This window comes from Trebonia kvetii (assembly GCF_007827045.1).
Taxonomy (GTDB): domain Bacteria; phylum Actinomycetota; class Actinomycetes; order Streptosporangiales; family Streptosporangiaceae; genus Trebonia; species Trebonia kvetii.
This window is the reverse complement of the sequence record NZ_RPFW01000013.1, coordinates 1-57,671: the sequence shown is the minus strand read 5'-3', so window position 1 is coordinate 57,671 and position 57,671 is coordinate 1. Positions and strand designations below refer to the sequence as shown.

Genomic DNA, 57,671 nt, shown 5'->3' with positions numbered 1-57,671 from the left:
GGTGTAGTACGACGCGGGCGCTTCCTGCCACTCCCCCGTCTCGCGGTTCAGTCGCCGCGGGGTGGAGCCCACCCTGATCTCGGTGACGGGGATCGCCTCGGCCGTCCTCTGGAAGAGCCTCGGTTCCTGCGTCAGGTAGCCCCGCAGCGTGATCTGGTTGTCCTGGCTCATTGCGGCCAGCCCCTTCCTCTTGCGTTCAGTCGCTCTCTCGCGCGCCCGGCGGCCCCTGCCCGCCGGGCGCACTTCCACGTTGCCTGGCGGGTGCGGCGCGGCGCCCCGGGTATCCACCGGCTGTGGATATCGCGCCCGATTTGTCCACCGGCTGTGGACAACGGTTTGCGATCTCGCTGTTCAGGCGGCACAATGCCCTCTTGCCCAGACCGCCGCGCCTGGGGGAAACCGCTGGTGCACCGGCGTTACGCCGTGTTAGGGTCCGCCTTCGTGCGCCGCGTCTCCGTGGTCGGAAACTCCGGTTCCGGCAAGTCCACCCTGGCCAGGAGGCTGGCCGCCACCCTCGGCGTGCCGTATCTCGAATTGGACAGCGTGTTCCACCAGCCGGGCTGGGAACCGCTGCCGTCCGATGAGTTCAAGCGGGTCGTCGCGGCACGGGCGGACGAGGACGGCTGGGTCATCGACGGCAACTACGGCGCCGTGCGGCCGGTCGTCTGGGCCCGCGCGGACACCGTCGTCTGGCTCGACCTGCCAAGGCGCACCATCATGCGGCAGGTCACCTGGCGGACTGTGCGCCGGGCGCTGACGCGGGAGGAGCTGTGGAACGGCAATCGCGAGCCGGTGGCCAACTTCTTCCGCTGGGACCCGGAGGAGTCGGTCATCTCCTGGGCGTGGCACAAGCACGGTGAGTATCGCGACCGGTACGCCGCGGCCGCCAAGGACCCGGCCAACGCGCACCTGGCCTTCATCCGGCTCCGCAGCCGTCGGGACATCGACCGCTTCCTCGCCGACCCGCTCCGCCTGGCGGCTGACCCACGTGGCTAACCGGATGGTTGTGGCTACGAGCCGCCACGCACTACCCTCCCGGCCGGGCCGCCGGACAAGCGGGGAACCAGAGCGGAAACGCCGCCGTCCAATCAGCATGACATGGTTTCCGCGTCCCCCGGCCCGGCACGACCGCACTCACGCGAGACGGCACGCCCGCGTGCTTGCCCTGACCACCATGCTGACGCTGGCGGGCGCGGGCTGCGCCGCGGTGCACGCCGCCGGCCCGACGAAGGTGGCGGCGGCCCATGTCACGGCTCCCGGGTCGTCCCGCCCGGCCACCACGGACCTGTCGCCCAAGCAGCGCGCCGAGGCGGACGCCGCCGGCATACTAGCCGCCTTCGCGGTACCCCCGGGTGCCGCGCGGCTGACGCAAGCCCCGTCAGCAGGCGGCGGCGCCCTGAAGAAGCCACCGCAGGCCCCAGGCGACTCCGACCTGATCGACAAGGCAGCGTGGTATCGGGCACCAGGCACGCCGCAGGCGGTGCTCGCCTGGGAGTCGCACCATGCACCCAAGTCCTTCGCGCGGACGGGCAGCGGCTCCGGGTCTGCCGCCGGGGGCGTGAGCTTCCGCTTCGACATGTACGCGCTGCCCGCGATCACCCGCCTGCTCGACTCCCGCGGCATGCTCGTCGAGGTGATCCCGGCAGGCGCGAACACGACAGACGTCCGGGTGGACGCGCAGGTGACCTGGGTACCGGCGCGGGCCGCCGCCTCCATGATCTCGTCCGGCGACGTGCACGCGGCCACGCTCACCCTGGCTCCTCTGGCTAACGGGCACAGCAAGCCGCCCAAATCGGTGAGCGTCACGGCCAAGGCCAAGGTCGCCGCGCTGGTAAAACTCGTCAACACCATGCAGTCCGCCTCGCCCGCCATCTACGCGGGCTGCCAGCCAAACGGCTACGGCGCGCTCACCTTGACCTTCGCCGCCCAGCCTGGCGCGCACGCGCTCGCTGCCGCCGCCATCTCGCTGGACGCCTGCGAGTACACAACCCTGACCATCGGCGGTCACCACTACAATCTCGGCGGTCCCGGCCCCGACTATGGCCACGGGGTGGCCGTCAAGGCGACGCGTGCCGCCGGCCTGACCTGGAAGATCCCGGGCTACTGACCAGGCCCAACCGCGTGGGGCTAGGCGGCGACCAGCTCCGCGGGCTCGGCGATGACGTCGACCAGGGCGCCGTTGCGCATCACGGTGATCGGCAGCGGGTGACCGATCGCCTCTTCGAACATGAGGCGCTGCAGGTCCTGCGCGGTCGCCACCTCATGCCCGCCGGCGGTGAGCAGCAGGTCGCCGGTGCGCAGGCCCGCCCGGTCGGCCGGGCCGCCGGACACCACCGACGCGACCCGCAGGCCGGTCGAGCGGCCGCCGAGCTTCGGCCGCCACACCGGCGCCACCGGGGCGGGCACCACGACCACGCCCAGGTAGGCACGCCGCACCCGACCGTCGCGCATCAGCGCTGAGACGATCCGCCGGGTCGTGGCGTTCACCGGGACGGCGAGTCCCAGTCCGGCCCCGGCCACCGCCGTGTTGATGCCGACCACCCGGGCGCGCGCGTCGGCCAGCGCGCCGCCGGAGTTGCCGGGGTTGAGTGCCGCGTCCGTCTGGATGACATCCTCGATCAGGCCGTGATCGCCGACAGGCAGCGACCTGCCGAGGGCGCTCACCACGCCCGCGGTGACCGACCCGGCCAGCCCGAGCGGGTTGCCGACCGCGACCACAAGCTGCCCCACCCGCAGCTCGTCCGCCTCGCCGAGCTCGGCGGGCTCGGGCGCCGGCCCCGTCGCCCGCAGCACCGCGAGATCGGACAGCGGATCGGCCCCCACCACCTGGAACGAGGTCGTCGTGCCGTCGGAGAACGCGGCCGTCCCGCCGCTCGCCCGCCCCACCACATGCGCGTTCGTCAGCAGGAACCCGTCCGCCGTGAACACCACGCCAGACCCGAGACTCTCCCCGGACCCGCGCCCGCCAGGCCCGCGCCCGGCACCCCCAGAGTAAGGCACGCGCAGGCTAGCGACCTTGGAGGTAAGCCGCTCCGCCACGGTAACTACGACGCGCGAGTACGCGTCAAGCGGTTCATCTACAGCCATACTTTGATTACATCATTACAAAGCAACAACGCCAACTTCCGTTGTTGCGCTGTGAGCTGAGGACCGGGGGACGGTGGGGTTCTGGCGAACCTGCGCCTCCGCGCCACCACGGATGACGGCAGGGTCATAGGCGGCGAAGGAGTCGTTGCGCGGCCGCCAGGCAGCTCGCGAGGCTAAAGATCACGACGACGCTAGGGGATAGCGGACCCGCGTCCCGCCGTTAGGCGGATACACCCAACTGCCCGCCGGTCTATCCGGGCGGGGCCATAGTGACGCGGCACAGACAGCCGCGAATGTCGGACCCCGCTATTAGGCTCCCCGCCGTGCGAGAACTCATTGACGCCCTGGTCCGGTCCGCCGAACGAGAGGGCATGGAACTCTACGGAGTGCACATCTACCGCCGCGGTGCCGAGCCGGTCGAACGCAGGCTCCGCTCGGACGACCGAGTCGACGTGCGGTCGGTCTCGAAGACCTTTACGTCCGTAGCGCTTGGCATCGCCGAAGCCGAAGGCCGCCTCGCCCTGGACGACCCCGCCCTCAAGTACTACCCCGAGCTAGCCGGCTCTGCCGCGCCCCGCCTGGACCAGGTCACGCTCCGGCACTTGCTCATGATGACGTCCGGCAGCCCGTACTTCTGGTCCGCCTACGACCCCGTCGTAGTCCCGGACCTAGCCGCTGACTTCTTCGCGACCCCGCTCGCGCACGAGCCCGGCACGTATTTCAGGTACACCGGCATCGGCCCGTACGTAGCGGCCCGCGCCCTGCGCGCCGCGACCGGCGCCAACGTCCGCGACTACCTGCTGCCCCGCCTCTTCACCCCGCTGGCCATCCACAACCCCCAGTGGCACACCTGCCCCCTCGGCCACCCGGTAGCGGAGAGCGCCCTCTACCTGAGGACGTCCGAACTGGCCCGCTTCGGCCGCCTCCTGCTCGACGAGGGCCGCCACGAAGGCCGCCAGCTGGTCCCCGCCGAATACTGCGCACGAATCGCGACAGAGACCGTCCCGACCGTGCAGGACCCAACAGACGAAGGCTTCCGCCTCTCGGACAGTTACGGCCTCGGCGTCTGGTGCACCCCCGGGGAAACAACGTACAAAATGGCAGGCCTCTACGGCCAGCTCTGCATAATCTCCCCGGATAAGGAAGCGGTGGTAACCGTAACCGCCCACGTGGAAGGGGGCGGCTCCCAGCGAACCTCTATAACAGCCCTAATAGACGAAGAGATCGTAGCCCGCCTATAAAGGCAAGCGTTCCTCGGATGAAAAGAATGGCGGCTCGCAGCCCATGGAGCGGCAGGACCCCGGAGTGTTCCGTGCCTGACCGGGTTTGAGGCTGTTGTGACTGGCGGGCCTGGAGTGACGAACGAGCACGGCGCTGGGAGATCATGGAGTTCTCTAAGCTCATGATCATGGGAGTGCCGTGCTCGTCGGTCCATCTTTGCAGTTCCAGTCCTCTGTCCTGCTCGCGGCATGTCTGGGCGGTGGGAACCCCCTGGTGGCGACCGATCCGTCTGGTGATCCGGGTTGCTGGCGCGGCTGGGATCGGTGCCCGATCCGCGTGGCCGGCAGGGGACGGCGCTACGGGCTGGCCACGCTGCTGGCCCTCGGGGTGTGCGCGATGAGCGCGGCGGGCCACGACTCGGTCGTCGCGATCGCGCAGTGGGGCCGCTCGGCCGGCGGCCAGGTCCTGGCCCGTCTCGGGCGCGGATCTGGTACAGGAGCTGCGGCAGACGGTAAAGGGCGGCGGCGGTGTCGGCGTCGCCGTACGGGCCGTGTACCAGGGTGGCTAGCTGGGCGGTGAGCTGACCAGGGGTGAATGCGGTCTCGGGCTCGGCGGCGTCAGGCATGGCTGGTTCCCCTACCCTTCCCTTCCCCGGTGCGGCTCCGGAGTGTCACGCTGGGAAACGGCCGGGCCCCGCCGGGCGGTTCGCCATGCAAGGAAGGCGTTAGCGGGCCGTAAGGTCCGTCCCCAGACGGATTGGCTCCGTCTGGGGACGATCCGCGTGTCAGACGTCGTAGGTGGCTTCGATCGTGAGACGGCGCATGGGGGTATGGCGTGTCCCCCTAGAGCCGGCCTTCCGGTACATTCTTGGCGGCACCGCCACCGCGAAGTGGCGACAAACGCCATGGGATGTGAGGACAGAGACACCCCCTCGTGTTTGGTGTGCGGGAACGTTGTCAGCGCTGCACCGAGGGCGTTTGATGAGGGAACCATGCGGCCCGTCGCCCATCTGGCAAACCTCGACCTGAACCTGCTCGTGGCACTGCGCGAGCTGGTCAGGGAGCGCAGCGTGACCAGGGCCGCGCAGCGGCTCGGGGTGACGCAGCCGGCGGCGAGCGCGTCGCTGTCCCGATTGCGGCGGCACTTCGGCGACGAACTGCTTGTCCGCGAGCACGGCGAGTACGTGCTCACCCCCCTCGGGGAGCAGCTCGCGGAGCAGGTCGAGGCGGTGTGCGTGGCCGCCGAGCGGCTGTTCGCGGCGTCGTCGCAGTTCGACCCGGCGACCTCGGACCGCGAGTTCACCCTTGTCATGGCGGACTACACGATCATGGTGATGGGCGAGGTGCTGTCGCACGCGGTGCAGCGCGCCGCGCCGCGCGCCCGGCTGCACATCAGGCTGGTGCGCGAGTCACTCGCGGCCGAGTACTCCGACGGCATCAGGTTCGTGGACGGCATGGTCGCGCCGCCGTCCAACGGATTCGCGCTGCCCGACACGCGATCGGCCGAGCTGTTCCGCGACCGCTGGGTGTGCGTGCTCGACGGCGACAACCCCGTGCTCGACGGCGGCAGCGCGCTGCGCGTGCGGGACCTCGCCGGGCTGCCGTGGGTGGCGCCCTACTACCGGGCGGGCGAACGCGGGGTCGCGTCGGTGCCGGTGATGCGCCAGCTCGCCCTGCTCGACCTGCAGCCGAGGATCGCAGTGCGGGTGGAGAGCTACCTCGCGGTGCCGTACTTCGTCACCGGCACGGACCGGGTCGCGCTGATGCAGGAGCGGCTCGCGACCAGGCTCGCGGCCACCTCCAACCTGCGGGTGCTCGAGTGCCCAGGCGAGGCGGAACCGATCGTCGAGGCACTGTGGTGGCATCGGCAATTCGAGGACGACCCGGCCCACGCATGGCTGCGGCGGCTCATCGTGGAGACCTCACGGCGGCTCTGAGCTGCGATTTCACGCGTATAAATCGTGTTTATTCGCAATAGCCAAATCATTTCTTTGTTAGTGGCGCTAATGCGGATCTAACGTCCGAGGCATGCCGCATGAACTTACCGAACTTCGGCTGGACGCGGTGACGCGGCCCGCCACCTGGCCCGTGCACGAGATCACCGCGGACGTCTGCGTCGTCGGCGCGGGGATCGCCGGGTCGTCCGCAGCGATCGAGTCGGCGCGCCTTGGCCGTTCCGTCGTGCTCGTGGACTCGCTGCCGCTGATCGGCGGCCAGATGGTCCATTCGCTGATCGGGCTGTTCGCCGGGATCTTCGGTAACGCTCCGCGGTACCCACAGCTGACCCACGGGATATTCGACGACATCTTCGCCGCGCTCGAGCCCGCGGGTGACCTGTACTTCTCCCGCGGCCACACCACGACCGTGTTCTACAACGAGGTCGCGCTCGGCCGCTGGCTGGAACGGACCGTGCGCGACCTCGGCATCCAGGTGATCACCGGCGCGGTGCTCGGCGACGTGGACCTGCGCGACGGGTTCGTCTCCTCGGTTGAGCTCGCGACCAGGTACGGGGACGTGCGGGTGCGGGCGGCCGGCTACGTCGACGCGTCCGGCGACGCCGCGCTGACCTACCGGGCCGGCCTGCCGTGCTGGGAGCCGTCCCGGCCGATCTACGGCAGCCAGCAGGTGATCGTGGAGAACCTCAACGAGGCGCACAAGCCGGACAACGGCGAGATCGACGCGGTGTTCGCCGCCCGCGGCGAGGAGTTCGGGCTGCTGCGGCGGGGCGGTCTCGCGTTCTTCTTCCCAGGGCGAGGCACCGCGGTGCTGAACGTCACGCACATCGACGCGCCGCTCGACCCGGCCGGCGCCTCGCGCGCCATGTTTCAGGGGCGCGACCAAGCGGACGGCGCGCTCGCCCTGCTCAAGGCCGAGTTCCCCAAGGCGTTCGGCGAGGCACGGGTGCGGGCCTACGGGTTCCCCGGGCGGCGGCAGACGCGGTGGATCCGCGGCGCGCACCAGCTGACCGTGGACGAGGTGCGCGCCGGGACCGTCTTCGACGACGCGGTGGCGCGCACGGCATGGCCGGTGGAACTGCACGACCGGTCCGATGGCTACGTGTGGGAGATGTTCCCCGCCGAGCACGTGCACTACGTGCCGCTACGGTCGATGCTGCCGCCGGGCGCGGCGAACCTGGTCGCCGCCGGGCGATGCGTGGACGGCGACGCCGCCGCGCTGTCCAGCGTGCGGGTGATGGGGCCGTGCTCCGCGATGGGCTTCGCCGCCGCGCACGTGCTCGCGATGGCGTCGGGGGGGAACACGAACCCGTTCGGGATGATCGATTTCGGCTCGCTGTCCAGCGTCCACGACACCGACCTGGAGCGGCTGCGCTCGCGGATCGGCGCGAACATCGGCGCGGATATCGGCACTGGCGCGGCGGCGGGAGGCGCGTGATGTACCTGACCGATGACGACAAGCGGATGCGGGACGGTGCGGAGGGCGACGCGGCCGCGGCCGCGATGGACCTGCTGATCAGGTACGGGTACGCGCTCGACGCGGAGCGGCTGTGCTCGATCAGGAACGTGGCGGGGACGATGACCCAGCCGTCGCCTGTCAAGGCGCGGCTCGTCGCCGAGGGCGGCTGGGACAAGGCGTTCGCCGTCATCAACCTGGACAGCGACCGCGACCTGACCATCCCACCGATGCGGGTGCCGACCTGCCAGCTGCAGCACGGGTTCGGTCCCGACTCGGTGGACATCGTGCCTTACCCGCGCGCCAACGTCGACCTGCAGTCCGACGGCGAGGCGTTCTACGGTCGGCACGGCGTCCAGATCCTCGCCACCTGCACGCCATACCAGGTGGGCAACCTGCCGATGCGCGGCGAGCACTGCGCGTGGATGGAATCGTCCGCGGTGATCTACGCCAACTCGGTGCTCGGCGCGCGGACCAACTGCGAGGGGATCGCGTCCACCGGGGCGGCGTCGCTGACCGGGCGGATTCCCTGCTGGGGCAACCACCTGGACGAGAACCGGTACGGGACGCACCTGATCTCGGTGTCTGGCGTGCTTGTCGAAGGCTTTCAGGACTGGGGGATGCTCGGATACTTCGCGGGGTCGGTTTCCGGTGAGGACCGGCCGGTTCTCGCGGGTTCCCTGTCGCGGCCTGACCTGACCGAGCTGAAGCACTTCGGGGCGGCGGCGGCGACATCCGGCGGGGTGGAGCTGTACCACATTCCGGGGATCACGCCCGAGGCTGTTTCTGTCGAGGCCGCCTTTTCGGGTCCGGTTCCTGATGCCGTGGGGTACGGGCCGGCCGAGCGGCGGGCGGTGTACGAGACGCTGAACGAGATCGGCTCGTCTTCCGACGTGGACTTCGTGCTGCTCGGCTGCCCGCACGCGTCGCTCGACCAGATCAGGCAGACCGCGGCGCTCCTCGACGGGCGCCGCGTGTCCGCCAGCTGCGAGCTGTGGATCATGGCGCCGCGCGCGCTCGCGGTGATGGCGGAACGGTCCGGCTACACCGCGGTGATCGAGCGGGCCGGCGGCCGGGTGCTCGCCGACTCCTGCCCGGCGATGTCGAGGGCGGCTCCTGCCGGCACGAAGGTGTTCGCGACGGATTCGGCCAAGCAGGCGCACTACCTGCCCGCGATCCTCGGCATCGAGGCGTGGTTCGGCACGCTCAAGGAGTGCGTCTCCGCCGCCGTGACCGGGCGCTGGAACGGGGGCCTGCACTGATGAGCGGTCTCATCCTTCATGGCAGGAACATCGTCCCCGGCGTTGTCGAGGGCGAGGCGCTGGTGTCGCACGAGCCGATATCCGGCTGGGGCGGGATCGATCCGGCGCGTGGCGTGATCATCGAACGCCGCCACGAACTGTACGGGGTGTGCTTCACCGGGAAGATCCTCGTTTTTCCCAGCGCCAAGGGGTCATCGGGCTGGTCGGGGTTCTTCCAGACGACACGGCTTTCCGGCACCGCACCCATCGGCATGATTGTCGGCCGCATCTCAGCGAAATCCGCACTCGGCGCGGTCGTGACGCGGGTTCCCGCGATTACCGATCTCGACGCCGATCCCTGTTCGGTCATCGCCACCGGTGACTGGGTGCGTCTCGACAACTCAACAGTGGAGGTCACCAAGCAATGACGCAGTCACCTCCCGGGGGGACGCCCCCCGGTGCCCCCCGTGCCCCCCGCGATCTGCGCTCCAATTACGAGCCAGGCACCTCCCGGTGGGCGACCCGCCGGGCGCAGTGGCTCGCGCTCGGGCTGTCCGACGCGGACATGCTCAAGCCGAAGATCGCGATCGTGAATACGTCGTCGCAGCTCGCGATCTGCTTCAGCCACCTGGATTCCATCGCAGCCCGGGTGAAGCGGTCGATCGAGGCGGCGGGCGGCATCGGCTTCGAGGTGCGCACCGCGGCCCCCAGCGACTTCATCCACAGCGCCGGGCACCGCGGCGGGTACATCCTGTCCGCCCGCGACCTGATCACCAACGACATCGAGATGCAGGTAGAGGGCGCGCAACTGGACGGCATGATCTGCCTGGCGTCCTGCGACAAGACCGCGCCCGGGCAGCTGATGGCCGCCGCGCGGCTGAACATCCCCACTATCATCGTCGCCTGCGGATACCAGGCGAGCGGCTCCTACCGCGGCAGGCACTGCGACATCGAGGACGTGTTCCTCGCGGCCGGGCACCTCCTAAGCGGCGGACTCAGCGTGGACGAGCTGACCGAGATGAGCGCGAGCGCGGTGCTGTCGCCCGGTGTGTGCGCGGGGATCGGCACCGCGAACACGATGCACCTGGCCTGCGAGGCCCTCGGGATGGCGCTGCCCGGCTCCACGCCGGTCCGGGCGAACAGCGAGCCGATGTGGCGGGCCGTCGACGCGGCGGGCGCCCGCATCGTGGAGATGGTGGCCGAGGGCCTCAAGCCGCGCGACATCCTCACCCCGGCGGCGTTCGGGAACGCGGTCACCGCCATCTTGTCGGTCAGCGGGTCGATCAACTCGGTCAAGCACCTGCAGGCGGTCGCCGCCGAGTCGGAGTGCGGCGCGGACGTCTACCGGCTGTTCGAGACGCTCGCGGACGGCGTGCCGCTGCTCACCGCGATCAGGCCCAACGGCGAGACGCCGATCGAGGACTTCGAGGACGCGGGAGGGACGCGGGCGCTGATGAAGCAGCTTGAGCCGCTGCTCGACGGGCGGGCGCTGACCGTGACCGGACGCACCGTCGCGGCCAACCTCGCCGAGGCGGTGGTGACGGATCCGGAGGTGATCAGGACACAGGAAAATGCACTGGGACGGCGGCCGACGATCGTGCTGATCCGCGGCAGCCTCTGCCCCGATGTCGGGATCGTAAAGCTCGCCGTCGCCGACGACCGTCGGCTCGAATTCACCGGGCCCGCGATCGTCTTCGAGTCCGCGCAGGAGGCACTGGACGGGGTCAAGGCGGGCCTGATCGAGTCCGGCCAGGTCGTGGTACTGCGCGGCCTTGGGGTCACCGGCTCCCCCGGCATGGGCATGGCCTCCGCGCTTGTCTTCGCGCTTGACGGCGCAGGGCTCACCGGCGAGGTCGCGGTCGTCACCGACGGGCAACTGTCCGGCCTGGTGAACAAGGGCATCGTGGTGGGCGAGGTGTCGCCAGAGGCTGCGGCGGGCGGTCCGCTCGGCCTGGTCCACGACGGCGACACGATCAGCATCGACGTGCCGGCGCGGACCGCCGACCTAGAGGTCGCGCCCGACGAGCTGGCCGAGCGGAGGGCTGCGCTCGGCGCCAGCCCGCCCGTGCGGCCCGCCGAGGTCGGCTGGCTGTCGGTCTACCAGCGCCTCGTGCGGCCGCTGCCCGAGGGCGCGGTCCTGCGGCCGAGAAGGTCAGCGTCATGAGCGCGCTCGCGGTCACGGGGATGTCGGTCGCCTACGGTAACGTGGTCGCGGTCCACGACGCCACATTCACCGTCACCGAGGGCGACGCCTGCGCGATCACCGGGCCGAACGGGAACGGCAAGTCCTCGATCCTGATGGGCGTCACCGGCATGGTGCGCAGGCGCGGCGAGGTATCGATCTTCGGGGCGCCAGCCAGGAACGGTGACGTCAAGTGGGCGGCACGGCACGGCCTCACCCTCGTCCCCGAGCGCCGCCAGCTCTACCCGGAGCTGGCGGCGGCGGACAACATCATCCTCGGCTGCTACACGTGGACGAAAAGCATCGGGAAGGCCAGAAGATCAGACGCCTACGGGCGCGCCGTCGACCTCTTCCCCGAGCTCAAGCCGCATCTCAAACAGGCGGCGGGCACCCTGTCCGGCGGCGAGCAGCAGATGGTGGCGATCGCCCGCGGCCTGGCCGCCAACCCGAAGATCCTCGCCGTCGACGAGCCGTGCCTCGGCCTCGCCGAGGCGGTCGCCAAGCGGGTCTACGACGCGCTGGCGCAGATCCACGCGGCCGGCACCACGCTGATCATCGTCGAGGAGGCACCGCGCCGGGCGCTGACCCTGTGCAACAGGCGCGTCGAGGTGCGCAACGGAATGGCGGGTGCGGCATGAAGCTCGGCAACCTCATCATCGCGGGCATCACCACCGGCGCGATCTATGCGATGTTCGCGGTCTGCGTCTCGGTCTGGTACCGGGTCTCCAACATCCTCAACCTGGCCGTCGGCGACTTCGCCATGGTCGGCGCGCTCGGCGTGGACAACCTGCACCGCGTCAAGGGGCTGCCGCTGCCGGTCGCCATCATCACCACGATCGCCGTCGTCGCGGTGTTCGCGTACGTCTACGACCAGGTGGTGCTGCGCCTCGCGCAGGACGGGAAGCGTCCGATCGAGGGCATCGTCGTCACGTTCTTCTTCACCTTCGCGCTGTCGTTCTTCATCGATGGAGTGGCCAAGTCGCTGTTCGGCACCGATGTGCACGCCGCGCCGACCCTGTGGAACGGCGCGCACCTCACCGTGGGCAGCCTGAACTTCGAGCGCTCGGGCATCCTCGTGCTGGCCTGCGCGGTCATCATCGGCGGCGCCTTCTGGGTCTACATCAGGTTCACGCTCGGCGGCAAGGCGCTCGAGGCAAGCGGCGAGAACTCCATCGGAGCGCGGATCGTCGGCATCGACACCAGGCAGTACCGGCGGCTGATCTTCATCGCGACCGCGGTAATCGCCGCCGTGTTCGGCATCGTGGAATCGCCGCTCACCGGGTTCACGTACCTGTCCGGCGCGACGATCTCGCTCACCGGGTTCCTCGCCGCCGCCTACGGCGGATTCCGCAAACCCGGCCGAGCATTGCTCGCCGGACTGTTCATCGGCGTGCTCGAAGCGCTGCTCGGCGGCTACGTCAGCGCGCAGTACGGCGACACGGTCCTATACGCGATCCTCGCCACGCTAATCCTCGCCTGGCCGCGCGGCCTCGGCTTCGAATCGGCGGTGACCGGATGAACGCGTTCCTGGCCGCGTCCGCGCGGATCACCTCCAGGGCCACCGCCCTGTCCTTCGCTCTGTCCTCAAGCCCGGCCGGGCGGCGGGTACCGCGCGGCGGGGTGCCGGCGGCAGTCGTCCTCGTGGCAGGCGCGCTCGTCGTGCTCGTCTACGGGCAGCAGTACACCGGGTCCGTAATCGTGCTGTCCGCCACTTACGCGATCGTCACCGCCGGCATGGCGGTGCAGATCGGGTTCAGCCAGCAGATCGCGTTCTCCCAGTCGGTGTTCTTCGGCGTCGGCGCCTACGGCGTGGCAATGCTGAACACCCACCTCAATATGTCGGTGCTGCTCGCCACGGTGATCATGGTGATGGGCGCGGCGCTCGCCGCGCTGCTGCTCGGGTCGGTGGTCACCCGCGCCTCGGGGCTCGCGCTCGCCGTCGCCACGCTGATGCTGCCGCTGATCGCGGTCGGCTACGTGTCCGGCACCGGTTTCCTTGGCGGGCCGGTCGGCGCACCGCTCACCGGCACGCTGTGGCCGTCGTCGTCGGCGTCGTCCGCGGTGATCACGGTCGGCGGCGGCCTCATCGTCATCGTGGTGCTCGCGCTCGTAGTATTCATCTGCGCCAGGATCCTGTCCTCCGACATCGGCCTTGAGCTGTTCGTGCTCGGCGTCGACGAGCGGACCGCCGCCGCCCTCGGGGTCCGCACGCCGCGGCGGAAGCTTGAGCTGTTCGTGCTCGGCTGCGTGTTCGCCGCGCTCGCCGGCGCCGTCTACGCGGGCATCCAGCAGTTCGTGCCGGAGACCGTGGTCGACCCGACCACCGAGCTGGCCCTGCTGATCATGCTGTTCATCGGCGGGCGGCGCTCGGTCATCGGGGCGGTCATCGGCGCGCTTGTCATCCAGTACCTGCAGGGCGCGAGTAACTGGGTGAGCGTCAACATCCTCATCGTGGAGGGCGTGCTGCTCACCGTGGTGCTCCTGGTCGACCCAGAGGGGCTGGCCGGCATCGTGGCGACCGCAGTGGCATGGCTGCGCCGGTGGGCAGCGGGGGCCGCCGAGATGGCGATCGCGGGACCAGAGGAGGCGGACGAGGCCCCGGCCGCTGCCGACGGCATCGCTGACCCGTCGCTGTCGAGCGTGCTCACCGAGGCCGGCCCGGCAGCGGAGCCAGCCGGCGCGCAGACCGCGACGCTGCTCGAGGTCCGGGGCGTCTTCAAGGAGTACGGCGGGCTGAGCGTGCTGCACGACGTCACGATCAGGCTGCCGGAGCGGGGCCTGTTCGGGCTGTGCGGCCCGAACGGGGCGGGCAAGTCCACACTGCTCAACGTCATCGGCGGCAGCGTGCCGCCGTCGGCGGGCGAGGTCATGCTGAGCGGCGCGGACATCACAAAGCGTCCGCCGCACGAGCGGTTCCAGCTGGGCGTCAGCCGCACCTTCCAGGCCGTCCACCTGATCAAGGGCCGTACCGTGCTCGACAACGTGGCGGTCGCTTGCCTCGCGTCGCACACCGCGTCGATCGTGACCAGGATCGGCCGCAGCCGTCTCGACGCGGCCAGGGAGCAGGCGGCGCGGACACTGGCCGACCTCGGCATGGCTCACCTCGCCGACCGGGAGGTCTCCAGCCTCACGCTTGAGACCCAGCGGATGGTAGAGCTGGCGCGTGCGCTCGCGCCCAGTCCCCGGCTGCTGCTGCTCGATGAGCCGGCCTCCGGGCTGTCGGAAGAGCAGCGCCAGCGACTCGCCGCGATGCTCACCACGCTCGCCGGCCGCACCTGCGTGCTGCTCGTCGAGCACGACCTGGCGCTCGTCGCCCAGGTGAGCGAGCGGATCTTCGTGCTGTCCGGCGGCCACCTCGTCTTCGACGGCGGCGCCGCCGACTTCCGCTCCTCGCCGGTTGTCAACTCGCTGCTCGTCGGCAGCTAAGACCATACAAGTCCGCAGCAAATTCCAGGAGGAAAGAACAATGATTCGAAGACGAACACCCTTCAGGATAGCCGCCGCCGCAGCCACGGTCCTGGCGGCCGGCATGCTCGCCGCGTGCAGCTCAGGCGGCGGCAACGCCGCGGGCGGCAACTCCCAGATCGTCGCCTGCGGCGACCTGGCGCTCTCCGGGGTGTACGCCCAGATCGGCGAGTCAGACAACTGGGGCGCCGAGGCGTACTTCAAGTACATCAACGCCCACGGCGGCCTCCTGGGCCACCAGGTCAAGTACGTCAACCTGAACAACCAGTCGAACGCGGCGCAGTCCGAGCTCAACGCGAAGAAGTGCATCCAGACCTACCACGCGCAGGTCATCATCGGGCCCGAGTCCGGTGCGGACACCGAGTCGGCGCTGCCGATCGCGATCGCCAACAAGACGGTCCTGATCAGCCTGTCCTCCGGCTGGCAGACCAACGGCTACCCGGCGAGCGAACTGAACTCCTTCGGCTTCCCCGGCTTCTACGACGTGTTCGCGCAGGACCAGATCGCCTCGGTGAAGAACCTGATCGTGCCGAGGCACTACACGCGGGTCGCGCTGCTCGAGGACAACTGCGGCTCGGTCTGCCTGGCCAACCAGGCCACCGTGCAGGGCCTGGCCGCGCAGAACGGCTTTCAGCTCGTCTCCACCCAGATCGACCAGGTGGGCGCCACCGACGTCACCCCGCAGGTGCTCGCCATGCTGGCCGCCAAGCCGCAGATCATCCTCTTCGGCCTGGTGCCGGGCACCGACTCGATCACGGCCATCAAGGCCATCAGGGCGCAGGACCCGACCATCCCGATCAGCGAGTGCTCCGGGTGCGAGATCCCCAGCTTCGTAGCGGCGGCCGGCGGCCCGACGGCGATGCAGAACATCTACGTGCTCGGTTCCATGCGGAACTGGCTGACCCAGGCTTCCGCGGGCACCCGCCAGATCGACAAGGACACCGCGGCCGGCCTGACGACATACATCGCCGGCATGCAGGCCGCCGGGCTCGGCAACGACAACGCGATCGAGAACAGCCAGGAAGGCTGGGATGCCGGGCTCGAGATCAACTGGGCGATCACGCAGGCCGGCACCCTGGACCAGACCAAGGTCATGCAGAAGCTGCAGAACCTGAACATCAACACGCTTGGCATCGTCTGGACCAGGACCCCGGCCAACTACGAGAGCTACAGCGACGTCGACGCCGCCATGGCGATCATCAATCCGGACGGCTCAGCCAGTCTGTACAACCCAGGGAGTTAAGAAGTAGCAGAACGAGTGCGGGTGATACCCGCACCCGTTCTGGATAGTCCTTTTTCTCAGCGGCGGCGGCGGTCAGGCACCTGCCCTGCCCGCCGCCACCGCCAGTTCCTTCTTGAACCGTTCGTACTGGGAGATCTCGCTGCCGGTCGCGACGAGCACCAGGTCATGCGTCACGCGGTCGACCCGGTCGCGCATCGACCGCCTGGCCGTCTCGCGCTCGCGGTCCGCGGCGGCGACCGCCACGTTCCGGCAGCCGAGGGCCGTCACATAGCCGAGCACGAGCATCGCTGCCGCCATGACAAGCAGCCACGGGATCAGCGAGACCTCTCCGGTCCAGCCCTGGTGATGCCCGGCGCCGTGGACCACCGCGATCACCACCGACAGGGCGACGCCGGCCACGGCGAGCACGGCGAGCAGCCACTGCCACGCCGTGACCAGCCGCCACCAGGCCGGCGGGCGTGACGCGCCGGCGACGGCCGCCTCCCGCACCGCTGCGGTGAGCGCCTGCGGGACCATGTCCGCGTTGGACCGGGCCGCCTCGCGCATGCTGCCCGCCCACGGCTCGGGAAGGCCCTTGCCCACCGCGTCGCCGAACACGGTGATCGCGTTGTCCACCTCCGACTGCTGCGCCTGGCCGGCTGCCGCCTCGGCGGCACGCTGAACCGCCTTGGCACCGCCGCCCGGCCGCAGCGAGCGCACCGGATCGCGACGGCCCGGCACCAGCCGGGCGACGGGCCAGCCGGTGAGCCGCGCCCCCTGAGCCTCGCGGGCGCTCGCCATGGCCTGCGCGACCGCGGTCAGCCCCGCGGCGCCCGCGAACGCATCGCCGAGCTGGTCAGCCGCCGCCGTCGGCACGCTGCCCGCCGGATCGTCGGCCTCCGGCTTATCGCCGTCAGGCGTCGCGTCCTCCCACGGCGGACGAGACGGCGCGGGGCTCGCCGCCGTCTCCTCGCCGTCCTCCAGTTCCCACGGCGGGCGGGACGGTGCCTGCGGCTGAACGTCGGCCTCTTCGGGCAGCGGCGCGGCAACCGGCGCACCCGGGGTCGCCGCGGCGACGGCCGTATCCGGCGCCACCTGCGGGCCCGTGTACGCGGCGAACCCGCCGATCAGCCCGTCGATGTCGGCCGCGATCCGGTCGGTGACCGCACGGTTCCTGCGCACCGTCTCGGTGAGCAGCAGGCGCAGTTCGTCAAGGCCGTCGCCCGTCCGCGCCGAGACCGGGAGCACCGGCGTGTCGGGCAGGCCCTCGGCGTCGAGCAGCCTGCGAAGGTCGTCCTCGCAGTCCCTGGCCTGCTCGGGCGGGAGCGTGTCGATCTGGTTGAGCACCACGGTGAACACGGGGGCGTGGCCCGCCAGCGGGATCAGGTACCGGTTGTGCACGGCGGCGTCGGCATACTTCTGCGGATCGAGCACCCAGATGACCATGTCGGCCAGCTTGGACAGCCGGTCCACCGCCGCCATCGACGCGGTCACCACCGAGTCATGGTCGGGGAGATCGAGCAGGATCAGGCCGTCAAGGTCGGACTCGCCAGTGTCGAGCACGCTGGCCCTGGCGTAGCGGTGACGGCGCTGGACGCCGAGCCAGTCCAGCAGCGGCGCCGCTCCCTGCATGCCCCACACGCAGGCGTGCACGTGCCTGGTCATCGGGCGGGTCACTCCCGGCGGCGAGAACGTGGCCCCGGACAGGGCGTTGAACAGCGTCGACTTCCCGCTGCCGGTTCCGCCGGCCAGGGCGATGACGGTGTGGCTGCCGGACAGCCGCAGGCGTTCGCCCGCCCGCTTGAGCACCGACTCCGCGTCGTCGAGCAGCGCCGCGCTGAAGCCCTTGTCGTCGGCGGGCTGCCGGTGCTGGTCCGCCGTGCCCGCGGCGCCCTGCCCCTGGCGCGCCCGGCCGATCCTGACCACTTCGGCGAGGGCGTCGAGGCGGCGCGACAGGTCGTGCTCGGAGAGGCGCTGCGATCCGGCGAAGGGGAGCATGGTCACCGGGCCGCCTCAAGCGAGTACTCGGCCTGGTACAGCCGCACCGCGGCGATTGGATCGATCGGCCCGGCCTCGTCGAGTACCTCGCTATAGCGGAGCAGTTCCTCGTCGAACAGCAGCCCGACCCGCTGCCAGAGGTCCTGCCTGGCCTTGGTGATCAGCTCAAGCGATGCGCGGTCGCCCATGATCGAGGCGAGCACTTCCCTGGGCACGGTGCCGACCCCGTCCTTGTCTTCCCTGGCAGCATCCTGACCGGCCGGAGCGGTGCCGCCGGCCTGGCTCGGCTCACCGAGCATCGCCACCAGCGTCAGCACGCTGACAGTGGCGGCATCGCGGCCGGCGGCGGCGCCAGGGCGGCGCGCGACCTCCGACTGCGTGAACCGCGTCAGCTGATCTTGCCACGTGCTGATGGCACGCGAGAGCCGCAGGGGCAAGTCGGGGGCAGACCGGTCAAAAGCCCCATGTTTCGGCAGGTCCGCACCCGCCTCTTCCGCCACGGCGTGCCCGAAGGCCGACTCGAACTCTCGCTTGGCCCGCTCGCCCCTGATCCTGCTCGCATCGGCGGCGGCGAGCAGCGCGGCGCCGCCCGGATTGTCCCGCCAGACCCGCGCCACCTGCTCGGCAGCCCGGTCTCCGATCGACACCACGAGCGCCTGCAGCGCGGAGCGGAGCGCCGTCTCGAGCGCAGTGTGCCGGGATGCGCCTGCCTCGGTGCGTGCCCGCTTGCCGCCGCGCTTCATCCCTGACCCGGCGCGCTTGCCGCGCAGCCCGGCGCCGAGATCGCCGCTCGCCGCGTAGTCCTGCCAGCGAGCCAGCACCTCGCCCGCCAGCAGGCGGCCGTCTCGGGTGCCCTCATCGAACTCCCCGAGCGCGGTCGAGTAGGCGGTTTCCGCCTCCTTGCGCAGCCGGGTGCGGAGCACCACCTGGGCGTCCACGTGCGCCGCAAGCCGCGGCACCCGGACCTTGAACGTGTCGAGCATGCCGGCCATCGTCTGGCTGAGCACCGCGACCCGCCGGTCGGCCCGCTTGGCGGTGTCGTCGAGCCAGTCCCTGATCGGCTGGAAGATTTCGTCGGGGAGGAAGCCGTCCACGATGCCGGTCTCCGGGATGACGAACCGGTGCTCGGCCTGGACGCCGTTGGCGTCGAGCATCGCGTTGAAGTGGTCGACGAGCTCGGTGCGGTGGCTCGGCGGGACGCGGGACAGGACGACCCCGAGCGAGGCACCCCGTTCCCGCGCGTGCTGCAGCAGTTCCCAGACCGGCGCGTCCGCGTACCTGGTGGCGCTCGTCATGAACAGCCACAGGTCCGACGCGTCGAGGAACTGGTAGGCGAAGTCGTAGTGCGCGCGCACCACGGAGTCGATGTCGGGGGTGTCGAGGAGGGCGATCCCCCGCGTCATCCCCTCGTTCGCGGCGAGCACGAGCAGCCCGTCCCGCCCCGGCCGCGCCAGCCCCTCCTGGCGCACCCGGGGCAGTGTCGGCAGGAACATGTTCTCCGCGAACCAGTGAATGTCGTCGGGGTGACAGGCGAGCACCGGTGAGTTCGTGGTGGGCCGCCGCACGCCCGTCTGGCTGACCTGAGTGCCGACGATGCTGTTGACCAGTGTCGACTTGCCCGCTCCGGTTGACCCGACCAGGGCGACGAGCAGCGGTGCCGCGGACTGGCGGACCCGGGGCAGCAGGTAGTCGTCGATCTGGCTGAGCAGCTGCGTGCGCTCCGCGGTGACCTCTTCGGCACCCGGGATGTCGAACACCAGCGGAATGGCCGCGATCCGTTTCCTGAGGTTCAGCAGGGTAGCCTCGAGGAGCCTGCCGTCCACCCGGGCGCGGGGACGCTGCCACTGCGAATCCGGCGCAGCCGTCTCCTCATCGGGCGCGCCCCAGGCGGACCTGGGGGCGTCTCGCCCTGACAACGACGGCTCTGACATGCCACTTTCATTCCCGGAGGCCGGTGAATTGGCATCACTTAGCGGCGCCAATTCACTACCATGCGCGCGGGTCTCGGTCTGCTCGGTGTGATCGCTCTGCTCGCCGCGTTCGCCGGGCGACGACGATTGTTCCGCCGTCATGCCCTTACCTTCCATGGTCCCGCCTGGTTTTATGCTCGTTAAATTGTCCTCCGCCAGCGGGGGTACCGGCGAAGGGGCCGTGCGCGTGCCGTGCTAGTGGCCGTGCGGGCCGGCCCCGGCCCGCCCACCACCGTCCCGGCCAGCATTGTGCTGGTCAGGACCGTCCTGGCCAGGTGAGGTCTGGCCAGCACCGCCTTGGCCAGTGCTGTCCTGGCCGGGGCCGGCCTGGCCAGCACTGCCCTGACCCGCGCCGGTCAAGCGCGCAAGTCCCGGACGAGCGCGGCGAGTTCCGCCGCGACGGTCACCACTCCGCCGATAACCACGACGGCTGGTGGCCGGACGCCCTCGTCCGCTAGTCGCCTCTCAACGTCGTCTAGCGTTGAATAAATTGTGCGCTGCGTGGGCATGGTACCGTCCGCTATTACCGAAACAGGATAGTTCCCCGGCCGTCCGTGTTTCATGAGCGTCCTTGTGACCGTACCTATGCGTTCCAGTGACATCAGGAGCACCAGCGTGCCGTCCGACCGGGCGAGCGCGGGCCAGTCCAGGGTGGAGCGCTCATCGTCCGGCGGCACGTGCACCGAGATCACGTGGAAGTCCTGCGCCGTCCCCCGGTGGGTGACCGGCAGCCCGGCGGCGGTCGGCACGCCGACCGCGCTGCTCACGCCGGGAACCACCGTGACGGGGATGCCGGCGCGCAGGCAGGCGAGCATCTCCTCGCCGCCGCGGCCGAAGACAAAGGGGTCACCGCCCTTGAGCCGGACCACGAACTTGCCGCTCGCCGCGTGCGCGACGAGGGCCTCGTTGATCTCTTCCTGCGACATCTGCCTGCGATAGGGGACCTTGCCCGCGTCGATGACCAAGACGTCGGGCGGCAGCTCGCCCAGCAGCTCCCGCGGGCCCAGCCGGTCGGCGATCACCACGTCCGCCTCGGCGAGCAGCTGCCGCCCGCGGACAGTGATGAGGCCAGGGTCGCCTGGGCCGCCGCCGACCAGTGCCACCCCGGTGAGCCGTCTCCGGTGGTGGCGGGCGGCGATGGTCCCCGACCGCAGGCCCGCAGTGATCGCGTCGCGGATCGCGGCGCTATGCCGCGGGTCGCCGCTGAGCACCCCGACACTGGTGTCGCCTGCCGTGCCGGAGGCGGGCGTCCACGCGGTCGCGGCGGACGCGTCGTCGGCGCGCGTGCACCACGTGCGGTTCGCCTCCGCCTCCGCGGCCACCGCGGCGTTGACCTCCGGGCGGTCGGCGCAGGCGATCACCAGCCAGGCGCCGGCGCAGTCGCCGCTCGCGTAGCCGCGCCGGCGCCACTCGATCCTGCTGTGCGCGGCCAGTTCCTCCAGGGCAGGGGTGGCCGAGGGCGAGACGAGCAGCACGTCCGCGCCGGCCGCGAGCAGGCGCGGAACCCGGCGCGCGGCGACCGCCCCACCGCCGACCACAAGCACCTGCCTGCCGCGCAGCCGCAGGCCGAGCAGGTACGCCTCGGCTGATCCGTCCTGCCGTCCTGCGCCTCGTCCTGCGCCTCGTCCTGCCCCTTGTCCTGCCTCTGGTCCGGTCACGGCGGCAGGTTACCTCGGCGGCAGGCCCGGCGAGCCTCCGGCCCGGTGCTGGTGTGCCTGGTCTCGTGCCGTCGCGGCGCGGCTTTGCTCAGCCGGTGACCACTTTTCTCCGCTTTGCTTAGCTGGTGACCACTTTTGTGACCGTTATGACCGGAATGCGTGGTCGCCGGGTAAGCAGAGATGATGGAGGCGTCGCAGCCGGAGCGAGTCCGCACGTGCACTAATCCGGGGTGGCGGTGCTGCCGGGGCTGGCGTGCCAGAGGGTGCGGGGCGGGCGCTTGATGCTGCCGCCCGGGGAGCCGGTCTCGGCGTAGGGGGAAAGGACGAAGCCGTTGCCGAAGACGACCGGGCGGGCGGGGGCGCCTGGGTCACCGTCTGCCGCGGTGGCGGCGGCCTGGGCGGCGGGGACCGGGACCCGGCGGCCTGTCCGGCCGGCGGAGCCGGGACCTGTCCGGCCCGCTTGGCCGGATCGACCCGCTTGGCCTGGGTCCGACGGGCCGGTTAGGTGAGCGCCTGGGCCCACGTCGCCGGCGGCCATCGCGGCGCGGACAGCCGTCATGCCACTGGCGATCCTGATCTCCTCCAAGGCGGGGAGGTCCCAGCATTCGGCCCCGTTGACGGTGACGGCCATCGGGCCGGCGCCTGCCCGGCGGACCCGGCCGCGAACGAGCAGCAGCCAGGAGCCGAAGAGCCTGGCCGCGCAGCGGTCCTGCACCGACTCGAAGAACGCCAGGTCCACCAGGCCCACCGCGTCGTCGAGCGAGGCGAAGATGATCCGCTGGCCAGAGCGGACCGCCGGCGTCTGGGTCGCCACCTTGGCGCCGGCGACCAGGATCGTCTCACCGTTCTCCCGGTCCGCGAGCCGCGCCGAGCGGACCACGCCCAGCTCCGCGAGGAGGGTGTCGTAGAAGGTCAGCACGTGCTGGCTGACGTCGAAGCCGAGGATCTCGAGTTCGGCCGCCACGCGTTCCTGCTGGTCGAGCTCCCTGAGCTCGCCGGCGGGTACGAGGTCCGCCATTCCGTCGGCCAGCTCGGCGTCGACGGCCCCGGCGCCGGCGCTGGTGAACAGGTCCAGGGTGACGGAACCGGTCCGGGCCGGCGGGGACTGCCTGGCGAGCACGCCCACCCGCGCGAGCAGGTCGCGCCGGGACGGGCGGAGCGGAGGCTGAGGCGGCAGCACGCCGGCGAAACGCGGGATGTCAGGGGAACGCGGGATGTCAGGGGAAAGCTGGGGGGCCCGGCGGGGCGTGCTTGGCGAGGAGGGCGGCATTAGCACGTTGGGCGCGTCCGCCGGGATGGCGGCGTAGAGCGAGTCGAAGGCGCCGATGAGGACCAGGCGTTCCGCTACGGGGCGGGAGACGCGGGCGCGGTTCCAGAAGTCACGCAGGCTGACATACGGCTGGCCGGAGACGATGCGGGCGATCTCGGCGTCGCTGATGCCCTTGATCTCGCGAAGAGAGCAGCGGATCGCCTGGGGAGAGGCGGCTTCCTCCTGCTGCGGCTTACCTGGCGGATTGCCCTCAGTGGCACTGTGTCCGCCCGGGAGGTAACCGCGGAGTGCCTGGAGGGGGCCGGAGGTCTCTAGCCTGCGGCGGGCCGGCGGGCTCGGCGGAGATTGCGGGCGGGAGATGGAGTTGACTGAACCCGTTCGGGATGACGGGTTTGGTTCTTCGCCTTTCGGGGGGTACAGGCCATCGGAGCCTGGGGTCCCCCCGGGGGGCACTGTGTCCCCCCGGGAGGCAACTGTCCAGTCGGCGGCGGAGAAGTTGACGTCTACCGGGAGGACATGGACGCCGGACAGGCGGGCGTCGGCGATGATGACGCGCTTGGGGTACATGCCTGGGTCGTGGGTGAGCACGCCCGCGAAGAAGGCGGCCGGATAGTGGTGCTTGAGCCACGCCGACTGGTAGACGGGGATCGCGAACGCGGCGGCGTGCGCCTTGCAGAAACCGAAGCCGCCGAACGCCGCGACCACCTGCCAGACGCGCTCCACCGTCACCGGGTCGAAGCCCCGTGCCAGGGACTGCGCGCGGAACCACGGTGCGGTGCGGTCCGGGCCGCCCTCGGTGGACAGGTGGCGGCGGACCAGGTCCGCTTCGGCCAGGCCGCAGTCGGTCATCACGTCGATGATCCGCAGCACCTGCTCGTGGAAGACCACCACTCCCCCGGTCTCCCGCAGCGCCTTCTCCAGCTTCTCGTGCGGGTAGCGGGGCTCGGCGAGGCCGTGCCTGGTGCGCAGGAACGGGCCGATCATGTCGGAGTTGACCGGGCCTGGCCGGAACAGCGAGATGTCGACGATCAGGTCACCGACGTCGCGCGGCGCCAGCTTCTTCACCAGCTCGCGCTGGCCTGGTGACTCGATCTGGAAGCAGCCGATCGTGTCCGACCGCTGGATCATCGCGTAGGTGGGCTTGTCGTCGCGGGCGATCGCGTCGATGTCGACCCTTTCTTCGGTGGTGCGGCGGATCTCGGTGAGCGTGTGCGCCATCGCGGACTGCATGCGGACGCCGAGCACGTCGAGCTTGATCACCCCGGCGATCTCCGCGTCGTCCTTGTCGAGCTGGCTGAGCGGGAAGCCTTCGGCGCTTTCCTGGACGGCGGTGCGGTTCAGCAGTGACCGGTCGGAAAGCAGCACGCCGCACGGGTGCATGGCGACGTGCCGCGGCAGGCCGTCGAGCTGTTCGGCCAGCTTGAAAATCGTTGCTAGCTGATCTTGGTTGAGCCTTGACCTCCGGAGTTCCGGCAGCTCGGTCAGGGCCGCAGAAATGTGCTTGGCGCGGATGTGCGGGAAGGACTTGGCGATCGCGCCGATCTCGTCGGGCGGCAGCGACATCGCGGCGGCCACGTCCCTGATCGCGCTGCGCGCCCGGTAGGTCTCCATCATGCTGACGCAGGCGGTGCGCTCCTTCCCGTAGCGGTCGAAGATGATGCGGTACGCGTCGAGGCGGCGGGCCGACTCCACGTCCAGGTCGATGTCGGGCAGCGTGCTCCTGATCGGTGACAGGAAGCGCTCCATCAGCAGGTCGTGCTCGAGCGGGTCGATCGCGCTGATGCCGAGCAGGTGGTTGACGAAGCTGCCCGCACCCGAGCCCCTGATCGCGCAGCGGATGCCGGCCTGCCTGATCCGGTCCGCCACGTCGGCCACGGTAAGGAAGTAGCCGGCCATGCCTGTCTTGGCAATGATGTCGAGCTCATGCTCGAGCCTTTCACGGGCGTTATGCGCCGCCCGGATCCTGCTGATGCCGCGCGGGCGGCCGTCGGGCCTCGCCGTGCGGTACTGGCCGTGCAGGATCGCGTACTCGCACCGGTCGCGCAGTTCCTGGTACTGATCGTGCGCGCTGCCCATGATTTCCGGCAGGTGGTGGGCGCCGACCCCGAGGTCACGGGCCGGGTCGAGCACGCAGCGGTCGGCCAGTTCCGCGGTCTCGCCGAGCAGCAGCGTGGCGGCGCTCGCGGTGCCCGGACCGGTCATCGCGCCGGCGACGCGGCTGGCGATGACGGTCATGTCGTCCGGGCCGGCGAGGTAGGCGCGGCCGTTGTGCGGGACCAGCCTCGGCGAGCCGAGCGGTACCAGGTGCCGCGCCGCGTCGAGCACCTGGGCGGCCAGGCTGTCCACCGGGTCCAGGTAGCGGACCGCGTTGGTGAGCACGGCTTTTGTTCTGCTGTCGCGGGCGAGTTCGGCCATCCTGGCGGCACGGAACGTGGACTTGTGGTCCAGGTGATCGACGATCTCCACGACGGGGGTGACGCCGAGGTGGCGCCAGCGGTCGAGTCGCTGCCTTGCCAGGTCCTGACGGCGGGCGGCGACCGCCTGGCCGACGTCGCTCGACGGGCCGAGCAGCACGACAAGGCCGTCGGCGTACTCCGCGATCAGTTCCTTGGTGACCGCGGGGACGTCATCGTCGGCCGCGCGGAGCTCGCGATCCGCCTCCGCCGCCGTCCAGGCATGGGCGGCGGAGACGAGGCGGCACAGCGAGGCCCAGCCTGCCTGGCCGGCCGCGAGCAGCGTCACCCGGCCGGGCGGGCCTTGCTGGCTTCGCTTGCCTTGCTGGCGTGGCTGGGCTTGCTGGGCTTGCTGGGCTTGCTGGCGGCTTCTGCGCTCCGGCGTGGTCGTTTTGGCGGGCACCAACGCGAGGTCGGCGCCGAGCAGTGCCTTGATGCCGACGTCGGCGCAGGCTTGGACGTGCTTGAACGCGCCGTAGAGGCCGTCGCGGTCGGTAAGCGCGAGGGCCGGCATGCCGAGGTCCGCCGCCCTGGCGGCAAGCGCGCGCGGGGTCGCCGTGCCGTAGCGCAGCGAGAACGACGACGCGACGTGCAGGTGGGTGAACTCCGTGCGGGCTCCGGGTGCTCCGGGTGCTCTGGGTGTTCCGGGTGCTCCGGGTGGCGCCGGCATCAGTCGTCGATCCTGCGCAGCGTCCAGGTGCCCGCGGCGATGTCCCTGCGGAGCTCATAGATCCCAGTCGGCTGGTCCTGGCCTGGCGACGCCTCCACCCGCCAGAACTCAAGCTCCGGGTGCGCGGGGACCGGGACGGACTCTCGCCACCAGGCACGGTTGACTATCCAGTGCTCCTGGACCGCGCGCACGGCATAGAGCCGTCCGCGCCAGGCGAACCGGACTGGCCTCCCGTCCTGCCTCGTGTGGACCTCGACCGGATCGCCGTACACCCTGCCCATAGCCGTCCTGCACTTCCGCACGTAACGCCACCGGCACCGCGTGGCGTGACTCGCGCGGGGCCGGCCGCCCGGGGGAAGACGGGCGTAACCATGTATTCGCCCGACCCGGCGAACCCAACAATGTGATCGAATATAAGTTCACTCGAACAGACAGTCAAATATCACCGGTAACGCTGGCAACTTTGACGCACAGTAATCGCCGACTGTATGGGTTGAATCTGGGACATATCGGGCACTGTCTCGCGTTGTCATCGCTGCTTCACGCGTCCGCTTCGGGTTAGGATGCGGATCATGCCGGACGTCTCGCCACGCCCAGAACCGTTCACCGAGCGGGCCGCGCCCGCGGACCTTGACGATCTCCGCGCCCGGCTGCGCGGGACGCGCTTGCCGGACGCGCCGCGGGACGCCGGGTGGTCGCTCGGGACAGACCTCGGCTACCTCCGCGAGCTCGTCGCCTACTGGGCGGACGATTTCGACTGGCAGGCGCAGGAGGAGGCGCTCTTCCGGTTCCCGCGCTTCCGTGTCCGGCTGGGCGACTCGCTGATCCATTTCGCGCACGTCCGGGCGGCCGCTCCGCCCGACCCGGTGCTGCCGCTTGTGCTCAGCCACGGCTGGCCCGACTCGTTCTGGCGGTACGCGAAGGTCATCCCGCTGCTCACCGACCCGGCCGCGCATGGCGGCGACCCCGCCGACGCGTTCGACGTGGTCGTGCCGGACATGCCTGGCTACGGGTACTCAGGCAGGCCTGCTGGCGCGCCGCTCGACTCCGTCGCGGCGGCCGGCCTGTGGGCCTCGCTCATGAGCGTGCTCGGCTACCGGCGGTTCGGCGCAGCGGGCGGCGACATCGGCAGCCACGTGAGCCGCTACCTGGGGCTCGACTACCCCGACCGAGTAGTGGCCGTCCACCGCACCGACGCGGGTGTGCCGTTCTTCGCCGGCGACCCGGCCTCGCTGAGTCCGCAGGAGCGGGCTTGGCTCTCGAGCATGGCGTCATGGAGCGCGGCGGAGGGCAGCTACTCCGCGATGCACCGGACGAAGCCGCAGACCGCCGCGTTCGGGCTCACTGACTCGCCGGCCGGGCTTGCCGCCTGGATCGTGGAGAAGCTGCGGGCGTGGAGCGACTGCGGCGGCGACGTGGAGCGTTCTTTCACTAGGGATGAGATCCTCACGAACGTCACGATCTACTGGCTCACCGGGACCATCGGGTCCTCGATGCGGATGTATCACGCGAATGCCGTGATCCCGCCGTCACAGCTGGCCAGGCGGGTCGAGGTGCCGTCGGGGTTCGCGCTGTTCCCCGGCGACATCGGCCAGCCGCCGCGCGCTTGGCTGGAACGGGTGGCGAACGTGGTGCGGGTGACGGAGATGCCGCGCGGCGGTCACTTCGCGCCGTTCGAGGAACCAGAGCTGTACGCGCAGGAGCTACGGGACTTCTTCCGGCCGTACCGGGCGCTGGCGACGGGGTTACACGGCTTCCCGGCGTGGCTGATGGAGCTTTTCTGACCGCCCGGCCGGAGCCATCGGGGTCAGCAGCGTCACTGTGATCACGTGTTCGCCACGGAACCCTCTATGCCACTTTAATTCGAACATGATCACGGAACATTTGATTATCACGGAACTTTTCTACCGAAATCGGGGAGTTTTCTTCCGTCAGGATCCGATGTTCCGTGATCATGCGTCTTGTATGCGGCTTATGACTGATATGCCGGAACTCGGCGGCCTTCGGGCAAAGGGCGGGGCGGCGTTTGGGGCGGGGTGGCCGTGGATTGGCTGGTGCGGGGCGGATGGGGTTCGGACGCGCGCAGTCGGACGACGATCGGGTTCATCGGCGGCCGACTGCGCGCGGAGAACCTCACCGCCCCGCAACCCCCTGCAGCTAGTCGGACCAGCCGGGGATGGGGTAGGCGGAGAGGAGGTCGCGGATCTCGGCGGCTATGCGGTCGAGTGGGGCCTCGTCGTCCTTGGCGGCGGCGGTGATGGCCTCGTCCATCCAGGCGGCCAGCTGGGGCATGTGCACCTCGGTTAGGCCGCGGGTGGTGAGCGCGGGGGTGCCGAGGCGGATGCCTGAGGGGTCGAAGGGCTTGCGCTGGTCGTACGGGACGGTGTTGAAGTTGAGCTCCATGCCGGCCCGGTCGAGTGCCTTGGCGGCTGGCTTGCCAGCGATGCCCTTGGAGGCGAGGTCTACGAGCAGCAGGTGGTTGTCGGTGCCGCCGGAAACCAGGTCGTAGCCGCGCTCCTGGAGCGCGGCTGCCAGGGCGATGGCGTTCTTGACCACCTGGGCGGCGTAGTCGCGGAACGACGGCTGTGCCGCCTCGCGCAGCGCGACGGCGATGCCGGCCGTGGTGTGGTTGTGCGGACCGCCCTGCAGACCGGGGAAGACGGCCTTGTCGATCGCTGACGCGTGCTCGGCGTCGGTCATGATCATCGCGCCGCGCGGGCCGCGCAGCGTCTTGTGGGTGGTCGTGGTGATCACCGGGGCGTGGCCGACAGGGGACGGGTGCGCGCCGCCGGCAATCAGGCCGGCGATGTGCGCGATGTCCGCGGCCAGGACGGCGCCGACCTCCTTGGCGATCGCGGCGAAACCGGGGAAGTCCACGGTGCGGGGCAGCGCGGTGCCGCCGCAGAAGATGATCTTGGGGCGCTCGCGGAGCGCGATGTCGCGGACCTCGTCCAGGTCGATGCGGCCGGTGTCGCGGCGCACGCCATACTGCACGGGGCGCAGCCACTTGCCGCCGATCGTCGGGGCCGCGCCGTGGGTCAGGTGGCCGCCCATGGGCAGCGAGAGGCCCATGACCGTGTCACCTGGCTTGGCGAAGGCCAGGTAGACGGCCAGGTTGGCGGGCGAGCCCGAATACGGCTGCACGTTCGCGTGCTCCGCGCCGAACAGCGACTTGGCGCGTTCGATGGCGATCGTCTCGAGCGGGTCGATGAGCTGCTGACCCTCGTAGTAGCGCCGGCCCGGGTAGCCCTCGGAGTACTTGTTCGTCAGCACCGTCCCGACTGCCTCAAGGACAGCGAGCGATACATAGTTCTCCGACGGGATCATCCGGAACTTGTCGTGCTGGCGGCGGGCCTCGTCGTGGATCAGGCCCGCGATCTCCGGGTCTTCCGCGTCGATGTGCGGGATTGGCGGCTGGTGCATCAGGGTGGACCTCCTCGTGCAAGAGGCTATCAACCTGCTCGCGGACGGCGGGAAGCGGTTTTCCCCCGGCGAACGAACCGGCGGGTGCGGCTGGTGTGATTGGCTCAGCAGCATGAGCATCCCCATCATCCTCGACTGCGACCCCGGCATCGACGACGCGCTCGCGATCTCCTTCGCGGCCGGCTCACCCGAGATCGAGCTGGCCGGCATCACCACCGTGGCGGGCAACGTGCCGCTGGCCAAGACCACGGCGAACGCGCTCGCCGTGGCGGCGTTCGCGGGCCTGCCCGACGTGCCGGTGACACCAGGGTGCGCGGCGCCGCTGCTGCGCCCGGCGCTGCACGCGGACCACGTGCACGGCGAGTCGGGGCTCGGCGGCGCGGCGCTGCCCGCGCCGCGGCGGTCCGCGGAAAGCGGGCACGCCATCGACTTCATCATCGACACCGTCGCCGCCGCGCGAGGCGAGATCACGCTGGTCGCGACCGGGCCGCTGACCAACATCGGGCTGGCGCTGCGCCGCGAGCCGCGGCTGGCGAGCTGGGTGCGGGACTTCGTGATCATGGGCGGTTCCGCCTCGCGCGGCAACGTCACCCCCGCCGCCGAGTTCAACATCTGGGCCGACCCCGAGGCGGCGGCCGTCGTCTTCGGCGCGGGATGGTCGGTGCGGATGATCGGGCTCGATGTCACGCTGCTCGCCCGGGCCACCGCCGCCATCCAGGAGCGGATGAGCTCGCTCGGGTCGCTCGGGTCCACGCTGCTGCTGCCCGCGCTCGCGCAGTACCGGGACGCGGACGACGAAACGGGCGAGCCGCCGGTGCACGACGTGTGCGCGATCGTCTCCATCGCGGACCCGTCGGTGTTCGAGTACACGCCCGCCCAGGTCGCGGTGGAGACGCACGGCGCGCTCACGTCGGGGATGACGGTAACCGACTTCTCGGCGTCGGCCGCGCACAACGCGCGGGTGGCCACCGCGATCAACGCGGAACGTTTCTGGCGCACCGTGCTCAGCGCGTACGGCAGTCTTCCTGTCGCGCAGTCCTAACCGGGGTCGTTAGGCTCCGGTGCTTGTCGCGCCGGCCAGGAGAAAGGGATCCGCGGAGGCGACGATCGACTCGTGCGCCTGGACGGCCTGCTCACCCACCTCGACCAGGTCGCTGTAGCTCCACTGCTGCTGCGAGACGCCCGGTGCGCGCAGCCACGCGCCGGCGGACCTGCACCAGACCGTCAGGCCGCTCGCGATCGACAGCACCGCCATGTCGGCGCCCACGTCGTCGGCCCGCACCAGCTTGCCGCCGAACCCGCGGCTGCTCAGGTCATGCTCGAGTTCCGTCATCGCGTCGCCGGCCGTGACCGGGCGCATCCGGCCGGCACTCCCGCCGGCCAGCGGTGCGGGCAGCGAGAACCAAACCGCCTTGCCGGGCGCGCCGGAACCGGACAGCCGGGACCTGGTCAGGTGGTGGCCCCAGTGGCCGCCGGACAGTTCGTGCACGACCTCGAGGCCGCGGCCGCTCATCGCGTCGGCCGGGGCCCGGCGGACGGAGCGGCCGGGCACGTTGCCATGCGCCCAGCTGGGAAGAGTGTCGAATACCTTGCAGACCAGTTCCACCCGCATTCCGGTGCCGCGCAGGTAAAGCCACACCTCGGGATTGGCGCCATGCGGATGGCGCTTGCTGGCGTGCAGGGTATTGGCGGCCAGCTCGCTGACCATCGTCACCCCGTCGTCAACGGTGTCCCTGTCGAGGGCTAGTTCGCCCGCTACCCGCCGGAACAAACGGCGCGCGATGCCCGCGCAAGTCGGATCCCCCGGGAGAACCCACGCACCGCAGGCACGCATTTGCACCATCCGCAACCCGTCATCCATATCGGTGCCTCCGGCCTAGCCACCGTCACGCCGTTCAGAGCCCCCGTCGGCCAGACCGACGGGCCCCCTCTTGTCCGGTCTCTGATTCCGAATCTGTGAAGCACAGGTTCGGATTGTCATGTGCGTCATTTTCACATTACTCTGCGAGGCATCGATAAGGAAGCGGAACCGATCGATTACTTAGCGCAGATAGCCCTCGCTTCAATCGGGGCAAAACACGACATTTTGCCGTGCGGAAAGAATGAGCCGGCACAATTACCTAAGGCGAGAATGTGCCGTTACGTAGGCGGAATGCGTTTTGACGTTAAGACGATCGCGAGTGACGGGCCGACGGCCAGTCAATTCGAATATGTTGTCGGCCCGAGACCCAGGCCACGCGGGCTGGCTGACCCGCTATATCCCCACTGGTCACCATCTTCCCCGGGCTCGCAAGAATGTGCAATTACGTCATGCGCAACCGATTGCTAACCCTGGCCTTGGCCTTTCCTGCTATGCCGAGATAGATTCGCGGATGGCGGCTGAGTGCAGCGACCGCGCGCGGCCGCCTGGGCTCATGGAGACAGGGCTCATGCGCGAAACACGAAGGTCCCCCGGGAGGCACCCCAGGGGACCTTCGTGCCGTGCGTTACGCATCCGGCACATTCGCCTAGATGTCGTAGCGCCCCCCCTGCACGTCAGAAAGAAATCGGGCGAACGCCGCCCGGTCGACGACGTGCGCGCCGCCTTCCGGACGCTTGCTGTCGCGGATAGCGGCAATGCCTGGCAGGTTGGCGGCGACCTCGACGCAGCCACCGTTAAGCGCGCTCGCATTCGCCTTCCGCCAGATCGCCAGAGACAGGTCCATCACTGGTCAGTCACTCCATTCTCTTCGCGAGTGTTTCGAGGTACACCGTGGTGTCCCCGGGTTCGAGCGCCGCGTCGCACGCGCGCTCGAACGCCTGGATGTAACTGCGCACCGCCGCGGGCGCGCTCACCTCTTCGACGGAATAGTCGGTCTCCACGAACACGATGGGCGGCTCGCCTGCCGGGAAGCTGAAGATGTTGACCATGGAGAAGATGCCGGTCGGCGGCCCGTCGTCGAATCGCTGTATGCGCAGCTCGACGTTGCGCCGCCTGCTCATGGCCGCCAGGTGCTCGATCTGCTCCCTGCGGTCGGTGTGCATTCCCCACCGGTAGCGCAGCGAGGCCTCGGTGATCACCGCGGACAGCACAGGCGCGCCTTCGGTGCGTTCCAGGATCTCCTGCCTGCGCAGCCGGGCCTCGACGGACTTGCGCCGCCAGGCCGGCGGGCGGGCACTGGCGCCCGACTTGAACTGGGCCTCCATGTAGGCCTCTGTCTGGAGCAGGCCCGGCACCACCAGCGGCATGTAGACCTGGATGGTCGCCGCGTCGTTCTCATAGCCAGGGAATTCGTTATCGAAGATCTCGCCGTATTCCCGCCACCAGGGACGAACCCGGCTGCGAACCGCGAGTTCCTCGATCTCTTCCCGTTCGCCGCCCTCGACCTCGTAGATACGGATGAGGTCGCGGATGTCGCTCATCTCGGGGCGCTTCCACTGATTAGCCTCGAAACGCCCGACCTTGCCGCGGCCCCAGTTGAGGATGTCGCAAACGTGGTTGGCTGTATAGCCAGTGCTGTTGCGCAGCTCGGTCAGCAGCTGGGACAGGCGTCGTTTCGCGACGGTCGCGCCATAGGCGTCATCGCTCATCGATGCCTCCTCCGAAATGCGGAACATTGTCCCTTTGCAGGCATTTTCGCGTGCTTGGCGGCCTCATGGCACACATATCCAAGCTCGCAGATGTGAGCTTACTCAAATTGCGAATCACAAATCAAGCGGTTCTGAAGCGTTTTCAGGTTTTCCCGGGGGTCCGCCCGGCCGATGGGTGGGCCCGGCCGGGCTAGCGAGTAAACCGGCTTGCCTAACAGCACCCGAGACCTAGCAGCGCGGGCCGCCTGGCTCGCCGACCGCAGCGTCATTGAACTCGCCTTTTCTCGCTCCGTCGATGAAGCAGTCCCATTCGTTCCTGTCGAATACCAGGATCCGCCCGACCGGGTCGCCTGCCACCCGCAGCAGCACCCAGTCGCCGCGGTTCCACCGCTGGCTGACCGGAAAGGCGACCTCGATCGATCCCGCCGCGTCGCCGGACCGGTCCCAGGCCAGCGCGGCCGGGTCGATGTCCAGCTCGGCCAGCGTCGGCTTGCCGGTGTCCTGCACCGTCACGGCACCCTCGCGACCGCACAGTACAGCCAGCGGGAGCCGTCGCTGTCGGCGAGCTGCACGTCCTCTGCGCCCCATAGTCCACTGTAGGTCAGCGCGGGCTGCGCTCCCTTGTAGGGCGGCTGCACGTCGAGCCCGTCGAAGAACCTCGCGATCTCCGCCTTCGAGCGGAAGTGCATCTGCTCGGTGGCGTGGTCGAACACGCGGCGGAACGCGTCCACCGCCACCGGCGGCTTCGCGTCGTCGGTGAGGTGCGACAGGGCCAGGCAGCTGCCGGGTCCCACCGCGCTCACGTAGCGCCTGACCAGGCCGTGCGGATCGGACTCGTCCGCGACGAACATCAGGACCGCGGTCATCAGCAGCCCGGTCGGCTCGGCCGGGTCGATGAACTCGCGCACCACCGGGTGCCCGAGGATCGCGTCAGGATCGCGCAGGTCCGCGCAGATCACGCCGACCTGGCGGGCCGCGCTGCCGAGTATCTCCCTGCTGTGCAGCTCGACGAGCGGGTCGTTGTCGACGTACACGACACGGGCATCGCGGTGGATCTTCCTGACCACCTCGTGCGTGTTTCCCACGGTCGGCAGCCCCGAGCCAAGGTCGAGGAACTGCCTGATCCCGCGCTTGGCGATCCAGGTCGCCGAGCGCTGGTGGAACCCGCGGTTGGACCAGGCGCAGTCCCTGATCTCCGGCACCGAGCGCAGAATGCGCTCCGCAGCGTCGGCATCGACGTCACAGTGATGCGTGCCGCGCAGCATGTAGTCGTAGATCCGCGCCGGGGACGGCTTCGTGACATCAAGGCCGTCCGGCTGGCGCAGGGCCTTGGTCATTCAAGGGCCTCCGCGATTGTCCGGGGGGTGACGGTTGCAGTCTTGCACGTGCGTTTTGCACCAAGGAACGAGACGGGGAAAAGATCGGCAATTCTACCTATCGCACCTGCAATGCGGCACTACCCGCCTTGGGCTGGGAAATCGTCGATCTTCACCAGGCCTGCGCCTTGCGGCATTGCTGCCGCTCGCGGCAGCTCCGCGGCGCGTTGCGGCAGCCCTGCGGACGAAGCAGGCAGAAGTGCGCAAAGCGCCCCGGGGTGCCGAGCACAATAGACAGCAGAACCCCCATCCCCGACCTCGGCGGCAGCAACTGACTCATGGCAGAAGGTGTGCACAGCCCGCGAGTGCTCGTCGTCGACGATGAGCCGAACATTCGTGAGCTTCTCCAGGTGGCCCTGACCTTTCACGGCTGCGCCGTGACGACGAGCGCCACCGGGAAGGAGGCGATCACGCTCGCGGACGCCTTCGACCCCGACCTGATCGTGCTCGACGTGCTGCTGCCGCCTCCGTCCCCGGCGAGGGGACAACCGTCCGCGCGTGGATCCCGGTCAAGGCCGGCCGGCCCGTCGGCTAACGGCCTCTACAGCGATGAATGTACGGATGAGCCGGCTCTGGCCGGCCCAACGGTACTCGCTTGGCCATCAGACGCGGCGTTAGACGACCTTCGTGCCGTACATCTCGCCGAGGGGGTCGGCGAGCAGCTCGAGGCGGACGCCGTCCGGGTCCTTGAAATAGATCGAGGTGCCGCTCGCCACCTGGTACTCCACCCCGGCCGCGTCGAGCTTGCCGCGCAGGTGATCCCACTTCTCCTTGGTGACGGAGATGGCGATGTGGTTGATGTTGCCGAGCGTCTCCATATACGGCCCCAGGTCCAGGCCGGGGAAGTCGAAGAACGCCAGCAGGTTCCCGTTGCCCACGTCGAAGAAGAAGTGCGTCGACCCCTTGTAGTCCCTGTTGCCGAACAGCTCGGTGAGCGGGAACTCAAGCAGCCCCTGGTAGAACTTGATCGTCTGCTCGACGTCGGAGCAGATCAGCGCCGCGTGATGGATGCCGCGCGCGGAACTTTCCGGCCGCTCCGCCGGGATGTACTGGGCCGCGAGGCGGGCACGCTCCGCCTTGATGGCCGCCAGGTCGATGTCAGTCATGAGTCCCCCTGAGTCACCACGCACCCGTTCCCGTCACCCTATCGGGACATAGCAGCGAGCAGCCGGGTGGTCTTGGCCTCCCGCCCTGGACCGCGGGAACGGATCACGACCGGCGCGCGGAGGATTTCCGCGACCGCGCCTGGCCAGTCTTCCGCCGCCAGCCGTTCGGTGTCGTCGTAGCCGGGGCGCGCTTTCAGCAGGGTGGTCGTGAGGTCCTGCTGGTAGGACAGGTCACGGTGCGGTCCCGGCGTTATAGCCGCGTGCACCTCGCCGTCGATGCGGTAGCTCCGGCAGATGCGCAGTCCGCCCGCGTGCCTTTCCGCGGTATCCAGGTGAGTGAGCGCGACCGCGTCCACTCCCCCGGCGACCTCGCATCCGTAGCGCAGGGCGACCGCGTCCAGGTGGCCGACGCGGAACTGGCCCTGCCAGCGGCCGTCCTTGTTGTGCTTTTCCGGCACGTGCAGCGCGGGATCTTCGGTCGGGAACGGGCCGTGGCCGTGCCTGGTCTGGTAGGTCCTGGTCACGCCGAGGCGTGTCGCGGACGCGCCCGCCTCGGCAAGCAGGGCTTCCGCGTTCTCGAACGTGGTCGTGGACCAGGTCGTGAAGGGGTGGAAGCCGCGCCATTCGTCGAGCAGCACGCCCTGCGCGCCCTCGAAGACGACCGGGCCGCTGCGCAGCAGCCCCGTCAGGTACCCGTCGCCGGCCAGCGTCACCCGGGCGAAGATCTCCCGGTAGACGGTCGCGAGATCCGCGGCTCGCGGCAGCGTCATCGGGACCGTCCCTTCGATGGCCGCGATGTCGGCGAGGGCCTTGTCGCGCAGTCGCTCGAGCTTGCCGTGCATTTTCCGCGGGGAGTCGATGTCGCCGCCGCGTGGCGCGTCGTCCGGACGGTCCAGGGCATAGGCGGCCGTCTCGCCGATGCCCATCCCGCACGAGCCGTGCCTGCCGTCGCCGCGCGCCCGTTCCCTGGCCTGGTTGACGGCGCGGTGGTACGGCGTGGTGAGCAGCGCGCCCCTGTCGATCGCGACCAGGCCGAGCGGACTTGGGACGCCTTTTCTTGCGAGCTGTTCCGCCTCTGCCACCAGAGCCAGCGGGTCGACGAGCATGTACCTGGACAGGAATGTTCTGGTGCCGGGTGTAAAGGTGCCCGAGCAGAACTGGGCGAACGGGTGCGGCGCGCCGTCCGGTGCGAGGACGTGGTGGGCGGCCTGGGCGCCGCCGTTGAAACGGACCACCGCCTGGACCGGTCTGCACGCGCTCGCGCAGAGCCAGTCCACGATCGTGCCCTTGCCCGCGTCACCGTAGCCAAGGTCGACGACGATCACGTGACCGTTCACAGCAGGACGCTGCCGTTCGGAAAGTCAAGATCTCTGCCATCGGAACGGGTTCGGCTGCCTCCCCCAGGTCCGCCGTCGCGCGCCGGGCGGGGTGCGGGCAGCGCGTGCGGCGCGCGGGGCGCGCCGATGGCGGCGAGCGCGCGTTCGACGGCCGGGCCGGCGGTCGAGCCGACGTCGCGCAGGTCGCCGAGGCCTGCTGCCAGGTCGATGGCCTCCTCGCCGAGCCCCACGGTGAGCGCGATCGTCTCGCACACCGCGTCCAGGTCGGCGAGCTCGATCACGTTCTGGCCGAGCAGTGAACGCCAGGTGCCGAGCACCTGGCCGTCGCCCGCGTACGAGGCGCCCTCCGGTAGCAGGTAATAGGTGTCCCAGCGCCTGGTGAGCTGTGCGATCAGGTTGCGGATCGGGACCGGCTGCGGCAGCTCGTCGCCGATCCAGCCGCTCACCTCGCGGGGCTTGACCGCCTGGTAGGGCATCTCGTCGCCGATGATGAACAGGTAGCCGCGCTTGCCGCGCTTCTCGAAGCAGTCGATCGCGGTGTGCCTGGCCATGAAGTACATGGCGAGCTCGTAGGACTCGGTCTTCTGGCCGCCACCACCGCCCTCGAGCAGTATCCGCTCCAGGTCCTTGTCCATCCGGTTGTCTGACTCGAACTGGCCGATCTGCAGAGGCGCCCTGTCGCAGGTCGCGTCGCCGATCGCGCCGAACATGAGCTGCGGGTCCGTCGCGTAGCCGCCGTCCTTGAGCAGGCCGAGGAGCTTGGGCAGCTTCTTCTGCAGCGTCCGCGGCACCGCGCCCATCGAGCCTGTCACGTCGAACAGCACCGCGATCGCCAGCGACCGCGGGTGCTCCGCGGAGTCGCGGCTCTCCCGCTTGCCCACGTCGAACGGGTCGAGGCTGGGGTGCACGGTGCGCGCGCCCGAGTCGCTGTAGCCGAACGCGCTCGCGCCGTTGCGCAGCCGCGCGGCGGTCTCGTATACGTCTGATGACCAGTAGCCGCTTCCCATGACGGCCTCCTTGTTTCTTCCGTGCTTCGATAGCTGGGGCTAGGGGCGGAGTTCCGCTTCCGTGGCGGGGCGGAGCAGCGCGGGGTGCAGCAGCGTCGCGTCGCCGCGGCGGTAGAGCTTGGCGCGGGGGCCGCCGCGCGGGCCGCCCGTCTCGGTGTGACTGCCGGTGGACTCGACGAAGCCGGGGACGGAGAGCACCTTGCGATGGAAGTTGCCCGCGTGCAGCTTCTCGCCCCAGACCGTTTCGTAGACCTCGCGGAGTTCGGTGATGGTGAACGGCTCGGTGACGAACGCCGTGGCGAGCGGCGTGTACTCGAGCTTTGACCTGGCACGGTCCACCCCGTCGGCGAGGATCGCCGCGTGGTCGAAGGCGAGCGTGCGCGGATCGAGTGCGTTGACCGGAGTCCAGCGGGCGTCGGCGGCGTCGCTGCCCGGCATCGCTTCCGGGAGACCGGGGGCGAAGGCGAGGTAGGCGACGGAGATGACCCGCATCCGCGGGTCACGGCCGGGCGCGCCGTAGCTGCCGAGCTGTTCCAGGTGGCTGGGGCGGAGCGACGCGCCCGCCTCCTCCGCCAGCTCACGGGCGGCGGTCTGCGCCAGGTCTTCCTCGGTCTTGGTGCCGTCCGGTGCTTGGCTCGGCCTGACGAAGCCGCCGGGCAGCGCCCAGCTGCCCTGGAACGGCGGCTCGCCGCGCCTGACGAGCAGCACCTGGAGCTGTGCGTCCCTGATCGTCAGGGCCACCACGTCGACGGTCACCGCGATCGGGTCGTAGGCGCGCGGGTCGTACCCGGCGAGGAAGCCCTCGGTGTCAGGGGTGCTGTCCACGCGGCGCCACCAACCGTTCTGCGTCTCGCTGTTAGTTCTTCTCATTTTGAGAAGTACTCAATATGAGAGTAACTCGCGGAACGGTCCGCGTCAAGGAGACGCCGGCCGCGCGGGCCGCGAGGGTGCCCCGGGCAGGGCGCGGGCTAGCGGCCGAGGGCGGCGACCGGGCGGCCGGGGACCTGACCGGCGCCGGGCTGGCCGGCGGCGATGCTCTCTACCAGGGCGATCAGCACTTCCTTCACGGAGGCGAGGTCGCGGGCGTCGCACAGCACGAGCGGGACGGCAGGGTCGAGGTCGAGTGCCTGGCGGATCTCTTCCGAGTCGTAACTGGGGGCGTCATCGAAGCAGTTGACGGCGACGATGAAGGGGAGCCCGAGCCGCTCGAAGTAGTTGACCGACGGGAAGCAGTCGCTCAGCCGCCGGACGTCGGCCAGTACCACGGCACCGAGCGCGCCGAAGGCGAGTTCGTCCCACATGAACCAGAAGCGCTCCTGGCCGGGCACGCCGAACAGGTACAGCACGAGGTGCTGGCCGATGGTGATCCGGCCGAAGTCGAGCGCGACGGTGGTCGTCTTCTTGTCGGGCAGGCCAGCCAGGTTGTCGCGGCCCACGCTGGCGGCGCTCAGCGTCTCCTCGGTGAGCAGCGGGCGGACCTCGCTGATCGCGCCGACCAGGGTGGTCTTGCCGGCCCCGAAGCCGCCCGCGATGAGGATCTTGTGCGCGGTCAGCACCTGATCGTCGGCCGCCGGGCCGACTCCTTGCTCGTCAGAGTGCACGGAGCCCATTGAGTATCTCCTGGAGAACGTCGTTGCCTGGTAGCTGGGCGCGCGGCGGCCGATGCCGCACCACGGTGACCTCGCCGGCCAGGATCAGGTCGCCGAGCAGCACCCGGACCACGCCGAGCGGCAGCGCCGTCTCCGACGCGATGTCGGCCACCGTCGCCTGCCGCTGGCAGCGGGCCAGGATCTTGCGATGCTCGGGAGTCCTGCGCAGTGGCTCGTCATCGGCTTGCGCGGCCACGTCGGTCGCGACTACCACGGCGATCAGGTCAAGCACCTCGCCGTCGGCGGGTTCGGTACGGCCGCCGGTCACCGCGTACGGGCGGACGACCGGACTGTCGTCGCGGCGTACCCACCTCCCGGAGGGTACGGGGGGTACGGGGGGTCGCCCCCCCGGAGGGCTACCGTCGGGTGGTACGCCCCTCGTCATCGGCTACTCCACCGAGGCCGGGCTCGCGGGAAACCGTGCCTGCGACGCCAGGTGCGGCCTGGCGCGCTTGACCAGCATCGCCATCTCGTACGCCACCGTGCCCGCGTCGGCGGTCGCGGGGCAGAGCGCGGCCATGCAGCTGCCCTCGCCCGCCGCGATGACGAAGAGCAGGCCGCCGGCGAATTCGATGACGGTCTGCCGGACGCCGCCGACGCCGAAGCGGTCGCCGGTGCCGGTGGCCAGGCTCTGCAGGGCGGCCGCCACGGCCGACAGGTGCTCGGCGTCCTCCCGGGACAGGTCCCTGGACGCCGCGAGCAGCAGCCCGTCCCTTGACAAGATGACGGCCCGCCGGAAGTCCTCGACACGCGATGCCAGGTCATCGAGCAACCAGGCGAGGTCGCGCTCCCCCGACCCCTCGTCGATTGCCATCACTCTTCCTCCTCCGTGTGCTGCACTGTCCAGGCCTGTTCCACGGCGCCCCATGGCTCAGCGGCCGCCGCGGCGTCGTTTTCTTCTGCTTCTTCCGCTTCTTCCGCCTCGCGCCGCAACCAGCCGCTCTGCAGCGAGGCCGCCAGCCGGCGGGCGTCGTCCGGCGCGGGGGCCTCCGGGGGTGCGGCCCTCCTGCGGCTGTCCGGCTCAGTGGTGCCGGGGGCCGGGGCCGGCTGCTCCGGGCTGTCGTACTCTGGCCGGACCCGGCGCGGCAGCCCGTGCCTGGTGGTCGCGGACCCGTCCGCCGCCGCATTCCGCACCGCGCCGAGTTCCTCGTCCTCGCGGTCCGCCGACAGCGGGCGGGCCATGGCCGCGCCGACCAGGGTGAAAGGCTCGGGCGACTGGTCGCGTCCGGCGTCGAGCGCGCCGCCCGCGGGCGCCAGCCCGGCATCGGCCCTGGCGAGCACCAGGGTGTCGGGCAGCAGCACGATCGCCTTGGTGCCGCGGTAGGGCGACGGGGTCAGCGAGACCTCGACCGCGTGCCTGGCGGCGAGCCGGCCGGCCACGAACAGACCGAGCCGGTCGGCGTCCACGACGTCGAAGTCGGGCGGGCTGGCCAGCCGGCCGTTGAGCTCGCCGAGCTGTCCGGGCGCGATGCCAAGGCCGCGGTCCTCGACCTCGATGGCGAAGCCGTTGGCCACCCGCTCGGCCCGCACCTCGACCCGGGTCGTCGACGGGGAGAACAGGGCCGCGTTCTCTATCAGCTCCGCGAGCAGGTGGATCATGTCGTTGACCGCCGGGGCGGTCACCACGTCCTCGGAGTCGGTGCGCACGGAGACCCGCTGGTAGTCCTCGGTCTCCGCGACCGCCGCACGGATCACGTCGATGACCGGGACGGGGCCGCTGCGCGGCCGCGGCGCGGGGGCGCCCGCCAGCACCGTGAGGCTCTCCGCGTGCCGCCGCATGCGCGTGGTCAGGTGGTCAAGCGCGAACAGGTCGGCCAGCGCGGCCGGGCTCGACGCCTGCTGCTCGAGGGTGTCGATGATGCGCAGCTGACGGTGCAGCAGCGACTGGTTGCGCCTGCCCAGGCTGGTCAGCACCTGGCGGAAGCCGCCGCGCAGGCTCGCCTCGGCGGTGGCCGCGGCGACGGCGGTGGCCTGCAGCCGGCTGAGCGCGCTCGACACGGCCGCGAATTCGCGCAGCCCCGGCGACGGCAGCGTTCGCGGCGCGGGGGCGGCCGCGCCCTGCCGCAGCTGCGCCAGCGCCTGCGGCACCTGCTCGTCGGCCAGGTAGCGGGCCACCGCGGCGAGGCTGGCGGCCTGGCGGGACAGCCGGCGGGCCACCACGCCGATGGCCACGACCGCGACCAGGGCGACGAGCAGGCCGGCCCCGGCCACCACGGCGGCCTCGATCACCGCCCGGTGCGGGTGCGGCCCGAGCCACCGGTGCAGCGCGCCGCCGAGGACGGCGCCGGCCAGCCCGCCCCATGCCAGCACAAGGCAGCCAAGGGGAAGGACTAGCCGCGTGACGAAGTAGTAACGGACCGTACGCCCGACGGCGGGCGAGGGATCCGTGCCGACCGAACGCGTTCCCGCCATGTGGTCACTCCCGCGATTTTGGCACGCGGCACCCACGCGCCATCGGTCATCCTAATTTCAACGTCTTCAGGGTGGCATGGAACCGCTGACGCGGTTTGCGATACCGTTATGTCCGCAACATATCCGCAACATGCGCCCGCCGCACCCGATTGCGTGTGCTGCGTTTATTTGACTATTTCAATTGCTTCGAAAGTTTGATTTAGCTCGCCGACGGCGAATGAGCCGGTACCGTACTCACGTGACAACACCGGCCTCACGCGCTAACAACTTCCAAAAGATTCACAGGCGTTGATGAATTGGACTGTCCGGCGCGCGTGGATCCCCGTGCCCGCCCACGATGCAGTGAGCGGGTGCCTCTTGTTGACCGACCAAACTCACTGCCAGAGAATTAGCTAGGCAGGTGCGGCCAGGAACCGCGCCGGTGACGCGTGTGCCCCTTATGACAGGCCAGCAAACAGGAGGATTCCAGTGGCCACCGCAGGTGCGCGGGCTGGTTCGCAACCGCCCACAAGCAGTAGGAATTTGTTTGTCCGCAACGCCACCGGCCTCGTACGCGAGCTGAGCGCGTTCGACGCCTTCAACTTGGTGTTCTCCGCAGTGCTTATCCCCATCGGGATCACCGAGGTCATGTCGTTCACCCCGCAATTCTGGCCCCATGCGAATATGCTGGTGTCGTTTCTGCTGGCCACGCCCCTCGTGGCAGCGTGCGGCCTGGTGTACCTGTACTTCACCGTGATCATGCCGCGGTCCGGCGGAGACTACGTGTGGGTGTCACGGACGCTGAACCCGTTCCTCGGCTTCTTCGCGAACCTCTCGCTCACGTTCGTGTTCCTGACCTGGATCTCGTTCAACTTCACCTACATGCTCTCCACCGTGCTGCCGTCCGTCGCGTACGTGGCCGGCTGGAACGCCGGCTGGGTGACCACGCCGGACAAGACCGAGCTGCTGGTCATCTCGACGATCCTGACCGCGATCTTCACCCTCGTGATGGTCCTGGGCGTGCGGCTGGTCGCGCGGTACATGTTCGTCGCGTTCGTGATCGTCTGGGTGGGCATCATCGCCTGGCTCATCGACATGGCAGTCAGCGGCAGCGGGCACTTCACCAGCTCCTTCAACGCCCACTCGGGCGGCACCGTGAGCGGCGTGATCGCCACGGCGAACCACGCGGGCTTCAGCGCGGCCGGCGGGATCGGCTGGGGCGCCACCCTGTTCGGCATGATCTACTGCTTCCAGGTCTACACCGGCTTCCAGTGGACCGGGTACTTCGCCGGCGAGATCCGCAACGTCCGGCGGACCGCCACCACGTCGATCCTGGGCGCGCTGCTCATCTCCGCGATCGGCTACGTGCTCGCGACCGCGCTGATCTACAAGTACTACGGCTTCAACTTCTTCGGCTCGGCCGTGTTCAACGCCTTCAGCGGCAGCGGGAAGTGGACCCTGGGGTTCCAGCCGTACCTGCCCGCGCTGGTGAACTTCCTGCCAGGGCCGCAGTGGCTGCTCGTCTTCATGTCGATGTGCTTCCTGCTCGCGATCGTGTGGTGGACGCCGACCGGGTTCATGATGGGCACAAGGAACATGTTCGCCTGGTCGTTCGACCGGCTCGCGCCCGAGCGGCTCACCCAGGTCTCCGACCGGTTCCACACGCCGGTGCTCGCCACCGTCGTCATCGGCGTCATCGTGGAGATACTCAACTACTTCAACATCTACCAGGGGCTCGGCAGCTACCTGCTCAACGCGCTCGTGGTCATGGGCGTGGCGTTCATCATCGTGTCGCTCGCGGCGGCGGTCGTCCCGTGGCGGCGCCCAGGGATGCACGCGCAGGCGCCCGGCTGGGCCAAGGTGTCGCTCGCCGGCGTGCCCGTCATCACGGTCGTCGCGGTTATTTCGGCGATATCGTGGGGATTCGTCATCTATGTCGCCCTGCACACCGGCATCAGCTCGGTCGGCTGGAAGCCCATGATCGAGGCCTTCTCCGTCCCGGCCGCGGGCATCGTCTACTACATCGGCGTCCGCCTGGTGCGGCGTGCCCAGGGCATGCAGCTCAGCCAGGCATTCGCGGAGATTCCGCCGGAATGACCGACGGCTACACCGGGGCGCCCGGCCCTCCCCTGGGGGAGGGCCGGGCGCCTCGCGGTGAACAGCCCCCCGCGGGCGGCCAGCCCGCCATGGGCACTGCGGGCGAGCCCGCCATGGGCACTGCGGGCGGCGAGCCCGCCATGGTTACCGCGGGGCGGGCCGTGGTGGCCGCCGCGGCGGCCAGGGACATCCCGGTCCGGCTGATCGGCGGCGTGGCCATCTGGCTGCGCGGCACGGACGGGCCGCGGTCGGTGCTCGGGCGCAGTTACCCGGACATCGACGTGGTGGCGCACAAGAAGCAGTCGCGCAAGCTGCGCGGCGTGCTCGAGGAGGAGGGATTCGAGCCGGAACGGGTGTTCAACGCGACGCACGGCGCACGGCGGCTGCTCTACTACGGCCCGGGCGGCTGGCAGGTGGACATCTTCCTCGACACCTTCGAAATGTCGCACACACTCGACCTCGGCACCCGGCTCGAGGCCGAGCCAGAGACGCTGGCCGCCGCCGAGCTGCTGCTCACCAAGCTGCAGATCGCCGAGGTGAACGCCAAGGACCTGTCCGACACCGCCATGCTGCTCTGGGACCACGAGCCGGGCGCCGCCGACGGTCCCGGCCTGCTCAACCTGGCCCCGGTGGTGTCCCGGTGCGCCGCCGACTGGGGCCTGTACACCACGGTGACCGACAACCTCGACGCCTGCGCCTCGCTGCTCGGCGACCTGGTGCCGGGCGCCGCCGACCGGCAGCGGATCGCCGGCCGGATCGCGGACATCGCCGGCGCCGTGACCGCCGCGCCCAAGTCGTCCCGCTGGCAACTGCGGGCCAGGGTGGGCCGCCGGGTGCGCTGGTACGAACTGCCTGAGGAGGTCAATCGGTGACCATGCGGATCTACTTCGCGACGGACATCCACGGATCGGAGGTGTGCTGGCGGAAGTTCCTCAACGCGGGGCGGTTCTACCACGCGGACGTGCTCATCCTGGGCGGTGACGTGACGGGGAAGGCGGTTGTCCCGGTGGTCGCCGCCGCGGGCGGCTACCGGGTCCGCCAGTTCGCCGGCGACCGGGTGCTGTCCGCCGCCGAGACGGCGGACATGGAGACCCGCATCATGGACATGGGCTTCTACCCGTACCGGACCACCGACGACGAGCTCGACGAGATCTGGGACGACCCGGCGGCGGTGCACCGCGTCTTCCTCAGCGTCATGCGCGAAACGCTGGAGCGCTGGCTGTACATCGCGGAGGAGCGGCTTTCAGGCACGGGTATCCGGCTGTACGCGATGACGGGCAACGACGACCCGCCGGAGCTGCAGGGGATGCTGCGCGACTCGACGGTGCTCACCGAGACCGAGGACCGGCTGCTCGACATCGGCGAGGGCGTCAGCATGGTCTCCTACGGCTACTCCAACAGGACGCCGTGGCACACGCCGCGCGAGCTTGACGACGACGAGCTCGAGCGCCGGCTTGAGAAGCTCGCCGCCCAGGTGCGGCGACCGGAGCGGGCCATATTCAACTTCCACGTGCCGCCCGCCCGCACCGCCATCGACAAGGCCCCGGCACTCGACGGCTCGCTCAAGCCGGTCGTCAAGGGCGGCACCGTGCAGATGCAGTCCGTGGGGTCCGAGGGCGTGCGCCGGGTACTCGAGCGGTATGAGCCGATGCTCGGGCTGCACGGGCACATTCACGAGTCACGCGGCGCCGTCAGGCTCGGCCGCACGCTGGCGATCAACCCGGGCAGCGAGTACGGGGACGGCGTGCTGTGCGGGGCGCTGCTCGAGGTCGACGGCAAGCGCGGCGTACGGCACTACCAGCTGCCCACCGGGTAACGCCGGGCCAGCGGCGCCTGGCCCGGGCTAGGCGTTGGCCATCGCGTTGAGGCTGTCGCGGACGGCCTCCGTCAGCGGGTCGTTCGGCGCGAGCACGCGCTCGCAGTCGGCGAGGGTGACCCGCAGCAGGGCTGTCGCCTCGCTCACCCGGCCCAGGGCATAGTGCGCGTGCGCCAGGTTGGCGCGCGCCGCCAGGGTGTCCGGATGATCCGGGCCGAGCACCCGCTGGCAGTCTGCGCGGGTGCGCTCGTAGAGCTCGAGCGCGCTGGCCAGGCGGCCCGCCGAGTGATAGGCGGAGGCGAGGTTGCCGCGGACGCCGATCGTCTCTGGTGCGTCCGCACCGCGCACCCGCTCCAGACTGACGAGCGCGCGCTCGTACAGCGCGGTGGCGTCTCGCAGGCGGCGGGCCGCGTGATACGCCGAGGCGAGGGCGGTCACCGCGTCCAGGGTGTCGGGGTGGTCGGGGCCGAGCACCCGCTCGGCGCCGGATACCGCGCGGCCGCCGTGCCCGATCGCGTCCTTGGTCTTGCCGGCGCTCACGCAGGCGAGCGCCAGCGTGCGCCGGGTGCGGATGGTCTGCGGATCGTCGGGTCCCTGCCGCCGCTCCCGTTCGGCGAGCGTTCGCTCGATCAGCCGGATCGCCTCCTGCTGGCGTCCGGCGGCCTGGTAGGCGGCGGCCAGGCTGTCGGAGACGGCGAGCACGTCGATGACGCCGCGGTGCCGGTCGCTGACCGCGAGCACGCCCTCCAGGATGACGATCGAGTCGGCGGTCTGCCCGACGTGGCGCAGCACCGTCCCGTAGTCCGCCCTGGCGGCGATCGTCCGCGGGTGATCAGGGCCGAGCTGCCTGCCCTGGATCTCAAGCACCCGCTGGTAGATCGCGACCGCGTCGGACGCCCGGCCGGCCGCGAGCGCGGCGCTTGCCAGCCGGGTGGCGGCAAGCAGGCTGTCCTCGTGCGCCGCGCCAAGGCGGCGCTCGCTCGCGGCCGCGACGTCATGCCAGTGGGCAAGCGCCGGGCCGCTGAGCCCGGCGGCGTCCAGGCTGTCACCGGCGCGGTAAAGCACACGGTAGGACCCGGCGGCCCAGAGCGCCTCGCCCGCCGCCTCGTCCAGGCTGGCCGCGCAGCCGCGCAGTGCACAGCCGAGCTCGGCTCTCTCGTCGCCGTCTGGCCAGGCCGCGAGGAGCGCGCCAGCGGCGGCGCGGGCGGCATCCGCCCGCACGTGCTCCGGGGTGACGGCCAGCACCTGGGCACGGACCGTCTGGTGCATGAGCACCAGCCGGTCGGCGGCGCCGAGCAGCCCGCTCGCGCGCAGGCTGGCGAGCGCGGCGGGGACCGGGTCGAGGCCCGCTGCCGCGGCTGCCCGCGAGGCGGCGAAGTCCGCGGCGGCGTGGCTGACGAGGACCTGCTCTGGTATGCCAAGGGAGCCGAGCAGCGCGGCAAGCACGAGCAGCGGCTGGGTGGTCCCGCCCGGCGTCAGCTCGTCCGCGCATTCGACCGACAGGGTCCAGGTCACCGCCTTCGGCGCGGGCGGCATGCCGCCAGGGCCGGCGAGTTCCTCCCGGCGCTTGGCGAACATGTCGCGGTAGTCGCGGCAGCTCACGCCCGAGGCGCTGATCGCGGCACTGGCCTGCGCAAGCGCAAGCGGGTCACAGGCCAGGTCGTCCACCACGTCGATCGCCCCGAGCCGCCGCTCGGGGTCCGCACTGAGCCGGGCCATGAGGTAGGTCAGCGCCTCGTGCACGCTGAACGGGCCAACAGGGAAGACCACCGGGCGCTGCGACTCGGGTACGGTCGCCGGGTCCAGCGTGCTCACCAGCACCCGGCCGGACGGCCCGGACGGCCAGAGCCCGTCCACGTCCGCCGGATCGGACAGGCCGTCAAGTACGACGAGCCACGGCCGGTCTTCGCTGGCGAGCCAGGAAAGATAGCGCGTGGCGGTCGTCTCCGCGTCGCTCGCTGACCCGGCGCCTGCCGTGCCAAGGCCCGGCTGACCGGATTCCCCTGCGGGGTCGCCTGGCCGCGCGGCGGCGGCCCGCGCATAGCCGGACAGGACGAGGTCGCGGCTGGCAGCGTCGATCCAGGCCAGCAGGCCGTCGTCGTGCGCGGCCAGCCAGTCGCGGGCAACCAGCGCGGCCAACTGCGTCTTGCCGGTGCCACCAGGCACGTCGCGGGCGCTGCCCGGTGGCGGCGCGGCGAGCACCAGGCACTGGCCGACGGGAAGCTCGTCCAGCGGGGCAGGGCCGGACTGCGGCCTGCGAGTCAGGCAGTCCGCCGGGGCGGGTACGGAGCCGGAGACGATCCGGCCGTCCTGTGTGCGGGCCGCCGGATCGTCCGGCGCACCGCTAGTCACGTCGCTGCTCACGGCAGGCCTACCGTCACCCTCTGATCCCGGTCACCGGAACCTCCGTCATACGGGCTTGACTGCTTGCACAACCCTACGGGGAGTGCGCGAGGCGTAGCGGAAGAATCACCTCTTACGGGGAAATTTGGCCAGAGGGACATAGTCTGCGGGGGGAGCCGGCCGAATCCGTTCGGTATATTTATGAAGGTCTACCTCTCGCGGACCGCGACCTGCACGTGGCCAATGCGTGATCTTCGGCGTGCACAATGGTCATCCGAGCGCCAGTAGCTCAGTCGGATAGAGCGGCTGCCTTCTAAGCAGCGGGTCGCGGGTTCGAATCCTGCCTGGCGCACCTGGTAAACGGGTATCTCGGTTTTCGAACGAATCGTCCTGCGATGCTTGAAGCCAACTGTGGTGGGCGTTCCTGGGTGCCGCGGGGCCATGCGGCCGGCGGCACCTTTGCCGAGGCGCTGCGCGCAGTGCCGCCCTTCGGGCCGGCCCTGCCGGCCGCCGTCCTTTGTTGCGCGCAGGCGGGTCGACCTGAGGCCGACCTCGGGCCTGGGACGGCCTCGCCTGGGCTGACTGGGCAAGTCGTCCTGCCCTGAGCAGATCAGACACTCGCGGATGCGGCCCCGGCTTGCTCGAGCGTGACTCTTTGGTGTGTGCGGCGCGCAGACGAAGGCAAGCGTGATCTCGCATGACGCTTTCGCTCAGGCGTGATATCATGGGATATCACGTGGGAGGTGGCCATGACTGACATGCTGATCCGCGACGTGCCCGATGACGTCATCGCCGCACTGGAAACCCATGCCCGCCGGCTGGGGCTGTCGCGCACCGAGTACGTCCGGCGCAGGCTCGCCCAGGACGCGGCCCTGTCCGACTCCCCGGTCAGCGCCGGGGACCTGGAGCGGTTCGCCGCGACCTTCGGGAACCTGGCTGACCCGGACGTGATGTCGCAGGCCTGGCAGTGACCGACTGGCTGATCGACAAGTCCGCCCTGGTCCGCCTCGGCGCCAGTCCGGACTCTGCGGGGTGGGCCAGCAGGATCGAGCGCGGGCTAGTCCGGATCACCACCGTCACCCGGCTTGAGGTGGGCTACTCCGCCCGGTCAGGAGCCGACCTGCGGGCCGGGCTGCGCCAGCCGCCCGTTTCGGCGATGCCGGTGGAGTACCTGACTCCGGCGATCGAGGACCGGGCCGTGGAGGTGCTGACGCTGCTTGCCGACCGGGGGCCGCACCGGGCCCCTTCGGTTCCTGACTTGATCATCGCTGCGACGGCCGAGCTCGCCGGACTTACCGTGCTGCACTGCGATAAGGACTTCGACCTCATCGCCAGCGTTACCGGGCAGCCAGCCGAATGGCTCGACGCGTCCTGACCGACACGCGCGATCCATCGCTCACTAGCGGCTAACTACTGACAGTAATGGCTGTGACTCTACGGGCAAGATGATTGCACTCAGATCGATTATTTGCGTCTTTGAGTTTCGTGCTCTCTTCCGGGATAACCACCCAGATTATCCGGTTCTGATCCCCCACAGCGGCCGCCGGTTCAAGTCGCAGCGGCTCTGCCACCGCGTCGGGCAGCAGTCCGGGGTCGGCGCTGACGAGGCCAAGCTGCGCAGGGTGGCTGAGCAGGTGCAGCAGCGAGTTGCAGATCATCCCCTACCGCGCGGCCTCGGCCATCGGAGATCCGCTTGGCGCCTCACGGCTGACGGCGCGCAGGTGACCGCGGCCGGTGATGAACGCGAGCCCGTACAGCAGCGCCACGACGACGAGCAGCCACCGGTACCCGGCGATCAGCGACAAGTACTCCAGAACCCCGCCGAGGATCGCGCCGAGCAGGTTGGCCCCGAACGCCGTACCGGAGTCGCCAGTAGTGCGGAATCGCTGCGCGAAGACCATGTTAGCCACGAAGATCGGCGCGAACGCGATGACCACGGCCACGGCGAACCGGGGCAGTGGTGACAAGGTAAGCAGCGACTCCGGCGGGACCGCCCAGGCCGCCACGAGCGCGGCAAGCAGAGCGGCGTACAGCAGCGCCGGCCGCCGAACCACTACATGCCTGGACACCTCGACCGCAGCGAGTACGGCCACCAGCACGCCTGCCATGACCAGCGCGTTAACGAGCCAGGTAGTGCCGAACAGCAGGGCGAACTGGACGATGTTCTTGGTTTCGAGCAGCATGAACGCCGCGCCCATGAAGAACAGGTCAGCGTAGCCGGTCATCCTCCGGTACGGCCCGGAGGCGGGGCGCACAAGCAGGATCGAGGCCAGCAGGATCAGGCCGAGCGTCACCAGGTACAGCCCGGGGATCGAGTTACCGTCCAGGTAAACGAACGGGTGGTCGTCGGTGGCCGGCGCGATCGCGTTCGCCGGGCGCTGCCAGACGGTGCCACAGTGCGTCGCCGACGGGCTCACGCTCACGGAGAGCACGGTAAGCCCATTGGGATTGTCGATACACGGGGCCTGCCCGAAGGCGACGTCCAGGGTGTTCGCGAGCCGGTCGCGCAGCCACGTCGTCCGGTAATAGTTGTACATGGCGAACAGGCCACCGGGGTTCAGGTGAGCCTTCGCCGCTTCCACAGCCTCGAACGTGAACAGGTAGCTCTCAAGCCGCAGCGAGGACTGCCCGGCCACAAGGGTCAGCGAGTCCGGGAGTGCGAACAGGATCATGTCGTACTTGCTGTGCGCCTGCTCCAGGAAGGCCCGGCCGTCGTTGATGTGAACGGAGACCCGGGGACTCTGGTAGGGGTGGTCGGGGTTCAGGTGCGAGCCCAGCTGATACAGCTCAGGATCGATCTCCACCGCGTCGATGTGCTTGGCGCCCATGTGGAGGGCGTTCGCGACGTCGTCGCCGGTCCCGGCGCCGATTATGAGGACATTATTCAGCGGGTCGCCGGGGGCGCGCATGTACGGTATCGAGTAGGTCTTGCCCATCTTCCTGACCGGGACGATGTCCTGATGCGGGATCCCGTTCGCGGCGATGTGATACCCGTCCCCCGCCTTCGCGTACGAGATGCGGTAGTAGGGCGACCAGATGTCGGTGGACGACACCGATTCCGACCAGAGGATCCCTACCACGGCCAGGGCCGCGGCTACCTGGAGCAGGCCGGCTCGCCTGCCGTAGAGCAGCAGCAGGATCAGCGCGACGATCACCGCCCAGACGACCGGCTTGGCGTCAAGAAACGCCAGCAGCGTGAACGCCGCGATCCCCGCGATGCTGCCGGCGATGTCAAGCCGGTATGCGTCAAGCGGCCGGAATCGCACGAACGTCCGGGCGACCCCCTCTCCAATCGTCGCCATGACCGCCGCGACGGCCAGGAAGACGCAGGGCAGCGTGACCCAGGTGGGCGGGCCGGTGGCATGGAATTTCCCGGCGCCGAAGAAGAGGAGCTGGGTTTGGGCCCGGTCCACCTGGACGGGGAACAGCCTGACGAAAATGATCAGCAGCGCGAGCGCGACCGGGGCCCACGGGAACAGGTTCACGCGGGAGCGTGCCCGCAGGAACCCGATGCCGATGCCGAGGAAGCTGCCGAGCAGGACAAAGTTGGAGAAGTACGACAGGTAAAGGACCAGCGCGCCCAGCCACCGGATGAGTGCCAGCTCGACGAACAGCATCAGGAAGCTGAGCAGGAACAGCCGGAGCCCGAGTGGCAGGAGCACTCCCTCGGCTGACTCTGGCCCGCTCCCGGCGGTGTCGGGGTCGTCCCGTGCCCGCACGACGTCACGGCCTAGGACCATGGCGAGCGTGTCACGCGCCCGCAAGCGCGTCGCGGACGGTGGCGGAGCAACATTACCGGTCTGGTCGCTGGTCATCGCAGGCCGCTTTCACCGGTGGTTAACGACGACTTGCCCACAGTAGCGCAGTCTTGCGTTGACTGTCCGCGCTATCCGCGGTCCTGGCGCCCCCCCGGGCGCCCGGACCGGACGATCCCGTTCTCGTAGCAGAACACCGCGGCCTGGACGCGGTCACGCACCCCCAGTTCAGCGAGCACACGGGCGACGTGGCCGCGGTACCCGGCCAGGAACCGGCGAGCGCGAGCCGCTCGGACTCGGCGAACACCGGCTGGACAGGAACGAGAGCAGTCGAGGGAATCGTGGCGGCCATCGGGCACCTCCAGGAACAGCCGGGACCTGGAAGGCCGGGCCGCAGGTCCCAGCAACGAACGATGCTCGCAACTACGACCTGCGCCGAAGACGAGCTACGCCACGATCCGCAGGTGACCCACCATCTTCAGCACGATCAAGACGCGCTCCATGCCGATTTAGCGCGGCTTGGGATGTCTCAACCCCGGCTGGAAGGTCAGCAGATCAGCCGGGTTCGGCGCGTGTGGTTGCCGGGTGGTCGCGAACCGTTCCCTTTCGTTCGTCGCGGCGCCGTGCCCGCGCACCCCGTGCTCCTGTCAAGTCGGCAAGCCCGAATTTCGCTGCTTGCGGCAACCCCAGCGACAGGGCAGGGTGGCTTTGTTAGCTCAGGGGCGGGCCTCACGTGCTCAAAGGAGAGCGTCATGAGCGTGTACAGGGTGACCGAGATCATCGGGACAAGCAGCACTTCGTGGGAAGACGCGGCAGCGGAGGCGATCAGGACGGCCGCCGGGACGCTCCGCGACCTGCGGGTAGCCGAGGTCGTCAAGCAGGACATCCACCTGGACGAGAGCGGGGCGATCACCTATCGCACGAAGCTCCAGCTCTCATTCAAGTACGAACCTGGCAACTGATCCTGAGCTGCATCCAGCGCTGGCGGGCTGAGTGCGCCAGCTTTCGGGCCCGATCCTGCTGCCATGCCTGAATAGTCCCTTCACGCATCGTAGCCACTAACACGCGCCCGATCTCCGGCATGAGCGTGCGTTCGCAGTCTGGATGTCCTGTGCCAGTTCAGTTCTCTCTTTGTCAATGAAATCGGCCCGTTCACCGGTCTTGCCGGTGGAAACGGCCCGGTGGGGCGACTGCGGGGCCGTACGCTGCCGCGATGGCAGTCGGCGGCGACGCGACGCGATGGTTCGACGGTGCCTGTTACGCAGCGGGTCAGCCATTTTCCTCCTCTGACCAACGAGTTTGCTCGCTGGCCAGAGGCGTGCAGTTGAGTGCTGCGCCACAGTCGGCCCCATCTTCGGGAACATCTGACGGTGCTGCAACGAATTCCTGGCGGCGCCGGCCGGGACCTTCGCCGGGACTTCCGCCACTGGAGCGGAACTGGCGGGAGCGCAGGCTGAGACCATGGACGAAACAGAGTCTGCAGGCAGGCCATCCCAGCTGGGTGCCGGGCCGGTATTCCGCGGCAGGTACCTCAGCATCACCAGCTACAAGCGCGACGGCCGGGGCGTCGCGACCCCGGTGTGGTTCGTCCAACGGGACGGCAGGCTCCTGGTACAGACCGATGCCGCCTCTGGCAAGCTCAAGCGCATCCGCCGCAATCCGCAGGTGCGGATAGCGCTCTGCACGGCGAGCGGCCGGCTGCGCGGCGAGGAGGTGCAGGCGGTGGCGGAGATCCTCCCCGACGCCGAGATCGGCCCGGTCGAGCGCCTTATCGCGGACAAGTACCGGTTCGACATGATCATCTTCAGGCCACTGCGGCTCATCCAGGCCAGGCTGCACCTAGGCCGCCCGAGGACCGGGCCGGCCATCCTGGGCATCACGCCAAGCTGACGTCTCTGAACCACACTAAGCGGAAAGGAAGAACGTCTGGCCGCCTGCCGGCCTTCGCCTCTGCCGGTGCGCGAGGCCGCCGTCTGCATGATGGCGTAGAGGGGTGATGACATGCAGACGACCTTGGCCAGCGGGCAACCTGCCGAAGCGATCAGGACGGCACCCGCGGCACGCATCATTGACGGGACAAAAATCTACGGCTCGGGCTCCACGGCAGTGCGGGCGCTTGACGCCATCTCTGCCGAGTTTGCCGCAGGTGCGTTCACCGCGATCATGGGCCCGTCCGGCTCAGGCAAGTCGACGCTGCTGCACTGCCTGGCGGGCCTGGACCGGCTCACCTCGGGACAGGTGATGATCGGCGATGACGACCTAAGCAGGCTGGACGACAAGGCCATTACGCTGCTGCGCCGCGAGCGCATCGGCTTCGTGTTCCAGGCGTTCAACCTGGTGCCCACGCTGACCGCGCGGGAGAACGTCATTCTCCCGCTGACTCTCGGCGGCAAGAAGCCGGACCGGGCGTGGCTGTCGGAACTGGCCGCCGCGCTTGGCATCACCGACCGGCTCGCTCACCGCCCGGCCGAACTGTCCGGCGGGCAGCAGCAGCGGGTGGCCACGGCACGGGCGCTTATCACCAGGCCCGACCTGATCTTCGCCGACGAGCCGACCGGCAACCTGGATTCCAAGTCGGCGGCTGAGCTGCTCAGCCAGATCCGCCGGGCAGTCGACGAGTACGGCCAGACGGTGGTCATGGTGACCCATGACCCGCGGGCCGCCGGGTATGCGGACCGGGTGCTGTTCCTGGCAGACGGCCGGGTGGTCCGCGAACTGCCCGCCCCGACGGCGGACAGCGTGCTTGACGTGATCCGCGAGCTAGGGACGCGGTAGCCATGTGGGGAATCACGCTGAAAGGCATCCTGGCGCACCGGGTCCGCTATGCGCTGACCGCGCTGGCGATACTGCTCGGCGTCTCGTTCATCTCCGGCACGTTCGTGCTAACCGACACGATCAACAGCACGTTCAACAGCCTCTACCAGCAGATCTACCAGGGCACAGCAGCCGTGGTCCGGGCCACCCAGCCATTTGATCCTGGCCTGTCCTACACCGTCGAGCGTCAGCGGATCGACGCCAGCGTGGCCGGCCCTGTCAGCAAGGTGCCGGGCGTCCGTGCGGTCGCGCTTGATATCGAGGGCTACGCCCAGCTCGTCGGCAAATCCGGTAAGCCGATCGGCGTTGCGTCTAACGGCCCGCCCACGATCGGCATGGCATGGACCAGCGTCGCGGAACTCAGCCCGCTGCGGCTGCTGCCTGGCGGCCAGCCACCGCGCGGCCCCGGCCAGGTAGTGATCGACAAGCATTCGGCCGACATCGGGCACTTCAAGGTCGGCGACAAGGTGCGCGTCCTCACCAAGATGAGCCCAGGCACGTACACGATCAGCGGCCTCGCCACCTGGGGCACCGCGGACAGTCCGCTCGGCGCCAGCATCGCGGCGTTCACCCCGGCCACGGCCGCTCAGCTGCTCGGCCAGCCGGGAAAGGTCAGTCAGCTCGATGTGGCGGCCGAACCGGGGGTCTCGCAGGACACGCTGGTCGCCCGGATTCAGGCCGCCATCCACGACCCCGGCATCGAGGTCGTGAGCGGCCAGTCGGTGACCGCTGAGGGGCAGCAGAGCGTGCATCAGGCTCTCAGTTTCTTCGGCACCTTCCTGCTGACGTTCGGGTTCATCGCGCTGTTCGTCGGCGCCTTCGTCATCTTCAACACGTTCTCGATCGTCGTGGCACAGCGGCTGCGTGAACTTGCACTGCTTCGCGCGGTCGGCGCGAGCCGCCGCCAGGTGTTCGCCGCGGTCCTCGGCGAGTCGCTGGTCGTCGGCCTTGGCGCGTCGGCGGCCGGCCTGGCCGCCGGGATCGGGCTCGCGGTGGCGCTCAAGGCAGGGCTCTCGGCACTCGGCATGGACCTGCCGGCCACCGGCCTCGTCGTCAGCACGCGCACCGTGATGGTCGGCCTGCTGGCCGGCGTGGCGGTCACCGTGGTGTCGGCGATATCGCCGGCCCGCCGGGCGTCCCGTATCCCGCCGGTCGCCGCGCTCCAGGACGTGGCGGCCGAGCCGCGCAGGCCACTGGTCCGGCGTACCGCCGTCGGCGTCGTGTTCACCTTCGGCGGCCTGCTCGCGCTCGGCACCGGCCTGTTCAGCCACCTGTCGAACCGGATGCCACTGGTGGGCATCGGAGCGTCAGCGCTGTTCATCGGCATCGCCGCGCTCGGCCCGTTCGTCGCCCGCCCGGTCTGCCGCCTGCTCGGCGCGCCGCTTGCACGGTTCGGCGCGAGCGGCAAGCTGGGCCAGCAGAACGCGATGCGCAACCCGTCGCGCGCCGCCGCCACGGCCGCGGCGCTGATGGTGGGCGTCTCACTGGTGTCGATGACTACGGTGATGGCGTCGTCGGTCAAGGCGTCGGCCAACTCGGTCATCGACTCGGCGCTGCGCGCGGACTTCGTACTCAGCAGCGGGGCGGCGGCAAGCAGCGGCGGCGGCGGGTTCAGTCCCGCTGTCGAGCCCTCGCTTGCCGCGCTGCCCGGCGTCGCCGACGTTGCGGGAATCCGCGCCGGGGTGGTGAAGGTGTTCGGCCGGGTGACCCCGGTGGTCGCCGCCGATCCGGTCAAGGCGGCGCCGCTGTTCAACCTGGGCATCACCCAAGGGAGCCTGGCCGCGATGTCGCCGACGGGAATCGGCGTGTCGGCTCGGGTCGCGAGCGACCGGCACCTGCGCCTTGGCAGCCCGGTAACGCTGATGTACCCGACCACTGGCACCAAGACCTACACGGTTCAGGTCATCTACAGCGTGCGGGAGATCGCGGGCGACTACGTCCTGCCGCTGGCCGCCGCCCAGGCGAACTTCCCGCAGGGGCTCGACGTCGCCGCGTTCATCAAGCTCGCACCGGGTGTCAGCACCGGCGCCGCCCGGCCCGCGATCGACCGCGTGCTCGCCGCGTACCCGAACGTCACGCTCCAGGACCAAGCACAGTACAAGGCGCAGCAAGCGCAGCAGGTGAACCAGTTGCTCAACCTCGTCTACGGACTGCTCGCGCTCGCGGTGGTCATCGCGCTGATCGGAATCGCCAACACCCTCGCCCTGTCGATCTACGAGCGGACCCATGAGCTGGGGCTGCTCCGGGCGGTCGGCGCCACCCGCGGCCAGCTGCGTGCCGTCGTCCGGTACGAGTCGCTGGTGATCTCGCTGTTCGGAGCGGTCGAGGGCCTGGCGCTCGGCACCCTGTTCGGCTGGGCGATTGTCGCCGCCCTGCACTCGCAGGGAGTCACCCGGCTGGTGTTCCCCGTGACGCAGCTCATCACGCTCGCGGTTCTGGCCGGGGTGGCGGGCATTGTGGCCGCGTTCGCGCCGAGCAGGCGCGCTGCCCGCCTCAACGTTCTGCGGGCGGTGACGACGGAGTAGGCGCCGGTTGCATCGCGCGGAGATCCGTTAGCCAGGCGGCGAGCTGACGGACCTCGGCGCCCTCGCCGCGGAAGCCGACGTAACCGTCGGGGCGGACACCGATCAGGCCACGGCGAGGGACGCTGCCAAGGCGGTGAACGCTGACGAACCGACCCGGTCGCAACGTCCCTGGCCGGTTCGCGTCGCGGTCAAGCAAGATGTGCACACCCGGCCGGGGCGAGCGTCCATCGGTCACCTGATCCGCGGGCCAGGGTGACGGCGTGCTGCGCCAGTTGCCGCGCCCTGGGGGGTCTGCAAGCGTCGAACGAGCGGTGCAGGTCCATGACGACTGCTCCTGGGCAAGACCGTCATCCGGGAAGCCACGATGGCGCTATGTCGCAGCGGCGACAGGGCTGCCGGTGCCGGCGGTGAGAGATGCAGCGGCGCAAAACTGGCGTTCGCCGGTTCGAAGACCGGAGAGGATAACCATTCTGGGGTCGGGTGGCCCAGGGTCGGGTAGCCCGGAGGAACTTCCCCTCCGGGCTCCCACAGATCCCGGCGTGACGCTCTCGCGTCACCGGGCTCCTGTCATCCTGTCCGCCAGTACCACGTCACCTGGTGCCAGTGCGAGAACAT

General features: G+C 69.8%; 46 protein-coding genes, 1 tRNA gene and 1 pseudogene (1 of these 48 running past the window's edge). 25 read left to right on the top strand and 23 right to left on the bottom strand.

Translation table 11 applies throughout. The annotated features are described in order from the left end of the window. On the bottom strand, positions 1-171 hold the 5' end (the start) of the coding sequence (locus tag EAS64_RS41865) for a single-stranded DNA-binding protein (RefSeq protein WP_145862282.1). 420 nt of this gene lie to the left of the window's left edge; 171 of the gene's 591 nt are visible here — the first part of the coding sequence; the start codon lies at positions 169-171; the stop codon falls past the left edge of the window. 270 nt (positions 172-441) lie between these two features. Between EAS64_RS41865 and EAS64_RS41860 the strand changes: the two genes are divergently transcribed. Both EAS64_RS41860 and EAS64_RS41855 read left to right on the top strand, forming a co-directional pair. After that, positions 442-996: a P-loop NTPase family protein gene (locus EAS64_RS41860; protein WP_222850021.1), complete on the top strand. Its 555-nt coding sequence runs from the start codon at positions 442-444 to the stop codon at positions 994-996. 97 nt (positions 997-1,093) lie between these two features. Then, a complete protein-coding gene (locus EAS64_RS41855) occupies positions 1,094-2,107 on the top strand; it encodes a hypothetical protein (RefSeq protein ID WP_222850020.1) in 1,014 nt (337 codons plus the stop codon). 20 nt (positions 2,108-2,127) lie between these two features. Here EAS64_RS41855 and EAS64_RS41850 read toward each other — a convergent pair whose 3' ends face one another. Continuing rightward, positions 2,128-3,087 (bottom strand): S1C family serine protease, encoded by a 960-nt coding sequence (locus EAS64_RS41850; RefSeq protein WP_145862280.1) that lies wholly within the window; start codon positions 3,085-3,087, stop codon positions 2,128-2,130. 323 nt (positions 3,088-3,410) lie between these two features. Between EAS64_RS41850 and EAS64_RS41845 the strand changes: the two genes are divergently transcribed. The 10 genes from EAS64_RS41845 to EAS64_RS41800 all read left to right on the top strand — a co-directional run bounded on the left by EAS64_RS41845 (position 3,411) and on the right by EAS64_RS41800 (position 15,849). Beyond that, a complete protein-coding gene (locus EAS64_RS41845; protein WP_222850019.1) occupies positions 3,411-4,328 on the top strand; it encodes a serine hydrolase domain-containing protein in 918 nt (305 codons plus the stop codon). Between the two features lie 971 nt (positions 4,329-5,299). After that, a complete protein-coding gene (locus EAS64_RS41840) occupies positions 5,300-6,244 on the top strand; it encodes a LysR family transcriptional regulator (protein WP_145862278.1) in 945 nt (314 codons plus the stop codon). 91 nt (positions 6,245-6,335) lie between these two features. Further along, on the top strand, positions 6,336-7,700 hold the full coding sequence (locus tag EAS64_RS41835; protein WP_145862277.1) for an FAD-dependent oxidoreductase: 1,365 nt from the start codon (positions 6,336-6,338) through the stop codon (positions 7,698-7,700). After that, on the top strand, positions 7,700-8,980 hold the full coding sequence (locus EAS64_RS41830) for an aconitase X (protein ID WP_145862276.1): 1,281 nt from the start codon (positions 7,700-7,702) through the stop codon (positions 8,978-8,980). The genes EAS64_RS41835 and EAS64_RS41830 overlap by 1 nt, the downstream gene beginning before the upstream one ends. After that, entirely contained in the window at positions 8,980-9,387 is a 408-nt protein-coding gene (locus EAS64_RS41825; RefSeq protein ID WP_145862275.1) for an aconitase X swivel domain-containing protein, read from the top strand. Before EAS64_RS41830 ends, EAS64_RS41825 begins: the two co-directional genes overlap by 1 nt. After that, positions 9,384-11,123 carry a dihydroxy-acid dehydratase gene (gene ilvD, locus EAS64_RS41820; protein ID WP_145862274.1) on the top strand — a complete coding sequence of 580 codons (1,740 nt, stop codon included), beginning with the start codon at positions 9,384-9,386 and terminating at the stop codon, positions 11,121-11,123. Before EAS64_RS41825 ends, ilvD begins: the two co-directional genes overlap by 4 nt. Next, positions 11,120-11,779: an ABC transporter ATP-binding protein gene (locus tag EAS64_RS41815; RefSeq protein WP_145862273.1), complete on the top strand. Its 660-nt coding sequence runs from the start codon at positions 11,120-11,122 to the stop codon at positions 11,777-11,779. Before ilvD ends, EAS64_RS41815 begins: the two co-directional genes overlap by 4 nt. After that, positions 11,776-12,660 (top strand): branched-chain amino acid ABC transporter permease, encoded by an 885-nt coding sequence (locus EAS64_RS41810; RefSeq protein ID WP_145862272.1) that lies wholly within the window; start codon positions 11,776-11,778, stop codon positions 12,658-12,660. The genes EAS64_RS41815 and EAS64_RS41810 overlap by 4 nt, the downstream gene beginning before the upstream one ends. Next, positions 12,657-14,567 carry a branched-chain amino acid ABC transporter ATP-binding protein/permease gene (locus EAS64_RS41805; RefSeq protein ID WP_145862271.1) on the top strand — a complete coding sequence of 637 codons (1,911 nt, stop codon included), beginning with the start codon at positions 12,657-12,659 and terminating at the stop codon, positions 14,565-14,567. The genes EAS64_RS41810 and EAS64_RS41805 overlap by 4 nt, the downstream gene beginning before the upstream one ends. 40 nt (positions 14,568-14,607) lie before the next feature. Beyond that, positions 14,608-15,849, top strand: a complete 1,242-nt coding sequence (locus tag EAS64_RS41800) for an ABC transporter substrate-binding protein (RefSeq protein WP_145862270.1) — start codon at positions 14,608-14,610, stop codon at positions 15,847-15,849. A 72-nt stretch (positions 15,850-15,921) separates the two neighbouring features. On the opposite strand, the gene EAS64_RS41795 is transcribed toward EAS64_RS41800, so the two are convergent. The 5 genes from EAS64_RS41795 to EAS64_RS41775 form a co-directional block, all read right to left on the bottom strand. Next, positions 15,922-17,826, bottom strand: coding sequence for a GTPase (locus EAS64_RS41795; protein ID WP_222850026.1), 1,905 nt, complete (start codon positions 17,824-17,826; stop codon positions 15,922-15,924). Positions 17,827-17,828: 2 nt separating this feature from the next. Then, a complete protein-coding gene (locus EAS64_RS41790) occupies positions 17,829-19,757 on the bottom strand; it encodes a GTPase (protein WP_187366555.1) in 1,929 nt (642 codons plus the stop codon). Positions 19,758-20,152: 395 nt separating this feature from the next. Next, positions 20,153-21,370 (bottom strand): uroporphyrinogen-III C-methyltransferase, encoded by a 1,218-nt coding sequence (cobA, locus tag EAS64_RS41785; RefSeq protein ID WP_246116142.1) that lies wholly within the window; start codon positions 21,368-21,370, stop codon positions 20,153-20,155. A 304-nt stretch (positions 21,371-21,674) separates the two neighbouring features. Further along, complete coding sequence (locus EAS64_RS41780) at positions 21,675-25,847, bottom strand: DNA polymerase III subunit alpha (RefSeq protein ID WP_145862267.1); 4,173 nt, start codon at positions 25,845-25,847, stop codon at positions 21,675-21,677. After that, positions 25,847-26,128: a DUF6504 family protein gene (locus EAS64_RS41775; RefSeq protein ID WP_145862266.1), complete on the bottom strand. Its 282-nt coding sequence runs from the start codon at positions 26,126-26,128 to the stop codon at positions 25,847-25,849. The genes EAS64_RS41780 and EAS64_RS41775 overlap by 1 nt, the downstream gene beginning before the upstream one ends. A 291-nt stretch (positions 26,129-26,419) precedes the next feature. Here EAS64_RS41775 and EAS64_RS41770 point away from each other — a divergent pair, with 291 nt between their 5' ends. Continuing rightward, positions 26,420-27,631, top strand: a complete 1,212-nt coding sequence (locus EAS64_RS41770; RefSeq protein ID WP_145862265.1) for an epoxide hydrolase family protein — start codon at positions 26,420-26,422, stop codon at positions 27,629-27,631. 373 nt (positions 27,632-28,004) lie between these two features. On the opposite strand, the gene glyA is transcribed toward EAS64_RS41770, so the two are convergent. After that, complete coding sequence (gene glyA, locus EAS64_RS41765; RefSeq protein WP_145862264.1) at positions 28,005-29,270, bottom strand: serine hydroxymethyltransferase; 1,266 nt, start codon at positions 29,268-29,270, stop codon at positions 28,005-28,007. Between the two features lie 112 nt (positions 29,271-29,382). Between glyA and EAS64_RS41760 the strand changes: the two genes are divergently transcribed. Continuing rightward, positions 29,383-30,312, top strand: coding sequence for a nucleoside hydrolase (locus EAS64_RS41760; protein WP_145862263.1), 930 nt, complete (start codon positions 29,383-29,385; stop codon positions 30,310-30,312). Between the two features lie 9 nt (positions 30,313-30,321). On the opposite strand, the gene EAS64_RS41755 is transcribed toward EAS64_RS41760, so the two are convergent. The 5 genes from EAS64_RS41755 to EAS64_RS41735 all read right to left on the bottom strand — a co-directional run bounded on the left by EAS64_RS41755 (position 30,322) and on the right by EAS64_RS41735 (position 34,177). Further along, the gene (locus tag EAS64_RS41755; RefSeq protein WP_145862262.1) at positions 30,322-31,041 is read right to left on the bottom strand and encodes an ATP-binding protein; all 720 of its coding nucleotides are present in this window, start codon (positions 31,039-31,041) and stop codon (positions 30,322-30,324) included. A gap of 736 nt (positions 31,042-31,777) precedes the next feature. Next, complete coding sequence (locus EAS64_RS41750; protein WP_145862261.1) at positions 31,778-31,975, bottom strand: DUF397 domain-containing protein; 198 nt, start codon at positions 31,973-31,975, stop codon at positions 31,778-31,780. A gap of 10 nt (positions 31,976-31,985) precedes the next feature. Beyond that, positions 31,986-32,840 (bottom strand): helix-turn-helix domain-containing protein, encoded by an 855-nt coding sequence (locus EAS64_RS41745; protein WP_187366554.1) that lies wholly within the window; start codon positions 32,838-32,840, stop codon positions 31,986-31,988. A gap of 228 nt (positions 32,841-33,068) precedes the next feature. Then, entirely contained in the window at positions 33,069-33,353 is a 285-nt protein-coding gene (locus tag EAS64_RS41740; protein ID WP_222850018.1) for a DUF397 domain-containing protein, read from the bottom strand. After that, positions 33,350-34,177, bottom strand: a complete 828-nt coding sequence (locus tag EAS64_RS41735) for an SAM-dependent methyltransferase (RefSeq protein ID WP_145862259.1) — start codon at positions 34,175-34,177, stop codon at positions 33,350-33,352. Before EAS64_RS41735 ends, EAS64_RS41740 begins: the two co-directional genes overlap by 4 nt. Before the next feature lie 317 nt (positions 34,178-34,494). Between EAS64_RS41735 and EAS64_RS41730 the strand changes: the two are divergent. Further along, positions 34,495-34,668: pseudogene (locus EAS64_RS41730) on the top strand (response regulator); the annotation flags it as partial. Between the two features lie 162 nt (positions 34,669-34,830). Here the strand turns inward: EAS64_RS41730 and EAS64_RS41725 are convergent. The 8 genes from EAS64_RS41725 to EAS64_RS41690 form a co-directional block, all read right to left on the bottom strand. Continuing rightward, positions 34,831-35,322: a VOC family protein gene (locus tag EAS64_RS41725; protein ID WP_145862258.1), complete on the bottom strand. Its 492-nt coding sequence runs from the start codon at positions 35,320-35,322 to the stop codon at positions 34,831-34,833. Positions 35,323-35,360: 38 nt separating this feature from the next. Then, positions 35,361-36,659: an adenylosuccinate synthetase gene (locus EAS64_RS41720; protein ID WP_145862257.1), complete on the bottom strand. Its 1,299-nt coding sequence runs from the start codon at positions 36,657-36,659 to the stop codon at positions 35,361-35,363. Further along, a complete protein-coding gene (locus tag EAS64_RS41715; protein ID WP_145862256.1) occupies positions 36,656-37,666 on the bottom strand; it encodes a hypothetical protein in 1,011 nt (336 codons plus the stop codon). The genes EAS64_RS41720 and EAS64_RS41715 overlap by 4 nt, the downstream gene beginning before the upstream one ends. A gap of 39 nt (positions 37,667-37,705) precedes the next feature. After that, entirely contained in the window at positions 37,706-38,491 is a 786-nt protein-coding gene (locus EAS64_RS41710) for an NUDIX hydrolase (RefSeq protein WP_246116139.1), read from the bottom strand. Positions 38,492-38,634: 143 nt separating this feature from the next. Then, positions 38,635-39,276, bottom strand: a complete 642-nt coding sequence (locus EAS64_RS41705; protein WP_145862254.1) for a GTP-binding protein — start codon at positions 39,274-39,276, stop codon at positions 38,635-38,637. Then, entirely contained in the window at positions 39,257-39,583 is a 327-nt protein-coding gene (locus EAS64_RS41700) for a DUF742 domain-containing protein (RefSeq protein WP_246116138.1), read from the bottom strand. The genes EAS64_RS41705 and EAS64_RS41700 overlap by 20 nt, the downstream gene beginning before the upstream one ends. A 120-nt stretch (positions 39,584-39,703) precedes the next feature. Continuing rightward, positions 39,704-40,129, bottom strand: coding sequence for a roadblock/LC7 domain-containing protein (locus EAS64_RS41695; RefSeq protein WP_145862252.1), 426 nt, complete (start codon positions 40,127-40,129; stop codon positions 39,704-39,706). Continuing rightward, positions 40,129-41,727: a sensor histidine kinase gene (locus EAS64_RS41690; RefSeq protein WP_145862251.1), complete on the bottom strand. Its 1,599-nt coding sequence runs from the start codon at positions 41,725-41,727 to the stop codon at positions 40,129-40,131. The genes EAS64_RS41695 and EAS64_RS41690 overlap by 1 nt, the downstream gene beginning before the upstream one ends. A 522-nt stretch (positions 41,728-42,249) precedes the next feature. Here EAS64_RS41690 and EAS64_RS41685 point away from each other — a divergent pair. The 3 genes from EAS64_RS41685 to EAS64_RS41675 are packed head-to-tail and all read left to right on the top strand — an operon-like array spanning position 42,250 to position 45,619. Further along, on the top strand, positions 42,250-43,803 hold the full coding sequence (locus EAS64_RS41685) for an APC family permease (RefSeq protein ID WP_145862250.1): 1,554 nt from the start codon (positions 42,250-42,252) through the stop codon (positions 43,801-43,803). After that, entirely contained in the window at positions 43,800-44,675 is an 876-nt protein-coding gene (locus tag EAS64_RS41680) for a nucleotidyltransferase family protein (RefSeq protein ID WP_145862249.1), read from the top strand. Before EAS64_RS41685 ends, EAS64_RS41680 begins: the two co-directional genes overlap by 4 nt. After that, entirely contained in the window at positions 44,672-45,619 is a 948-nt protein-coding gene (locus tag EAS64_RS41675; RefSeq protein WP_222850017.1) for a metallophosphoesterase family protein, read from the top strand. Before EAS64_RS41680 ends, EAS64_RS41675 begins: the two co-directional genes overlap by 4 nt. Before the next feature lie 27 nt (positions 45,620-45,646). On the opposite strand, the gene EAS64_RS41670 is transcribed toward EAS64_RS41675, so the two are convergent. Continuing rightward, a complete protein-coding gene (locus tag EAS64_RS41670; protein ID WP_145862248.1) occupies positions 45,647-47,983 on the bottom strand; it encodes a tetratricopeptide repeat protein in 2,337 nt (778 codons plus the stop codon). Between the two features lie 257 nt (positions 47,984-48,240). Between EAS64_RS41670 and EAS64_RS41665 the strand changes: the two genes are divergently transcribed. The 3 genes from EAS64_RS41665 (at position 48,241) to EAS64_RS41655 (ending at position 49,337) form a co-directional block, all read left to right on the top strand. After that, positions 48,241-48,314 (top strand) — tRNA-Arg (locus tag EAS64_RS41665). Between the two features lie 397 nt (positions 48,315-48,711). Then, a complete protein-coding gene (gene vapB, locus EAS64_RS41660; RefSeq protein WP_145862247.1) occupies positions 48,712-48,933 on the top strand; it encodes a type II toxin-antitoxin system VapB family antitoxin in 222 nt (73 codons plus the stop codon). Beyond that, on the top strand, positions 48,930-49,337 hold the full coding sequence (locus EAS64_RS41655) for a PIN domain nuclease (protein ID WP_145862246.1): 408 nt from the start codon (positions 48,930-48,932) through the stop codon (positions 49,335-49,337). Before vapB ends, EAS64_RS41655 begins: the two co-directional genes overlap by 4 nt. A 286-nt stretch (positions 49,338-49,623) precedes the next feature. On the opposite strand, the gene EAS64_RS41650 is transcribed toward EAS64_RS41655, so the two are convergent. After that, positions 49,624-51,777, bottom strand: coding sequence for a spermine/spermidine synthase domain-containing protein (locus EAS64_RS41650; RefSeq protein WP_145862245.1), 2,154 nt, complete (start codon positions 51,775-51,777; stop codon positions 49,624-49,626). Between the two features lie 692 nt (positions 51,778-52,469). On the opposite strand from EAS64_RS41650, the gene EAS64_RS41640 reads away from it, so the two are divergent. From EAS64_RS41640 to EAS64_RS41625, 4 genes are all read left to right on the top strand, one after another. Beyond that, positions 52,470-52,679, top strand: a complete 210-nt coding sequence (locus EAS64_RS41640; protein ID WP_145859319.1) for a dodecin family protein — start codon at positions 52,470-52,472, stop codon at positions 52,677-52,679. 499 nt (positions 52,680-53,178) lie between these two features. Further along, a complete protein-coding gene (locus EAS64_RS41635) occupies positions 53,179-53,607 on the top strand; it encodes a PPOX class F420-dependent oxidoreductase (RefSeq protein ID WP_145862244.1) in 429 nt (142 codons plus the stop codon). A gap of 111 nt (positions 53,608-53,718) precedes the next feature. After that, on the top strand, positions 53,719-54,492 hold the full coding sequence (locus tag EAS64_RS41630) for an ABC transporter ATP-binding protein (RefSeq protein WP_145862243.1): 774 nt from the start codon (positions 53,719-53,721) through the stop codon (positions 54,490-54,492). 2 nt (positions 54,493-54,494) lie between these two features. After that, entirely contained in the window at positions 54,495-57,056 is a 2,562-nt protein-coding gene (locus EAS64_RS41625) for an ABC transporter permease (protein ID WP_145862242.1), read from the top strand. Positions 57,057-57,671 lie beyond the last annotated feature (615 nt).

Coding starts and splice junctions, on each gene's coding strand:
- EAS64_RS41770 (WP_145862265.1), top strand. CDS start 26,420: ATGCCGGACGTCTCGCCACGCCCAGAACCGTTCACCGAGCGGGCCGCG.
- EAS64_RS41750 (WP_145862261.1), bottom strand. CDS start 31,975: ATGGACCTGTCTCTGGCGATCTGGCGGAAGGCGAATGCGAGCGCGCTT.
- EAS64_RS41640 (WP_145859319.1), top strand. CDS start 52,470: ATGAGCGTGTACAGGGTGACCGAGATCATCGGGACAAGCAGCACTTCG.
- EAS64_RS41745 (WP_187366554.1), bottom strand. CDS start 32,840: ATGAGCGATGACGCCTATGGCGCGACCGTCGCGAAACGACGCCTGTCC.
- EAS64_RS41705 (WP_145862254.1), bottom strand. CDS start 39,276: ATGGGCTCCGTGCACTCTGACGAGCAAGGAGTCGGCCCGGCGGCCGAC.
- EAS64_RS41715 (WP_145862256.1), bottom strand. CDS start 37,666: ATGGGAAGCGGCTACTGGTCATCAGACGTATACGAGACCGCCGCGCGG.
- EAS64_RS41650 (WP_145862245.1), bottom strand. CDS start 51,777: ATGACCAGCGACCAGACCGGTAATGTTGCTCCGCCACCGTCCGCGACG.
- EAS64_RS41850 (WP_145862280.1), bottom strand. CDS start 3,087: ATGGCTGTAGATGAACCGCTTGACGCGTACTCGCGCGTCGTAGTTACC.
- EAS64_RS41810 (WP_145862272.1), top strand. CDS start 11,776: ATGAAGCTCGGCAACCTCATCATCGCGGGCATCACCACCGGCGCGATC.
- ilvD (WP_145862274.1), top strand. CDS start 9,384: ATGACGCAGTCACCTCCCGGGGGGACGCCCCCCGGTGCCCCCCGTGCC.
- EAS64_RS41625 (WP_145862242.1), top strand. CDS start 54,495: ATGTGGGGAATCACGCTGAAAGGCATCCTGGCGCACCGGGTCCGCTAT.
- EAS64_RS41695 (WP_145862252.1), bottom strand. CDS start 40,129: ATGGCAATCGACGAGGGGTCGGGGGAGCGCGACCTCGCCTGGTTGCTC.
- EAS64_RS41735 (WP_145862259.1), bottom strand. CDS start 34,177: ATGACCAAGGCCCTGCGCCAGCCGGACGGCCTTGATGTCACGAAGCCG.
- EAS64_RS41795 (WP_222850026.1), bottom strand. CDS start 17,826: ATGCTCCCCTTCGCCGGATCGCAGCGCCTCTCCGAGCACGACCTGTCG.
- EAS64_RS41630 (WP_145862243.1), top strand. CDS start 53,719: ATGCAGACGACCTTGGCCAGCGGGCAACCTGCCGAAGCGATCAGGACG.
- EAS64_RS41830 (WP_145862276.1), top strand. CDS start 7,700: ATGTACCTGACCGATGACGACAAGCGGATGCGGGACGGTGCGGAGGGC.
- EAS64_RS41825 (WP_145862275.1), top strand. CDS start 8,980: ATGAGCGGTCTCATCCTTCATGGCAGGAACATCGTCCCCGGCGTTGTC.
- EAS64_RS41780 (WP_145862267.1), bottom strand. CDS start 25,847: ATGCCGGCGCCACCCGGAGCACCCGGAACACCCAGAGCACCCGGAGCA.
- vapB (WP_145862247.1), top strand. CDS start 48,712: ATGACTGACATGCTGATCCGCGACGTGCCCGATGACGTCATCGCCGCA.
- EAS64_RS41800 (WP_145862270.1), top strand. CDS start 14,608: ATGATTCGAAGACGAACACCCTTCAGGATAGCCGCCGCCGCAGCCACG.
- EAS64_RS41835 (WP_145862277.1), top strand. CDS start 6,336: ATGCCGCATGAACTTACCGAACTTCGGCTGGACGCGGTGACGCGGCCC.
- EAS64_RS41775 (WP_145862266.1), bottom strand. CDS start 26,128: ATGGGCAGGGTGTACGGCGATCCGGTCGAGGTCCACACGAGGCAGGAC.
- EAS64_RS41790 (WP_187366555.1), bottom strand. CDS start 19,757: ATGTCAGAGCCGTCGTTGTCAGGGCGAGACGCCCCCAGGTCCGCCTGG.
- EAS64_RS41855 (WP_222850020.1), top strand. CDS start 1,094: ATGACATGGTTTCCGCGTCCCCCGGCCCGGCACGACCGCACTCACGCG.
- EAS64_RS41815 (WP_145862273.1), top strand. CDS start 11,120: ATGAGCGCGCTCGCGGTCACGGGGATGTCGGTCGCCTACGGTAACGTG.
- glyA (WP_145862264.1), bottom strand. CDS start 29,270: ATGCACCAGCCGCCAATCCCGCACATCGACGCGGAAGACCCGGAGATC.
- EAS64_RS41805 (WP_145862271.1), top strand. CDS start 12,657: ATGAACGCGTTCCTGGCCGCGTCCGCGCGGATCACCTCCAGGGCCACC.
- EAS64_RS41725 (WP_145862258.1), bottom strand. CDS start 35,322: ATGACTGACATCGACCTGGCGGCCATCAAGGCGGAGCGTGCCCGCCTC.
- EAS64_RS41760 (WP_145862263.1), top strand. CDS start 29,383: ATGAGCATCCCCATCATCCTCGACTGCGACCCCGGCATCGACGACGCG.
- EAS64_RS41635 (WP_145862244.1), top strand. CDS start 53,179: ATGGACGAAACAGAGTCTGCAGGCAGGCCATCCCAGCTGGGTGCCGGG.
- EAS64_RS41680 (WP_145862249.1), top strand. CDS start 43,800: ATGACCGACGGCTACACCGGGGCGCCCGGCCCTCCCCTGGGGGAGGGC.
- EAS64_RS41840 (WP_145862278.1), top strand. CDS start 5,300: ATGCGGCCCGTCGCCCATCTGGCAAACCTCGACCTGAACCTGCTCGTG.
- EAS64_RS41690 (WP_145862251.1), bottom strand. CDS start 41,727: ATGGCGGGAACGCGTTCGGTCGGCACGGATCCCTCGCCCGCCGTCGGG.